General features: G+C 67.6%; 52 protein-coding genes and 1 tRNA gene (1 of these 53 cut by a window edge). 14 read left to right on the forward strand and 39 right to left on the reverse strand.

Translation table 11 applies throughout. The features are described 5' to 3' along the window. A protein-coding gene (locus DID98_RS35925; RefSeq protein ID WP_014897413.1) for a hypothetical protein crosses the window boundary here: on the forward strand, nucleotides 1-127 show its 3' portion. 44 nt of this gene lie to the left of the window's left edge; the window shows 127 of its 171 coding nt (coding positions 45-171); its start codon lies off the left edge, out of view; it ends in the stop codon at nucleotides 125-127. A gap of 208 nt (nucleotides 128-335) precedes the next feature. Here the strand turns inward: DID98_RS35925 and DID98_RS23975 are convergent, their stop codons facing one another. Continuing rightward, nucleotides 336-1,142, reverse strand: coding sequence for a GNAT family N-acetyltransferase (locus DID98_RS23975; protein WP_124571572.1), 807 nt, complete (start codon nucleotides 1,140-1,142; stop codon nucleotides 336-338). A gap of 159 nt (nucleotides 1,143-1,301) precedes the next feature. Continuing rightward, nucleotides 1,302-1,763 carry a phosphohistidine phosphatase SixA gene (gene sixA / locus DID98_RS23980; protein ID WP_044844883.1) on the reverse strand — a complete coding sequence of 154 codons (462 nt, stop codon included), beginning with the start codon at nucleotides 1,761-1,763 and terminating at the stop codon, nucleotides 1,302-1,304. A 163-nt stretch (nucleotides 1,764-1,926) separates the two neighbouring features. On the opposite strand from sixA, the gene DID98_RS23985 reads away from it, so the two are divergent. Further along, nucleotides 1,927-2,003: transfer RNA gene (locus DID98_RS23985), tRNA-Pro, on the forward strand. A 154-nt stretch (nucleotides 2,004-2,157) separates the two neighbouring features. Further along, a complete protein-coding gene (locus tag DID98_RS23990) occupies nucleotides 2,158-2,607 on the forward strand; it encodes a hypothetical protein (protein WP_124571573.1) in 450 nt (149 codons plus the stop codon). A gap of 52 nt (nucleotides 2,608-2,659) precedes the next feature. Here DID98_RS23990 and ppx read toward each other — a convergent pair whose 3' ends face one another. Further along, complete coding sequence (ppx, locus tag DID98_RS23995; RefSeq protein WP_124487590.1) at nucleotides 2,660-4,177, reverse strand: exopolyphosphatase; 1,518 nt, start codon at nucleotides 4,175-4,177, stop codon at nucleotides 2,660-2,662. A 279-nt stretch (nucleotides 4,178-4,456) separates the two neighbouring features. On the opposite strand from ppx, the gene ppk1 reads away from it, so the two are divergent. Beyond that, a complete protein-coding gene (gene ppk1, locus DID98_RS24000) occupies nucleotides 4,457-6,520 on the forward strand; it encodes a polyphosphate kinase 1 (RefSeq protein WP_124571574.1) in 2,064 nt (687 codons plus the stop codon). Nucleotides 6,521-6,635: 115 nt separating this feature from the next. On the opposite strand, the gene phoR is transcribed toward ppk1, so the two are convergent. From phoR to DID98_RS24060, 11 genes are all read right to left on the reverse strand, one after another. Next, nucleotides 6,636-7,955, reverse strand: coding sequence for a phosphate regulon sensor histidine kinase PhoR (gene phoR / locus DID98_RS24005; RefSeq protein WP_044844887.1), 1,320 nt, complete (start codon nucleotides 7,953-7,955; stop codon nucleotides 6,636-6,638). A gap of 57 nt (nucleotides 7,956-8,012) precedes the next feature. Beyond that, nucleotides 8,013-8,714 (reverse strand): phosphate regulon transcriptional regulator PhoB, encoded by a 702-nt coding sequence (gene phoB / locus DID98_RS24010; protein WP_006750313.1) that lies wholly within the window; start codon nucleotides 8,712-8,714, stop codon nucleotides 8,013-8,015. 31 nt (nucleotides 8,715-8,745) lie between these two features. Beyond that, a complete protein-coding gene (phoU, locus tag DID98_RS24015) occupies nucleotides 8,746-9,450 on the reverse strand; it encodes a phosphate signaling complex protein PhoU (RefSeq protein WP_044844888.1) in 705 nt (234 codons plus the stop codon). Nucleotides 9,451-9,468: 18 nt separating this feature from the next. Next, entirely contained in the window at nucleotides 9,469-10,317 is an 849-nt protein-coding gene (gene pstB / locus DID98_RS24020) for a phosphate ABC transporter ATP-binding protein PstB (RefSeq protein WP_124487588.1), read from the reverse strand. Between the two features lie 15 nt (nucleotides 10,318-10,332). Continuing rightward, nucleotides 10,333-11,226 carry a phosphate ABC transporter permease PstA gene (gene pstA / locus DID98_RS24025; protein ID WP_044844889.1) on the reverse strand — a complete coding sequence of 298 codons (894 nt, stop codon included), beginning with the start codon at nucleotides 11,224-11,226 and terminating at the stop codon, nucleotides 10,333-10,335. Next, nucleotides 11,223-12,206, reverse strand: coding sequence for a phosphate ABC transporter permease PstC (gene pstC, locus DID98_RS24030; protein WP_044844890.1), 984 nt, complete (start codon nucleotides 12,204-12,206; stop codon nucleotides 11,223-11,225). The genes pstA and pstC overlap by 4 nt, the downstream gene beginning before the upstream one ends. Before the next feature lie 94 nt (nucleotides 12,207-12,300). After that, entirely contained in the window at nucleotides 12,301-13,335 is a 1,035-nt protein-coding gene (pstS, locus tag DID98_RS24035; protein ID WP_124571575.1) for a phosphate ABC transporter substrate-binding protein PstS, read from the reverse strand. 454 nt (nucleotides 13,336-13,789) lie between these two features. Further along, entirely contained in the window at nucleotides 13,790-15,145 is a 1,356-nt protein-coding gene (gene glmM / locus DID98_RS24045) for a phosphoglucosamine mutase (protein ID WP_044844892.1), read from the reverse strand. A 36-nt stretch (nucleotides 15,146-15,181) separates the two neighbouring features. Continuing rightward, entirely contained in the window at nucleotides 15,182-16,123 is a 942-nt protein-coding gene (folP, locus tag DID98_RS24050) for a dihydropteroate synthase (protein WP_044844893.1), read from the reverse strand. A gap of 28 nt (nucleotides 16,124-16,151) precedes the next feature. Then, nucleotides 16,152-18,047, reverse strand: coding sequence for an ATP-dependent zinc metalloprotease FtsH (gene ftsH / locus DID98_RS24055; RefSeq protein WP_044844894.1), 1,896 nt, complete (start codon nucleotides 18,045-18,047; stop codon nucleotides 16,152-16,154). A gap of 166 nt (nucleotides 18,048-18,213) precedes the next feature. Further along, complete coding sequence (locus tag DID98_RS24060) at nucleotides 18,214-18,876, reverse strand: RlmE family RNA methyltransferase (RefSeq protein ID WP_124487584.1); 663 nt, start codon at nucleotides 18,874-18,876, stop codon at nucleotides 18,214-18,216. Nucleotides 18,877-19,069: 193 nt separating this feature from the next. Between DID98_RS24060 and DID98_RS24065 the strand changes: the two genes are divergently transcribed. Continuing rightward, nucleotides 19,070-19,597, forward strand: coding sequence for a YhbY family RNA-binding protein (locus DID98_RS24065; RefSeq protein ID WP_124487583.1), 528 nt, complete (start codon nucleotides 19,070-19,072; stop codon nucleotides 19,595-19,597). A 58-nt stretch (nucleotides 19,598-19,655) separates the two neighbouring features. Here the strand turns inward: DID98_RS24065 and DID98_RS24070 are convergent, their stop codons facing one another. The 8 genes from DID98_RS24070 to gloB all read right to left on the reverse strand — a co-directional run bounded on the left by DID98_RS24070 (nucleotide 19,656) and on the right by gloB (nucleotide 30,154). Next, nucleotides 19,656-20,114 carry a DUF4149 domain-containing protein gene (locus tag DID98_RS24070; RefSeq protein ID WP_044844897.1) on the reverse strand — a complete coding sequence of 153 codons (459 nt, stop codon included), beginning with the start codon at nucleotides 20,112-20,114 and terminating at the stop codon, nucleotides 19,656-19,658. A gap of 14 nt (nucleotides 20,115-20,128) precedes the next feature. Beyond that, nucleotides 20,129-20,605: a transcription elongation factor GreA gene (greA, locus tag DID98_RS24075; protein ID WP_021163362.1), complete on the reverse strand. Its 477-nt coding sequence runs from the start codon at nucleotides 20,603-20,605 to the stop codon at nucleotides 20,129-20,131. A 118-nt stretch (nucleotides 20,606-20,723) separates the two neighbouring features. Further along, nucleotides 20,724-23,978 carry a carbamoyl-phosphate synthase large subunit gene (gene carB / locus DID98_RS24080; RefSeq protein WP_124571576.1) on the reverse strand — a complete coding sequence of 1,085 codons (3,255 nt, stop codon included), beginning with the start codon at nucleotides 23,976-23,978 and terminating at the stop codon, nucleotides 20,724-20,726. Between the two features lie 60 nt (nucleotides 23,979-24,038). Next, complete coding sequence (gene leuE / locus DID98_RS24085; RefSeq protein WP_124487581.1) at nucleotides 24,039-24,698, reverse strand: leucine efflux protein LeuE; 660 nt, start codon at nucleotides 24,696-24,698, stop codon at nucleotides 24,039-24,041. 37 nt (nucleotides 24,699-24,735) lie between these two features. Next, nucleotides 24,736-25,881, reverse strand: coding sequence for a glutamine-hydrolyzing carbamoyl-phosphate synthase small subunit (gene carA, locus DID98_RS24090; protein ID WP_044844900.1), 1,146 nt, complete (start codon nucleotides 25,879-25,881; stop codon nucleotides 24,736-24,738). 361 nt (nucleotides 25,882-26,242) lie between these two features. Next, a complete protein-coding gene (locus DID98_RS24100) occupies nucleotides 26,243-27,475 on the reverse strand; it encodes a nitrate/nitrite transporter (protein WP_124523552.1) in 1,233 nt (410 codons plus the stop codon). A 152-nt stretch (nucleotides 27,476-27,627) separates the two neighbouring features. Then, on the reverse strand, nucleotides 27,628-29,196 hold the full coding sequence (locus DID98_RS24105) for a transglycosylase SLT domain-containing protein (RefSeq protein ID WP_124487579.1): 1,569 nt from the start codon (nucleotides 29,194-29,196) through the stop codon (nucleotides 27,628-27,630). Nucleotides 29,197-29,347: 151 nt separating this feature from the next. After that, nucleotides 29,348-30,154 (reverse strand): hydroxyacylglutathione hydrolase, encoded by an 807-nt coding sequence (gene gloB, locus DID98_RS24110; protein WP_124571577.1) that lies wholly within the window; start codon nucleotides 30,152-30,154, stop codon nucleotides 29,348-29,350. A gap of 18 nt (nucleotides 30,155-30,172) precedes the next feature. Here gloB and DID98_RS24115 point away from each other — a divergent pair, with 18 nt between their 5' ends. From DID98_RS24115 to dnaQ, 3 genes are read left to right on the forward strand one after another with little or no spacing between them, the layout of a single operon-like run. After that, nucleotides 30,173-30,985: a class I SAM-dependent methyltransferase gene (locus tag DID98_RS24115; protein WP_044844904.1), complete on the forward strand. Its 813-nt coding sequence runs from the start codon at nucleotides 30,173-30,175 to the stop codon at nucleotides 30,983-30,985. Further along, nucleotides 30,982-31,425, forward strand: a complete 444-nt coding sequence (rnhA, locus tag DID98_RS24120; protein ID WP_044844905.1) for a ribonuclease HI — start codon at nucleotides 30,982-30,984, stop codon at nucleotides 31,423-31,425. Before DID98_RS24115 ends, rnhA begins: the two co-directional genes overlap by 4 nt. 50 nt (nucleotides 31,426-31,475) lie before the next feature. Continuing rightward, nucleotides 31,476-32,210, forward strand: a complete 735-nt coding sequence (gene dnaQ / locus DID98_RS24125; protein WP_124571578.1) for a DNA polymerase III subunit epsilon — start codon at nucleotides 31,476-31,478, stop codon at nucleotides 32,208-32,210. Between the two features lie 40 nt (nucleotides 32,211-32,250). Here the strand turns inward: dnaQ and DID98_RS24130 are convergent, their stop codons facing one another. Continuing rightward, nucleotides 32,251-32,583 carry a YnfA family protein gene (locus tag DID98_RS24130; protein ID WP_044844907.1) on the reverse strand — a complete coding sequence of 111 codons (333 nt, stop codon included), beginning with the start codon at nucleotides 32,581-32,583 and terminating at the stop codon, nucleotides 32,251-32,253. Between the two features lie 540 nt (nucleotides 32,584-33,123). Between DID98_RS24130 and proP the strand changes: the two genes are divergently transcribed. After that, nucleotides 33,124-34,608, forward strand: a complete 1,485-nt coding sequence (gene proP / locus DID98_RS24140) for a glycine betaine/L-proline transporter ProP (protein WP_124523557.1) — start codon at nucleotides 33,124-33,126, stop codon at nucleotides 34,606-34,608. Nucleotides 34,609-34,725: 117 nt separating this feature from the next. On the opposite strand, the gene DID98_RS24145 is transcribed toward proP, so the two are convergent. Both DID98_RS24145 and DID98_RS24150 read right to left on the reverse strand, forming a co-directional pair. Further along, nucleotides 34,726-34,923: a hypothetical protein gene (locus DID98_RS24145; RefSeq protein ID WP_044844954.1), complete on the reverse strand. Its 198-nt coding sequence runs from the start codon at nucleotides 34,921-34,923 to the stop codon at nucleotides 34,726-34,728. Nucleotides 34,924-35,266: 343 nt separating this feature from the next. Continuing rightward, entirely contained in the window at nucleotides 35,267-35,896 is a 630-nt protein-coding gene (locus DID98_RS24150) for a glutathione S-transferase family protein (protein ID WP_044844909.1), read from the reverse strand. A gap of 182 nt (nucleotides 35,897-36,078) precedes the next feature. Here DID98_RS24150 and phaZ point away from each other — a divergent pair, with 182 nt between their 5' ends. Beyond that, entirely contained in the window at nucleotides 36,079-37,302 is a 1,224-nt protein-coding gene (gene phaZ / locus DID98_RS24155) for a polyhydroxyalkanoate depolymerase (protein ID WP_124571579.1), read from the forward strand. Here the strand turns inward: phaZ and DID98_RS24160 are convergent. The 11 genes from DID98_RS24160 to madL all read right to left on the reverse strand — a co-directional run bounded on the left by DID98_RS24160 (nucleotide 37,289) and on the right by madL (nucleotide 46,266). Next, the gene (locus tag DID98_RS24160) at nucleotides 37,289-37,957 is read right to left on the reverse strand and encodes a phosphoribosyltransferase (protein WP_124571580.1); all 669 of its coding nucleotides are present in this window, start codon (nucleotides 37,955-37,957) and stop codon (nucleotides 37,289-37,291) included. The two genes, phaZ and DID98_RS24160, sit on opposite strands and share 14 nt — an antisense overlap. 175 nt (nucleotides 37,958-38,132) lie before the next feature. Continuing rightward, on the reverse strand, nucleotides 38,133-38,654 hold the full coding sequence (locus tag DID98_RS24165; RefSeq protein ID WP_124487570.1) for a phospholipase D-like domain-containing protein: 522 nt from the start codon (nucleotides 38,652-38,654) through the stop codon (nucleotides 38,133-38,135). A gap of 161 nt (nucleotides 38,655-38,815) precedes the next feature. Next, nucleotides 38,816-39,748: a malonate decarboxylase subunit epsilon gene (mdcH, locus tag DID98_RS24170; protein WP_124571581.1), complete on the reverse strand. Its 933-nt coding sequence runs from the start codon at nucleotides 39,746-39,748 to the stop codon at nucleotides 38,816-38,818. Next, nucleotides 39,745-40,647, reverse strand: coding sequence for a triphosphoribosyl-dephospho-CoA synthase MdcB (gene mdcB, locus DID98_RS24175; protein WP_124571582.1), 903 nt, complete (start codon nucleotides 40,645-40,647; stop codon nucleotides 39,745-39,747). Before mdcB ends, mdcH begins: the two co-directional genes overlap by 4 nt. Continuing rightward, complete coding sequence (gene mdcG / locus DID98_RS24180; RefSeq protein WP_124571583.1) at nucleotides 40,644-41,312, reverse strand: malonate decarboxylase holo-[acyl-carrier-protein] synthase; 669 nt, start codon at nucleotides 41,310-41,312, stop codon at nucleotides 40,644-40,646. Before mdcG ends, mdcB begins: the two co-directional genes overlap by 4 nt. After that, the gene (mdcE, locus tag DID98_RS24185; RefSeq protein WP_044844914.1) at nucleotides 41,299-42,006 is read right to left on the reverse strand and encodes a biotin-independent malonate decarboxylase subunit gamma; all 708 of its coding nucleotides are present in this window, start codon (nucleotides 42,004-42,006) and stop codon (nucleotides 41,299-41,301) included. The genes mdcG and mdcE overlap by 14 nt, the downstream gene beginning before the upstream one ends. Then, nucleotides 41,993-42,928, reverse strand: a complete 936-nt coding sequence (locus tag DID98_RS24190) for a biotin-independent malonate decarboxylase subunit beta (protein ID WP_124571584.1) — start codon at nucleotides 42,926-42,928, stop codon at nucleotides 41,993-41,995. Before DID98_RS24190 ends, mdcE begins: the two co-directional genes overlap by 14 nt. Then, nucleotides 42,925-43,239: a malonate decarboxylase acyl carrier protein gene (gene mdcC, locus DID98_RS24195; protein WP_044844916.1), complete on the reverse strand. Its 315-nt coding sequence runs from the start codon at nucleotides 43,237-43,239 to the stop codon at nucleotides 42,925-42,927. Before mdcC ends, DID98_RS24190 begins: the two co-directional genes overlap by 4 nt. A gap of 10 nt (nucleotides 43,240-43,249) precedes the next feature. Further along, nucleotides 43,250-44,923, reverse strand: a complete 1,674-nt coding sequence (mdcA, locus tag DID98_RS24200) for a malonate decarboxylase subunit alpha (protein ID WP_124571585.1) — start codon at nucleotides 44,921-44,923, stop codon at nucleotides 43,250-43,252. A 168-nt stretch (nucleotides 44,924-45,091) separates the two neighbouring features. After that, on the reverse strand, nucleotides 45,092-45,859 hold the full coding sequence (gene madM, locus DID98_RS24205; protein ID WP_124571586.1) for a malonate transporter subunit MadM: 768 nt from the start codon (nucleotides 45,857-45,859) through the stop codon (nucleotides 45,092-45,094). 11 nt (nucleotides 45,860-45,870) lie between these two features. Next, on the reverse strand, nucleotides 45,871-46,266 hold the full coding sequence (madL, locus tag DID98_RS24210; protein WP_044844919.1) for a malonate transporter subunit MadL: 396 nt from the start codon (nucleotides 46,264-46,266) through the stop codon (nucleotides 45,871-45,873). A 333-nt stretch (nucleotides 46,267-46,599) separates the two neighbouring features. On the opposite strand from madL, the gene DID98_RS24215 reads away from it, so the two are divergent. Both DID98_RS24215 and DID98_RS24220 read left to right on the forward strand, forming a co-directional pair. Beyond that, nucleotides 46,600-47,448 carry a LysR substrate-binding domain-containing protein gene (locus DID98_RS24215; RefSeq protein WP_039322076.1) on the forward strand — a complete coding sequence of 283 codons (849 nt, stop codon included), beginning with the start codon at nucleotides 46,600-46,602 and terminating at the stop codon, nucleotides 47,446-47,448. A 171-nt stretch (nucleotides 47,449-47,619) separates the two neighbouring features. Then, nucleotides 47,620-47,901 carry a DUF4148 domain-containing protein gene (locus tag DID98_RS24220; RefSeq protein WP_124571587.1) on the forward strand — a complete coding sequence of 94 codons (282 nt, stop codon included), beginning with the start codon at nucleotides 47,620-47,622 and terminating at the stop codon, nucleotides 47,899-47,901. Nucleotides 47,902-47,939: 38 nt separating this feature from the next. On the opposite strand, the gene DID98_RS24225 is transcribed toward DID98_RS24220, so the two are convergent. Further along, nucleotides 47,940-48,857, reverse strand: a complete 918-nt coding sequence (locus tag DID98_RS24225; protein ID WP_124571588.1) for a 3-hydroxyacyl-CoA dehydrogenase NAD-binding domain-containing protein — start codon at nucleotides 48,855-48,857, stop codon at nucleotides 47,940-47,942. 245 nt (nucleotides 48,858-49,102) lie between these two features. On the opposite strand from DID98_RS24225, the gene DID98_RS24230 reads away from it, so the two are divergent. Beyond that, entirely contained in the window at nucleotides 49,103-49,543 is a 441-nt protein-coding gene (locus DID98_RS24230) for an Hsp20/alpha crystallin family protein (RefSeq protein WP_044844922.1), read from the forward strand. A gap of 16 nt (nucleotides 49,544-49,559) precedes the next feature. After that, nucleotides 49,560-49,976, forward strand: a complete 417-nt coding sequence (locus tag DID98_RS24235; RefSeq protein WP_124571589.1) for an Hsp20/alpha crystallin family protein — start codon at nucleotides 49,560-49,562, stop codon at nucleotides 49,974-49,976. Nucleotides 49,977-50,097: 121 nt separating this feature from the next. On the opposite strand, the gene DID98_RS24240 is transcribed toward DID98_RS24235, so the two are convergent. Together DID98_RS24240 and DID98_RS24245 are read right to left on the reverse strand one after the other, a co-directional pair. Further along, nucleotides 50,098-50,400: a zf-TFIIB domain-containing protein gene (locus DID98_RS24240; RefSeq protein ID WP_124571590.1), complete on the reverse strand. Its 303-nt coding sequence runs from the start codon at nucleotides 50,398-50,400 to the stop codon at nucleotides 50,098-50,100. A 61-nt stretch (nucleotides 50,401-50,461) separates the two neighbouring features. Continuing rightward, on the reverse strand, nucleotides 50,462-50,902 hold a 441-nt coding region (locus tag DID98_RS24245), incomplete at its 5' end, for a TerC family protein (RefSeq protein ID WP_148093542.1).

Consider the following 50,902-nt stretch of genomic DNA (forward strand, 5'->3'; position numbering starts at 1 on the left):
CCTGATGGTGCTCGTCGCCCTGTCCTATTTCGAGTCGCGCGAATACAAGCGCAACCATGGCGGCGAAGGGATGATCCATCACTGGATGGCCGAACACCATCTGCTCGACTGGCGGCGCAAGCATTAGGCAAGCCCGCCGTGTCGTCCGGGCCGCCGCGCGCGGGGCCCGCTCCGAACGTGCGCCCACCCGCACGGTGGTCGGCGCATATCGCTCGAATTAACAGGGTCGGATAAGACAACATCCTCGGAATGGTCGAACGCCGTCGCGCGACAACCTGCCACGCGACGGCGTTCGCTTGCGCGCGCCTGGAGCAGCGCGCCGCGATCGGGATGGCTCAGCCCAGGAAGTGCCGGGCGTAGCGGGCGTTGATGTCCGACAGCCGGAACAGCGTCAGGAAGTCCGCGCAGTTGAAATCGGGATCCCACGCCGGCGCGCCGCAAATCTTCGCGCCGAGACGCAGATAGCCCTTGATCAGCGGCGGCGGCGCGACGATGGTGCCCGTCTGCAGTTCGTCGACCGGCAGCGCCGTATGCGGGAACGCACGGTATTCCGGCGCCGTCAGCGCGTTCGCCGGCAGCGACTGATACAGGTTCGCCGCGTAATGGCCGCCGTCGGCCATCGATACGCTCGCGCAGCCGAGCATCGTCTCGTAGCCGTTTTGCATCATGTATGCGCCGAGACCGCCCCACAGCGCCATGATGACGGCGCCGCTGCGGTAGTCGCTGTGCACGCACGAGCGGCCGACCTCGACCATCTTGCCGCGCAGGTGCGTGAGGCGCGACAGGTCGAATTCGCCCTCGGCATACAGGCGGCCGACCCGAGCGGCCTCGTGCGGCGGCAGCACGCGGTACGTACCGACCACCTTCAGCGTGTCGAGATCGCGCACCAGCAGATGGTCGCAGTAGGCATCGAACGGATCGACGTCGAGACCGGACGGACCGCTGACCTGCGCGCCCATCTCTTCGGCGAACACGGTGTAGCGCAGGCGTTGGGCCTCGCGCAGTTCGTCTTCCGTGCGCGCCCAGGCGGCACGCAGACGGTACTCGGATGTGACGGTTTCAGCAGCGCGCGGCAGGTGACGCCGCGTCGTGTCGAGGGGAAGCGAGGCAAAAGGGAGCGTAGGCGTCGGCAGTTCTCGCATTAGGCTTTCCTGATCGTAAGGAATAGGACGACATGCCAGCCAATGTAGTAACCGGTCGTTACCGTTCTGTGGCACGACCGTGTCCTTTCAATGACGTGTCGCCGAATTGACTTTAGCAGAAAGCTTGCGAAACCGTATGATCAAAGCCCGCAAACCCCTTCAGGCCAGCTCCGGCGTCAGTACCGCGCGCAGTACGGCCTGATGGTTGCCGTCGCGCGTGCGGCTCGCGAGCCACACGATGCCGCCCTTCTTGATGCTCCAGCTGTCGTCGTTGCCGGCCATCAATTGCGCCGCGACGCTGCCGAGCGTCGGCTGGTGTCCGACGATCACGACCGTCGGCGCGATGCCGTCCGGCCAGCCGGCGGCGGCCAGCACGTCGTCGACGCTACCGCCCGGCGCGAGCGCATCGACGGTCCGGTACTGGTCGGTCAGCGCCTCGACCGTCTGCACGGTGCGCGCCGCCGGGCTCGCGAGGATCACGCTGTTCGACTCGAGCCGGCTGCGCAGCCATTTGGCCATGGCCTGCGCTTCCTTGCGCCCGCGGGCCGTCAACTGGCGTGCGAGGTCGTTTGCCGCATAGTCTTCGGCTTCGGCGTGGCGCCACAGGATCAGGTTCATCATGATGTCTCTCTCCATGCTTCGACGAATGGTTCGGCCGACCACCCGCGGGCCGGACGATCACACTTCGAATTGTCGCCAATCACGAGCGGTTCGTGATGATGTGCGCCGTATGCAAAACGTGATTGACCCAGCCGCCCATTAGACGATAGAATCTTTGGCTCGTCGGAGCGTAGCGCAGCCTGGTAGCGCATCTGATTTGGGATCAGAGGGTCGAAGGTTCGAATCCTTTCGCTCCGACCACGATACACGATAAGGGTTGCAAGCCATCGCGCTTGCAGCCCTTTTTCGTTTGCTCCGCCGTGCGCCTTCTCAACCGCTGCCGCCCCATGCAGAGCCCGCGCACGAATCTTGCGGGAACACGCGATAATGTCCGCGACCCAACCCGCAACCGCGCATGAAAAAAACCGTTTTCAAGACCGCCCTGCTCGGCGCGCTGCTCGCAATCGGCACGTTCAGCACCCTCGGCGCGTCCGGCGCCGCGTCGGCCAAGTCGCTCGACGACGCGCTCGACTGCCATTCGAACGGCCACAAGTTCGTCGCGCCGCTGCTCGCGGCCGGCGACATCGAGTCGGAGCCGATGCACGTCGAAGCGAATTCGGTGAACGCGTTCCGCACGAACCATCCGCTGACCGCCTACGGCTTCGGCGTCTACGTCGTGCTCGGCTACCAGGCGAACGATCCGATCTTCCAGCCGGGCGACGGCACGCCGATCGGCAAATGGGCGTACGGCGTCGTGGTACGCGGCACGAAGAGTGCGGTCGAGCAGGCCGTTCGCAATGCCGGCAGCGACGCAACCGTCAAGCAGGCGTTCCCGTTCCTGACGGCGATCGTGTGCTCCGACTGAGCACACCGCGAGGCAAGCGGCGCGAGCGCGCCGCGCCCTCGGTAGCGTCTCGTTACGCGCCCGTATAAACCACGCGATACGGAATCCCGACCTTCTCCCACTCGGCCGCTTCCTGGCTGAGGCTGTAGTCGGTCAACGGGTTCTGCTCGACCCATGCGCTCGGCAGGCGCACTTCATACCCGCCCTTCTTCATCTGCGACACGGAAATGTCCGGCAGCCCGGCATCGGTCCGGCGCCGGCACAGCAGCGCGGCGAGCCGCAGGCAAAACAGCAGCGGCCATTCGACGTCGCGCGCCTGCGACAGCTTGCCGAGCTTGCCCGCATGCCCGAGCACGAGCGCGGCGAGGCGCGCCTGGTCCGTGCGCGAGAAGCCCGGCATGTCGGCGTTGCTGGCGATATACGCGGAATGCTTGTGATACGAGCTGTGCGAGATCGACAGGCCGATCTCGTGCAGCGCGGCGGCCCAGCCGAGGAACATCCGGCCTTCCTCGCGCGCTTCTTCGTCGTCGGACGCCTCGAGCTCGTCGTAGAACCGCACCGCCAGTGCGGCGATCCGCCCGGCCTGCGCGCGATCGACGCCGTAGCGGCGCGTGAAACCCTCGACGGTCACCGCACGCATGTCCTCGTGCTGGGCCCGGCCGAGCAGGTCGTACAGCACGCCGAGACGCAGCGCGCCGTCGGTGGTGTCGACGTAGTCGACACCCAGTTCCTCGAATACCGCGAGCATGATCGCGAGGCCGCCGGCGAGCACCGGCACGCGATCGGGCTTCAGCGCGATCAGCTTCAGCCGGTTCACGTTCTCGGCCTTGATCAGCGCGCGCTTCAGGCGTTCGAGCCCGCCGCGCGAAATGCCGTGCGTGATGCCGGCGTCGTTGAAGCCGTTCGCCTCGACGAGCTCCGCGAGCGCACGCGCGGTGCCCGACGAACCGATCGCCTGGTCCCATCCGGCCTTCTTGTACTCGCTGGAAATGATCTGGATCTCGCGCTTGGCCGCGAGTTCGGCCTGCCGCATCGTGTATTCGTCGACGTTGCCGGCCGGGAAGAACGCCCGGCTATGGCTCACGCAGCCGATGTAGAGGCTCTCCATCACGAGCGGCGTGTAGTGCGAGCCGATGATGAATTCGGTCGAGCCGCCGCCGATGTCGACGACGAGCCGCTTGCCCGCGCTCGCCGGCACCGAATGCGCGGCACCCGCATAGATCAGGCGCGCCTCTTCGCGGCCCGCGATCACTTCTATCGGAAAACCGAGCGCCGCTTCGGCTTCGCCGAGGAATTCGCCCGCGTTCTTCGCGACGCGCAGCGTGTTGGTCGCCACCGCGCGCACATGATCGGGATGGAAATCGCGCAGGCGCTCGCCGAACCGCTTGAGCGCCTCCCAGCCACGTTCCTGCGACGCGCGATCGAGCATCTTGTCGCTCGACAGCCCCGCGGCCAGTCTAACCGGCTCGCGCAGCGCATCGACGGGATAGATCTGGCTGCCCGCCGGCGTTTCCTCGACGCGCCCGACGATCAGCCGGAAGCTGTTCGAGCCGAGATCCACGGCAGCCAGCAAGTGGGGGGATGTAACCATCAGAAGGGGGCTCCGTGCGCGTTCGCCCGCGGCAGCCGCTCCGGCCTCGCTGGACGATCAATCAAAGGCGATATTTTAAGCGTGGAACGCTTGCCATTGCCACGCTTCACGGGCATGTACTCGGGTAGAAAGTATATGGCCGAAACATTTATGAGACGAATCGGTTCAAGCGTAGAATTTCCCGATATAAATACATTATTGTCATCAGCACGTCATCGTACCGTGAGAGTTTCCGAGCGTCCTTTCGAATCATCGCCCGAATCACCCCCTACTCTGCCGATGTCCGTCCGCTATCCGCTTCTCAATCGTGAACTCGGCATCCTCGGCTTCAACGAGCGCGTGCTGGCCCAGGCAGCCGACCCGCACATTCCGTTGCTCGAGCGACTGCGCTTCATCTGCATCACCAGCAGCAACCTCGACGAGTTCTTCGAAGTCCGGATGGCCGGCCTCCAGGAACAGATCCGCGACAACCCGGGCGCCCTGACGCCCGACGGCATGTCGCTGCAGCACGCTTACGATCTCGTCGTCGAGCGCGCGCAGCGGCTCGTGCACCGCCAGTACACGATGCTGCACGAAACCGTGCTCCCCGCGCTCGAACAGGAAGGCATCTACTTCCACGCGAGCGACTCGTGGAACGACGAGCAGCTCGAATGGGCGCGCCGCTACTTCCTCGACGAACTGCTGCCGGTGCTGACGCCGATCGGCCTCGATCCCGCGCATCCGTTCCCGCGCGTGCTGAACAAGAGCCTGAACTTTGTCGTCGAGCTCGAAGGCCGCGACGCGTTCGGCCGCCAGGCGGTGATGGGCATCGTGCAGGCGCCGCGCGCGCTGCCGCGCGTCGTGCGCATGCCGCAGGCGCTGTCGGGCTTCGAGCACGGCTTCGTGCTGCTCAGCTCGTTCATGCAACGCTTCGTCGGCGAACTGTTCCCGCAACTGGTCGTGAAGAGCTGCAACCAGTTCCGCATCACGCGCAACAGCGAGCTGTTCGTCGACGAGGACGAAATCACCAACCTGCGCGTCGCGCTGCAGGGCGAACTGCCCGCGCGCCACCTCGGCAATGCGGTACGGCTCGAAGTGTCGGCCGATACGCCCACGCATATCGTGCGACGCCTGCTCGAGGAAAGCCTGCTCGGCGAGAAGGACTGCTACCGCGTGTCCGGCTCCGTGAACCTCGTGCGGCTGATGCAGATCCCCGATCTCGTCGATCGACCCGACCTGAAGTTCGCGCCGTTCACCGCATCGATCCCGCCCGCGATCGCGAACGCGCCGACGATGTTCGACGCGATCGACGACGGCGACATCCTGCTGCATCACCCGTACGAGAGCTTCCAGCCGGTGCTCGAACTGCTGCAGCAGGCCGCGAAGGACCCGAGCGTCGTCGCGATCAAGCAGACGATCTATCGCACCGGCACCGATTCGCCGCTGATGGACGCGCTGATGGAAGCCGCGCGCAACGGCAAGGAAGTGACCGTCGTCGTCGAGCTGCTCGCGCGCTTCGACGAGGAAACCAACATCAACTGGGCGTCGCAGCTCGAAGCCGTCGGCGCGCACGTCGTGTACGGCGTGGTCGGCCACAAGTGCCACGCGAAGATGATGCTGATCGTGCGGCGCGTCGTGCAGAACGGCAACGCGTCGCTGCGCCGCTACGTGCACCTCGGCACCGGCAACTATCATCCGCGCACCGCCCGCCTCTACACCGACTTCGGGCTGATGACGGCCGACCAGAAGATCTGCGAGGACGTCCATCACGTGTTCCAGCAGCTGACCGGGATCGGCGGCGAGCTCACGCTGCACGAGCTGTGGCAGTCGCCGTTCACGCTGCATCCGCGCATCATCGAATCGATCCGCGCGGAGATCGGCAATGCACGCGCCGGCAAGCGCGCGCGCGTGGTCGCGAAGATGAACGCGCTGCTGGAGCCGTCGGTGATCGCCGCGCTGTACGAAGCGTCGCAGGCCGGCGTGAAGGTCGACCTGATCGTGCGCGGCGTGTGCGCGCTGAAGCCGGGCGTGCCGGGGCTGTCGGACAACATCACGGTGCGCTCGATCGTCGGGCGCTTCCTCGAACACCACCGCATCTACTATTTCCACGCGGGCGGCGCCGAAGACGTGTATCTGTCGAGCGCCGACTGGATGGACCGCAACCTGTTCCGCCGCGTCGAAGTCGCGTTCCCGATCCGCGAGCGCAAGCTGAAGCGCCGCGTGATCGCCGAAGGGCTGTCGGTCTGTCTCGGCGACAACCAGTCGGCCTGGCAGATGCTCAGCGACGGCCACTACCGCCGGCGGCGCGCGGGCAAGACGATCCGCAATGCGCAACTCGGGCTGCTCGCGAAGTTCTGTTCGTAGACATACGGCGCGCGGTTTCGCGTGCCGCGTAACAAGCAAAAAAGCACAGCCCGAGGGCTGTGCTTTTTTCATTCCGCCGGGGTGCCGACGTGAGGCACCGCTTCGCGTGACGCGCTCACGCCTCGAACGCGGCCGGCCGGATCGCGATAATCCGCGAGCCCGGGAAGCGCGCGGTGAACGTGCTGCCGCGCCCTTCCTCGCTCTGCACGTACAGGTGCGAGTCGTGCCGCTGCAGCACGTGCTTGACGATCGCGAGGCCGAGCCCCGTGCCGCCCGTATCGCGCGAGCGGCTGCGGTCCACGCGGTAGAAGCGTTCGGTCAGCCGCGGCAGGTCGGCGGCCGGAATGCCGAAGCCGCTGTCGGTGACGGAGAACACGCCCTGCGCGCCCTCGCGCCGCCACGACACGAAAATCTTGCCGCCGTCCGGCGTATAGCGGATCGCGTTGGTCACGAGATTCGCGAACGCACTGAACACTTCGGTCTGCGCGCCCGTCACGCCGAGCGTCTCGTCGATCGCGAACGCGATCTCGTGATGCCCGTTCGACAGCGTCTGCGCATCTTCCTTCAGATGGTCGAACACGGCACGCATGTCGATCGCGTGATCCATCGGCGGCTTGCTTTCGCCCTCGAGCTTCGCGAGCACCAGCAGGTCGGTGACGATGTGCCGCATCCGCGACGCCTGCTGCTCCATCATCTCGAGATAGCGCGCTCGATCTTCCTCGTTCAGCGGCAGTTCGCGCATCGTCTCGAGGAAGCCCGACAGCACGGTGAGCGGCGTCTTCAGTTCGTGCGACACGTTCGCGACGAAGTCGCGCCGCATCGCGTCGGTCCGCTCGAGCTCCGTGATGTCCTGCGTGAGCAGCAGCTTGCGATTCTCGCCGTACGGGAACACCTGCACTTCCAGCACGTTCTGCCGCGAGTCGCCCATCCCGCGCATCACGAGCGTCTCGTCGTAATGCTGCGCGTTCAGGTAACGAACGAACTCCGGATGACGCACCAGGTTCGTGATGTGCTGGCGCAGGTCGCGCTTCGCATCGAGGCCGAAGTGCACCTCGGCGATCGCGTTGCACCACTCGATCTGGTCATGGTCGTCGAGCATCGCGACGCCATTCGGCGACGCCTGGATCGCCTGGATGAAGCGCGAATGCTGCTGCTCGACCTGGCGCACCTGCGCATGCCACTGCTTCGCGAGCTTGTGCAGCCGGTAGTAGATTTCGCCCCAGATGCCCGGTGCGCTCGGCACCTCGCCATAGACGGGCGCATCGAGCAGACGCCACAGGCGTTGCGTATGGAAGGTGCTGAAGAAGCCCTGCGCGACCAGCATCACGACCGCGAACCCGAGGGCCGCGGTCGGGCCGGCGAATACGCCGACCAATACGCTGATCAGCACGAGCAGCACGAGCGACACCAGAAAGCGCGCCCAGATGATGTTCATGATTCAGCGTCCGAAAGAATGAACGGCATGCCGCGGCACACGGCATGTCCGGATACGTTACGCGTGCTTGGCGAGCCGGTAGCCGCTGCCGCGCACGGTCTCGATCATCGCATCGCAGCCGGCCGGTTTCAAGGCCGCGCGCAATCGTTTGATATGGACGTCGACGGTGCGTTCCTCGACGAACACATGATCGCCCCAGACCTGGTCGAGCAGTTGCGTGCGGCTGTGCACGCGCTCCGGATGCGTCATGAAGAAATGCAGCAGGCGGAATTCGGTCGGGCCGAGATCGAGCTTGATCTCGCTGCCGTCGCCGTGCGCGGCGACCCGATGCGTGGCCGGATCGAGGCGCAGCCCGTTGATCGACACGACGTCCTCGGTCAGTTGCGGCGCGCGGCGGCGCAGCACGGCCTTGATGCGCGCCATCAGTTCCTTCGGCGAGAACGGCTTCGTCACGTAGTCGTCCGCGCCGATCTCGAGGCCGAGCACCTTGTCCTGCTCGTCGCCGCGCGCGGTCAGCATGATGATCGGGATGTGCTTGGTCCGTTCGTTGTTGCGCAGGTCGCGCGCGAACGCGATGCCGGACTTGCCCGGCAGCATCCAGTCGAGCAGCACGAGATCGGGCAGCACGTCGCTGATCAGGTTCTGCGCCTGCTCCGCGTTGTACGCGCGGATCGGGCAGTGACCGGCATGCTGGAGATTCACCGAGATCAGTTCGGAAATCGCTGGCTCATCTTCGACGACGAGAATGTTGCTGGGCATCGGCACCTCTGTTCTTCCTATACGGAGTCGATTAACTGTTGGCTTCGCGATCGAGCGTGTCGCGCGGCTGGTGCCGCACGTCGGTGCCCTTCACGATGTAGATGATGAATTCGGCGATGTTCTTCGCGTGGTCGCCGATCCGTTCGATCGCCTTCGCGATGAACAGATACTCGAGGCCGACCGAGATCGTGCGCGGATCTTCCTGCATGTACGACACGAGCTTGCGCACGAACGCGCGGAATTCGAGGTCGATTTCCTTGTCGTCCTTGACGATCTGCGCGGCCGCCACCGTATCGAGGCGCGCGAACGCGTCGAGCGCGCGGCGCAGGATCGTCACGGCCATCTCGCCCGACACCTTGATCTCGGCGATGTTCACCGCACGCGCGGCCGGTTCTTCGATCAGGCGGCGCACGCGCTTCGCGATCTTCTCGGCCTCGTCGCCGGCGCGCTCGAGGTTCGTAATCGTTTTCGAAATCGACATCAGAAGACGCAGGTCGCGCGCGGCCGGCTGCCTCCGCGCGATGATGTTGCCGCACTCCTGGTCGATGTCGACTTCCATCGCGTTCAGCGTTTCCTCGGCCGCGATCACCTTCTCGGCCGCATCGCGGTCGAATTCGTTCAGCGCATGCATCGCGCCGACGATCTGCGACTCGACGAGCCCGCCCATTTCCAGCACTTTCGACGACACGGCATTCAGGTCCGCGTCGAACTGGCTCGACAGATGTTTATCCGACATGGTTGTGGTTCTCCGTCATCAGCCGAAACGGCCGGTGATGTAGTCTTCCGTTTCCTTGCGCACCGGCTTGATGAAGATCTTTTCGGTTTCGCCGAATTCGATCAGCTCGCCCAGGTACATGTAGGCCGTGAAGTCCGAGCAGCGCGCGGCCTGCTGCATGTTGTGCGTGACGATCACGACCGTGTAGTCGCTCTTCAGCTCCGCGATCAGTTCCTCGATGCGGCCCGTCGAGATCGGGTCGAGCGCCGAGCACGGCTCGTCGAGCAGCAGCACTTCCGGACGGATCGCGATGCCGCGCGCGATGCACAGACGCTGCTGCTGGCCGCCCGACAGACCGTAGCCGCTCTGGTTCAGCTTGTCCTTCACTTCGTTCCACAGCGCGGCCTTCGTCAGCGCCCACTCGACGCGATCGTCCATCTCCGAGCGCGTGAGCTTTTCGAACATCTTCACGCCGAACGCGATGTTGTCGTAGATCGACATCGGGAACGGGGTCGGCTTCTGGAACACCATGCCGATCCGCGCACGCAGCAGCGAGATGTCGCGCTTGGTGGTCAGCAGGTTCTCGCCGTCCATCAGGATTTCGCCTTCGGCGCGCTGCTCCGGATAGAGCGCGAACATCTTGTTGAACGTGCGCAAGAGCGTCGACTTGCCGCAGCCCGACGGGCCGATGAACGCCGTCACCTTCCCTTCGGGAATGCGCAGGTTGATGTTCTTCAGCGCGTGGAACTTGTTGTAGAAGAAGTTGAGGTTGTTGACCTCGATCTTCGCGTTCAGCGGCGCCAGCGGACGGCCATGCGACGCATCGTGCGTGCCGGCGGGCGCAGCGGTGCGCTCGACGGGATTCAGGTGGCTTTCTGCCATATTCATCGGATTGCTCCGCCGTTACTTTTTCGAGAAGATCGAGCGCGCCAGGATGTTGAGTCCGAGCACCCCGAGCGTGATCAGGAACACGCCCGCCCATGCGAGCGACTGCCATTCGGCGAACGGGCTCATCGCGAACTTGTAGATCGTGACGGGCAGGTTGGCCATCGGCTGGCTCATGTCGACCGAGAAGAACTGGTTCGACAGGGCCGTGAACAGCAGCGGCGCCGTTTCGCCGGCGATCCGCGCGACCGCGAGCAGCACGCCCGTCACGATCCCGCCGACCGACGCGCGCAGCGTGATCTTCAGCACCATGCGCCACTTCGGCGTGCCGAGCGCGACGGCTGCTTCGCGCAGCGCGTTCGGCACGAGCTTCAGCATGTTCTCGGTCGTGCGGATCACGATCGGGATCTGCAGCAGCGCGAGCGCGATCACGCCGGCCCAGCCCGAGAAGCGTCCCGACTTCGCGACGACGATCGCGTACACGAACAGGCCGATCACGATCGACGGCGCCGACAGCAGGATGTCGTTGATGAAGCGGATCGTGCTCGCCAGCAGGTTCTTCTGGCCGTATTCGGCGAGATAGACGCCCGCGAGGATGCCGATCGGCGTGCCGACCAGCGTGCCGAAACCGCACAGCAGCAGGCTGCCGACGATCGCGTTCGCCAGGCCGCCGCCTTCGGTGTTCGGTGCCGGCGTCGATTCGGTGAACAGCTGCAGCGACAGGCCGCCGACACCGAGATGCACCGTCGTGTAGAGAATCCACACGAGCCACAGCAGGCCGAATGCCATCGCGGCGAGCGACGCGGTCAGCGCGATCGCGTTGGTCACCTTGCGCTTGCGCTGCAGGCGGTTGCGCATCGCGTCGAGCGCGGCGCCGTTCGGCCCCGGGAAATTCATGATGGGCTCGCTCATTTCTTGCCCTCTCCCTTCTCGAGACGAAGCAGCAGCAGTTTGGAGATGGACAGCACGATGAACGTGATCACGAACAGGATCAGGCCCAGTTCCATCAGGGCGGACGTATGCAGGCCCGGTTGCGCTTCCGCGAATTCGTTCGCGAGCGCCGACGTGATGCTGTTGCCCGGTGCGAACAGCGACACGCTGTCGAGCAGGTTCGTGTTGCCGATCACGAAGGTCACGGCCATCGTTTCGCCGAGCGCGCGGCCGAGGCCGAGCATCACGCCGCCGATCACGCCGGTCTTCGTATAGGGCAGCACGACCTTCCACATCACTTCCCAAGTCGTGCAGCCGATCCCGTACGCCGATTCCTTCAGCAGCACGGGCGTGACTTCGAACACGTCGCGCATCACCGATGCGATGTACGGGATGATCATGATCGCGAGGATCACGCCGGCCGCGAGAATGCCGATGCCGATCGGCGCGCCGGCCGTCAGCGGACCGAGCACCCACACGTCCTTGAAGAGATGGCCGATCGGTTTCTGGAAGTATTCGGCGAAGATCGGCGCGAACACGAGCAGGCCCCACATGCCGTACACGATCGACGGAATCGCGGCGAGCAGTTCGATCGCGATGCCGAGCGGGCGACGCAGCCACACGGGCGACAGTTCGGTGAGGAACAGCGCGATGCCGAAGCTGACCGGCACCGCGATGACGAGTGCAATCAACGACGTCACGATCGTGCCGTAGATCGGCACGACTGCGCCGTAGACATCCGAGTTCGGATCCCACTCGGATTGCCACAGGAAGCCGAGGCCGAACTTCTGGATGGTCGGCAGCGACGCAATGATGAGGGAAACGATGATCCCGCCCAGCAGCAGCAGGGTCACGATCGCGGCGAGCCGTGCGAGGCCGCCGAACAGAACGTCTCCGAGACGGCTCGGCGCGCGTTGCTGCGCGGCATCGGACCGGGAGGACGTGTACGAAATATCAGACATGGGCGCCTGTTCTGGATCGCCGGGCGCCGTAACGCCCGGCCTTACCGCACACACTGCCCGGCCGGCACGACCGGGCAGCGAACCGCTGGATGGCTTACTCTGCGGCGACCGGCTTGCCCGATGCGTCCGTCACCTTCGTCTTCCACTGCTTGCGGATTTCCGTCTCGACCGATGCCGGCAGCGAGATGTAGTCGAGGCTGTCGGCAGCCTTCTCGCCGTTCTTGAACGCCCAGTTGAAGAACTTCAGCGTTTCGGCGCCCTGCTCCGGCTTGTCCTGCTTCGCGTGCAGCAGCACGAACGTCGCGCCGACGACCGGCCATGCTTCCTTGCCCGGCTGGTTCGTCAGGATCTGGTAGAACGACTTCGACCAGTTCGCGCCTGCAGCAGCGGCCTTGAACGTTTCGGTCTTCGGCTCGACCACCGTGCCCGTCGAGTTCTTCAGGGCCGTGTAGATCATGTTGTTCTTCTTCGCGTACGCCCACTCGACGTAGCCGATCGCGCCCGGCAGGCGCTGCACGAACGCCGCGACGCCGTCGTTGCCCTTGCCGCCCGTACCCGTCGGCCAGTTGACCGTCGTGCCTTCGCCGATCTTCGACTTCCATTCGTCGTTGACCTTCGACAGGTAGTTCGTCCAGATGAAGCTCGTGCCCGAGCCGTCAGCGCGGCGAACGACCGCGATGTCCGTATCCGGCAGCTTGACCTTCGGGTTCAGCGCGGCGATCGCCGGGTCGTTCCACTTCTTGATCTTGCCGAGATAGATGTCGCCGAGCACCGGGCCCGACAGCGTCAGTTCGCCGGCCTTCACGCCCGGCACGTTGATCACCGGCACCACGCCGCCGACCACCGTCGGGAACTGGAACAGGCCTTCCTTCGCGAGCTCGTCATCCTTCAGCGGCGCGTCCGAACCGGCAAAATCGACCGTCTTCGCGACGATCTGCTTCAGGCCGCCCGACGAGCCGATACCCTGGTAGTTCACCTTCGCGCCGCCGGACTGCTGGTAGTCCGCAGCCCATTTCGTATAGATCGGCATCGCGAACGTGCTGCCTGCGCCCGTGATGTCGGCAGCTTGCGCGGCGACTGCGAAAAGCGCGCCAGCCAGGCCGGCAATCGCGGTTTGCATCAATTTCATGAGACCTCCAGTGTGTGAGCGGATGACTACGGCACCGCGAAGGTTAGGGGCTCCTCATGACGATAATGTGACAATCGATGAAACTGGCGTGACAGTAACATGACTGGTTGAAAGGGTGTAGCGGGCCCGGTTCGGGCAGCAGCACAAGCGCGGCGTGGCGGGGTTGGCGGCAAGAATTGCCGGTCGGGAAGAGGCAGATCCGCGCCCGCCGATGCGGGTTGCGAGCGGATCGTATCGCAGCGCGCGCGGGCCGGAAAGCCCCTTGCCGCGGCTGTCACGATTCAGGGACGGAGGATTTCTTTGATCAGACGAAATCCGCGTCGAAAGCGCCTTCTGTTTAATAGCGCAAACCTTTGCGTCTGACGAATTGCGGCGCCCGCAGGCGCCGCATGTCGAATCACCGGGGCGGCGGCGCGCACACGGCCGGACCGTCGCGCGCCGTCGCCGAGCCGGTTCAGGCCGTCGCCGCGCGCACCGCGTCGGCGATCGCTTCCGCGTGACGCGTCGCGTCGGCCGCATGCCGGGCCTCGACCATCACGCGCAGCACGGGCTCGGTGCCCGACGCGCGGATCAGCACGCGGCCGTGACCGGCCAGCGCGCCTTCGGCCGCGTCGATCGCCGCGCGAATCGATGCGTTGCCCTTCCAGTCGGCACCCGGTTTCATCCGCACGTTGATCAGCTTCTGCGGGAACAGCGTGACGCCGTCGAGCATCTGCGCAAGCGTGCGGCCGCTGCGCTTGAGCGCGGCCAGCACGAGCAGCGCCGACACGATGCCGTCGCCGGTCGAGTGGCGGTCGAGCGACAGGATGTGGCCCGAGCCTTCCGCGCCGAGCTGCCAGCCGCGCTCGCGCAACTGTTCGAGCACGTAGCGGTCGCCGACCGCCGCGCGCACGAACTCGACGCCCTCACGCTGCAGCGCAACTTCGACCGCGAGGTTCGTCATCAGTGTGCCGACCGCGCCGTCGACCTTGCCGACGGTCGCGATGCGGTCCTTCACGAGCACGTAGAGCAGCTCGTCGCCGTTGTACAGCCGGCCGGTCGAATCGACGACCTGCAGGCGGTCCGCATCGCCGTCGAGCGCGATGCCGAGGTCCGCATGGTTCGCCCGCACCGCGCGCATCAGCGCGTCGGGCGCCGTCGCGCCGACCCCGTCGTTGATGTTGAAGCCGTTCGGCGCGACGCCGACCGGGATCACGTCCGCGCCGAGCTCGTGGAACACGTGCGGCGCGATCTGGTACGCGGCGCCGTGCGCGCAATCGATCACGAGCTTCAGCCCGCGCAGATCGTAGGCGGCCGGGAACGTGCTCTTGCAGAACTCGATGTAGCGGCCGGCCGCATCGTCGAGGCGGCGCGCCTTGCCGAGCCGGTCCGACGATGCGCATTCGAGCGGCTTGTCGAGCCATGCCTCGATTTCGGCTTCCGTTTCGTCGGGCAGCTTGTTGCCGTCGGCGGAGAAGAACTTGATCCCGTTGTCCTGGTACGGGTTGTGCGATGCGCTGATCACGACGCCGGCCGACAGGCGCAGCGCGCGCGTGAGATACGCGACGCCCGGCGTCGGCATCGGGCCGGCCAGCATCACGTCGACGCCGGCCGCCGAGAAGCCGGCCTCGAGCGCGGCCTCGAGCATGTAGCCCGACACGCGCGTGTCCTTGCCGATCAGTACCGTCGGCCGTGCACCGGCCGCGACGTCGGCCGCACCGGCCAGTACCTTGCCGGCTGCATAGCCGAGACGCAACACGAAATCAGGCGTGATGGGCGCCTCGCCCACCGTGCCGCGAATGCCGTCCGTGCCGAAATATCGACGTCCCATGGCGAACCTTCCTCCTTCGTCTTTCTGATTTCTGACTTATCGTTGCCGCGCGGCTTCGCGCACGGCGTTCCAGACCTTCAACGCATCGACCGTCGCCGCGACGTCGTGCACGCGCACGATCGCAGCTCCACGCTCGAGCGCGCACAACGCGGCCGCCACGCTCGCCGCGACGCGTTCCATCGGCGGCTTGCCGCCGATCACCGCGCCGAGCATCGACTTGCGCGACATGCCCGCGAGAATCGGATACGCGCGCCCGTCGGGCCGCGCCGGCGCCGTGTCCGGCAACGCGGCCAGCAGCGCGTAGTTGTCGTCGACCACCGCCTTGCCGAACCCGAAGCCCGGATCGACGCAGATCCGTTCCGGCGCGACGCCCGCGTCGCGCAGCGCCTGCGCGCGCGCGGCGAGAAAATCGCGCACGTCGCTTACGACGTCGCCGTAATCGGGCTCGCCGACCTGCATCGTCTGCGGCTCGCCGAGCATGTGCATCGCGCACAGCCCGCTGTTACCCTCGCGCACCGCATCGATCGCGCCCGGCTGACGGAAACCCCAGATGTCGTTGATCAGGTCCGCGCCGGCAGCGAGCGCCGCGCGCATCACGGCCGGCTTGTAGGTGTCGATCGACAGCGGCACGTTCAGCGGCCGCAACGCTTCGACCAGCGGGATCACGCGCGCGAGTTCCTCGTCGAGCGGCACGGGCGGGGCGCCGGGACGCGTCGACTCGCCACCGATGTCGATCAGGTCGACGCCTTCGGCGATCATCCGCTCGGCCTGGCGCAGCGCATCGTCGCGCGCGAGGAAGCGGCCGCCGTCGGAGAACGAATCGGGGGTGGCGTTCAGAATGCCCATCACGAGCGGGCGCTCGAACGTCAGGGAGAAACGGCCGCACTGCAGCGGCGCGGGAATGGATGCTGAAACAGCGGAATCGGGCACGGGCGGGAGGCGTTGATGAATGCAAAACGGGCCGGTGTGAAGCCACACCAGCCCGTGAACGGTGCTACGGCGAAGGTCAGGCCGGCGAAGCAGGCGCCGGCGCGTTGCCGGGCTTCACTTCGGCGGTGGTGCCGCCGCCCGACGAATCGCCGCCGACAGCCGGCGAACTCTTCGGCGAGCGCGGCGGACGCCCTTCCATGATGTCGTTGATCTGATCGGCGTCGATCGTTTCCCACTCCATCAGCGCGGCCGTCATTGCCTCCACCTTGTCGCGGTTCTCTTCGAGCAGGCGGCGTGCAAGGCCGTACTGTTCGTCGAGCACGCGGCGGATTTCGCCGTCGACCTTCTGCTGCGTCGCTTCCGAGATCGTGCGCGTGAAGCCTCGGCCGAACGGGCCGTTGTCGCTCTCGTCGTCGACGTAGACCATCGGCCCGAGCGCGTCGGTCATGCCGAAACGGGCCACCATCGCGCGTGCCGTCTGCGTCGCCTTGTTGAAGTCGTCCGACGCGCCGGTGCTGATCAGGTTCAGGAACAGCTCCTCGGCCACGCGGCCGCCGAACAGGATCGCCAGGCGGTCGAGCAGGTAATCCTTCGAATACGTCTCGTTGTCGTGCTCCGGCAGCTGCCACGTGACGCCCAGCGCGCGACCGCGCGGGATGATCGTGACCTTGTGTACCGGATCGGCCTTCGGCAGCAGCTTCGCGATCACCGCGTGGCCCGACTCGTGGTAAGCCGTGGCGCGCTTCGCTTCCTCGCGAATCACCGCCGACTTGCGCTCCGGACCCATGAAGATCTTGTCCTTCGCGTCCTCGAAATCCTGCATCTCGACGATGCGCTTGCCGCGGCGGGCGGCGAACAGCGCCGCTTCGTTCACGAGGTTCGCGAGATCGGCGCCCGAGAAGCCCGGCGTGCCGCGCGCGATGACCGCTGCGTCGACGTCGTTCGCGATCGGCACCTTGCGCAGGTGCACGCGCATGATCTGCTCGCGGCCGCGGATGTCCGGCAGGCCGACATAGACCTGGCGGTCGAAACGACCCGGACGCAGCAGCGCCTTGTCGAGCACGTCGGAACGGTTGGTCGCGGCGATCACGATCACGCCCGAGTTCGCTTCGAAGCCGTCCATCTCGACCAGCATCTGGTTCAGCGTCTGCTCGCGCTCGTCGTTGCCGCCGCCCATGCCGGCGCCGCGATGACGGCCGACCGCGTCGATTTCGTCGATGAACACGATGCACGGCGCGTGCTTCTTCGCCTGCTCGAACATGTCGCGCACACGGGCCGCGCCGACGCCGACGAACATTTCGACGAAGTCGGAACCCGAGATGCTGAAGAACGGCACCTTCGCTTCACCGGCGATCGCGCGGGCGAGCAGCGTCTTGCCGGTACCCGGAGGGCCGACGAGCAGCACGCCGCGCGGAATGCGACCGCCCAGCTTCTGGAATTTCTGCGGGTCGCGCAGGAAGTCGACGAGCTCGGACACTTCCTCCTTCGCTTCGTCGCAGCCCGCGACGTCGGAGAAGTTCACCGCGTTGTTGTTCTCGTCGATCAGCCGCGCGCGCGATTTCCCGAACGAGAATGCGCCGCCTTTGCCGCCTCCCTGCATCTGCCTCATCATGTAGAACCAGAACACGATGATCAGGATCGTCGGCCCGAGGTAGTACAGCGCGGACATCAGCGCGTTCGGCTCGTCGTCGGCCTTGCCGCTGACCTGCACGCCGTACTTCATCAGATCGCCGACCATCCAGATGTCGCCGGGCGACACGATCTGGTATTTCTGGCCATCAGCCGGAGTGACGGTGAGGTTGCGCCCCTGAACGATGACGTTCTTGACCTTGCCGTTCTTGGCGTCGTCCATGAACTGCGAATAGGACACACCTTCCTGGACGCGGGGCTTGTCGAACTGCTTGAACACCGTAAACAGCACCAGTGCGATCACCAGCCACACTGCTGCCTTCGAAAACATATTGTTGTTCAAAGCACCACTCCTTCACTCGTAGACGAGCGCCTACATTTTCCTTGCGGCGCTCCTCGGTCATTCTAATCCAGTCCGACCACCCCTGCCATAAGGATTGACAACCGCCGCGATAGCGCTTCGCTTGTCTGGCAAGGGCCGGAGCCCGTTTGCGGCACGCCGCTGCGCGTCAGCGCGGATGCTTCAGATGCCGACCCAAAATGAACGTTTCGGACGATTTGTCGCGGGACGCCTTCGGCTTGCGCGGCGCGACAGTCTTAAACTGCTGTTTGAACTTTTCGACGATCTGGCTGTAGCCGCTGCCGTGAAAGCACTTCACGAGCAGCGCACCGTCCGGCTTCAGATGATTCTGCGCGAATTCGAGCGCCAGATCGCACAGATGCTCGATGCGCGCCGCGTCCGCCGAGGCCACGCCGGAGAGGTTGGGGGCCATGTCGGAAATAACAAGGTCCACCGCGCGACCTTCGAGCACTTCTTCGAGCCGGTGGAGGACGTCGTCCTCGCGGAAATCGCCCTGCAGGAAGTGGACGTCGGCGATCGGCTCCATCGGCAGGATGTCGAGCGCCACGATCGTGCCGTCGATGCCGCCTTCGCGCTCCGCGTCGCGCTTCTTGCCCTGCGCGAGCTTGTTGCGGGCATACTGGCTCCAGCTGCCCGGCGTCGCGCCGAGGTCGACGATCACCTGGCCCGGACGGATCAGCTTGTCCTGCTCGTCGATTTCCTTCAGCTTGTACGCGGCGCGCGCGCGATAGCCCTCCCGCTGCGCCATTTTGACGTACGGGTCGTTGATGTGGTCGTGCAGCCAGTGCTGGTTAAAGCGGTTTTTTGCCATTCGAGAGAGAGATTGCTGCTATTTGCTTCGTGAAGCCGTGCTTTTGGCGGATAATACGCGTCTTCTTCGCGCGGCTGCGGCCCCTTCCGGGCCCAAGCCGCGATTTTACGTGGTTTCGGCGCGCGGCTGATGCGGTAACTTCCCGCGATTCGCTTCTGACGCAGCGCGCCCCTATTTAGATTTCGACATTTCCATGCCCGCCCTTTCGCTTTCCCCCGCCGAGCGCTCCGCGCTGCGCTCCCAGGCCCATGCGCTCAAGCCCGTCGTGCTGATCGGCGCCGAAGGGCTCACCGACGCCGTGCTGAAGGAAATCAAGGTGCACCTCGCTGCGCACCAGTTGATCAAGATCCGTGTGTTCGGTGACGAGCGCGACGAGCGCGTCGCCATTTACGACGAGATCTGCGACCGCCTGAACGCGGCGCCGATCCAGCACATCGGCAAGCTGCTGGTGATCTGGAAGCCCGAGGCTGCCGTGACGGCCCCGGCCCGCGGCCGTCGTGCCGGCGCGCTGCCGAGCGCGGCCGAAGCCGTCGACGACAAGAAAGGCCGTGCACCGCGCACCGTCAAGGTCGTCAAGGTGTCGCCGAACGCGAGCCCGGTGCGCCGTCCGCGGCCGGTGAAGGTCACGGTGCGCGGCAACGAGCGCGTGACGGCAGGCGGCACGGTGAAGCGCGCGAAAAAGCGTCAGGCCAGCACGAAGCGGCCGCACCAGGGCAAGTAATCCCGCCGCGCGGCACGGGGCACCCCGTGCCGCGTTGCCCGCGCGGCGCTCAGGCCATTCAGGCGTCTTGCGCCGGCAGACGCCAGATCAGCATCAGCCCCAGCACGCTCTCGACGAGATAGAACAGGCTCGAGACGCCGTGCAGCATCCCGAAGCGGCTCGCATACGGCGAGTTCGCGATATCGGTGCCCGCCTCCATCGCGGCCACCCGCAGCGCGTTCATGAACGGCTGCAACGCAAAATACCCGACCAGCACGCACGCGACCATCGCCGCGACGATCCAGCGCACGCGACGATAATCGCCGCTGCCGCGCCGCACCTGCTGGTTCGACAGCGCGAGCAGCAGCACGCCGCATACCACACCGAGGATCGCCTCGATGCGGAACAGCTGGGCGGCGACCGAGCCGGCCGTCATCCGCTCCAGCGTCCGGAACAGCACGGGCGCGACCGCATACCCGATCGTCAGCAGGCTGCCGACCCACACGGCCGACAGCAGACGGAACACGCGATGCGGCATCACGTCGCCCCGCTTCAGATATAGCTGACCGAGATGATTTCGTACTCGCGCACGCCGCTCGGCGCCTGCACGGCCGCGACGTCGCCTTCGGACTTGCCGATCAGCGCGCGCGCGATCGGCGAGCTGACCGAGATCAGGCCGTGATCGATATCGGCTTCGTCGTCGCCGACGATCTGGTACTTGACGGTGTCGCCGGACTCGAGATCCTCGAGTTCGACCGTCGATGCGAAGACCACGCGGCCTTCGGCGTCGAGCACGGTGGGATCGATGACCTGCGCGGCCGACAGCTTCGATTCGATTTCCGCGATGCGACCCTCGATGAAGCCCTGTTTTTCTTTCGCAGCGTCGTATTCGGCGTTTTCGGACAGATCGCCCTGTGCGCGAGCCTCCGCGATCGCGTTGATCACGGCCGGCCGCTCGACGGACTTGAGGCGCTGCAATTCATCGCGCAGTTGCTCTGCGCCACGCTTTGTCAACGGAATGGTGCTCATAAACGGCTCAATCGCTAAAAACGGCTATAAAAAAAATCACCGCGATTAAACGTATTTCCGGTGAACCGGAAACACCGCTTAATCGCGGCACGTGTTGCTTCGACAGGTAACTGACTGCTTAGTTTAGGCGAGCGTGAAGACCTTGTAAATCATAGACTTCCAGATCCTTCAGGTAGCGCAGGCCTTCGACGGCCGCGCGCGCGCCGGACATCGTCGTGTAGTACGTGACCTTGTGCGCCTGCGCGCTCATGCGGATCGAACGCGAATCGGCGATCGCCTGGCGCGTCTCGTCGACCGTCGTGAACACGAGTGCGATCTCGCCGTTCTTGATCATGTCGACGATGTGCGGACGGCCGTCCTTCACCTTGTTCACGACCTTCACCGGCACGCCGGCCGCTTCGATCGCGGCAGCCGTGCCCTTGGTCGCGACGATCGGGTAGCCGAGGTCGTGCAGCATGCGCGCGACTTCGACCGCCTTCGGCTTGTCGGCGTCCATCACGGTGAGCAGCACCGTGCCCGACTCCGGCAGGCGCGAACCGGCCGCGAGCTGCGACTTGAACAGCGCTTCGCCGAAGGTCTGGCCGACGCCCATCACTTCGCCGGTCGAACGCATTTCAGGCCCGAGGACCGGATCGACGGTCGGGAACTTGACGAACGGGAACACCGCTTCCTTCACGCTGAAGTACGGCGGCTCGACTTCCTTCGTCACGCCCTGCTGCGCGAGCTTCTGGCCGACCATCGCGCGCGCCGCGATCTTCGCGAGCGGCAGGCTGGTCGCCTTCGACACGTACGGCACCGTGCGCGACGCGCGCGGGTTCACTTCGAGCACGTAGATGATGTCCTGCTTCGAACCGTCCGCCTGCGGCACCTGCTGGATCGCGAACTGCACGTTCATCAGGCCGACCACGTTCAGCGCCTTCGCCATCGCGCCCGTCTGGCGCTTCAGCTCGGCCACGGTTTCCTTCGACAGCGAGTACGGCGGCAGCGAGCATGCCGAGTCGCCCGAGTGGACGCCCGCCTGCTCGATGTGCTCCATCACGCCGCCGATGAACACCGACTCGCCGTCGCAGATGCAGTCGACGTCGCATTCGATCGCGTCGTTCAGGAAGCGGTCGAGCAGCACCGGCGAATCGTTCGACACCTTCACGGCCTCGCGCATGTAGCGCTCGAGGTCGCGCGGCTCGTGGACGATTTCCATCGCACGGCCGCCCAGCACGTACGACGGACGCACGACGAGCGGGTAGCCGATTTCGGCCGCCAGCGCGAGCGCTTCGTCTTCGGCGCGCGCGGTGCGGTTCGGCGGCTGGCGCAGGCCGAGGTCCTGCAGCAGCTTCTGGAAGCGTTCGCGGTCTTCGGCCGCGTCGATCATGTCCGGCGACGTGCCGACGATCGGCACGCCGTGCGCCTCGAGGTCGAGCGCGAGCTTCAGCGGCGTCTGGCCGCCGTACTGGACGATCACGCCGACCGGCTTTTCCTTGTCGACGATCTCGAGCACGTCTTCCAGCGTCAGCGGCTCGAAGTACAGGCGGTCGGACGTGTCGTAGTCGGTCGACACCGTTTCCGGATTGCAGTTGACCATGATCGTTTCGTAGCCGTCCTCGCGCATCGCGAGGGCCGCGTGCACGCAGCAGTAGTCGAACTCGATGCCCTGGCCGATCCGGTTCGGGCCGCCGCCCAGCACCATGATCTTCTTGTTGGTGGTCGGCTGCGCCTCGCACTCTTCCTCGTAGGTCGAGTACATGTAGGCCGTCTTGGTCGCGAACTCGGCCGCGCAGGTGTCGACGCGCTTGTAGACCGGGCGCACGTTCAGTTCGATGCGGCGGCGACGGACGTCTTCCGGCGTCGTGCCGAGCAGCTTCGCGAGGCGGCGGTCGGAGAAGCCGCTCTGCTTCAGGAAGCGCAACTCGTCGAACGTCAGCGACGCGAGCGTGCGGCCCGCGAGCGCCTTTTCCTTCAGGATGATCTGCTCGATCTGCTCGAGGAACCACGGGTCGATCGCGGTTTCCGCGAAGATTTCCTCGGCCGTCATGCCGATGCGGAACGCATCGCCGACGTACCAGATGCGGTCCGGGCCCGGCTCGTGGATCTCGATCGCGATCTCGTCGCGGTCGGTCGACTTCTCGTCGAGACCGTCGACGCCGACTTCGAGGCCGCGCAGCGCCTTCTGGAACGATTCCTGGAACGTGCGGCCGATCGCCATCACTTCACCGACCGACTTCATCTGCGTGGTCAGGCGCGAATCGGCTTCGCGGAACTTCTCGAACGCGAAACGCGGGATCTTCGTGACGACGTAGTCGATCGTCGGCTCGAACGACGCCGGCGTCTGGCCGCCGGTGATTTCGTTCTTCAGCTCGTCGAGCGTGTAGCCGACCGCCAGCTTCGCCGCGACCTTCGCGATCGGGAAGCCGGTCGCCTTCGACGCGAGCGCCGACGAACGCGACACGCGCGGGTTCATCTCGATGACGACCATGCGGCCGTCCTTCGGGTTGATCGAGAACTGCACGTTCGAGCCGCCCGTGTCGACGCCGATCTCGCGCAGCACCGCGAGCGATGCGTTACGCAGGATCTGGTATTCCTTGTCGGTGAGCGTCTGCGCCGGCGCGACCGTGATCGAGTCGCCGGTGTGCACGCCCATCGGGTCGAGGTTCTCGATCGAGCACACGATGATGCAGTTGTCGGCGCGGTCGCGCACGACTTCCATCTCGTATTCCTTCCAGCCGAGCAGCGATTCCTCGATCAGCAGTTCGCGCGTCGGCGACAGGTCGAGGCCGCGCTTGCAGATCTCTTCGAATTCTTCGCGGTTGTATGCGATGCCGCCGCCCGAGCCGCCGAGCGTGAACGACGGACGGATCACGACCGGGTAACCGCTGCCGCCGGTGCCGGCCATGATCTCGGCGTGCACCTGGGTCGCTTCTTCCATCGAGTGCGCGATGCCCGACTTCGCGGAACCGAGACCGATCTTGGTCATCGCTTCCTTGAATTTCTGGCGGTCTTCCGCCTTGTCGATCGCTTCCGGCGACGCGCCGATCAGCTCGACGCCGAACTTCTCGAGCACGCCGTGGTGGTGCAGGTCGAGCGCGCAGTTCAGCGCGGTCTGGCCGCCCATCGTCGGCAGGATCGCGTCCGGGCGCTCCTTCTCGATGATGCGTGCGACCACTTCCCACGTGATCGGCTCGATGTACGTAACGTCGGCCGTGTTCGGGTCGGTCATGATCGTCGCCGGGTTGCTGTTCACGAGGACGACCTTGTAGCCCTCTTCACGCAGCGCCTTGCAAGCCTGCGCGCCCGAATAGTCGAACTCGCAAGCCTGGCCGATGATGATCGGGCCGGCGCCGATGATGAGGATGCTTTTGATGTCTGTGCGTTTTGGCATGGCTTGTGAATTCAGTAAGTAATCTTTGTCGTGGCGTTGTCGTCGGTCGGCAGGCCGCGCTCAGCTCATGGTGGCGAGCGCGAGCTTCACCGAGAAACCGATGAACAGGCCGCCCACGCTGCTCGCCGCGCCCGCCGCGAGCCTGCGGCGGCGGCGGAAATGCTCGGCGAGCCGTGCGCCCGCGAAGATCAGCGTGCTCAGGTACAGGAAGCTCGCGCATTGCGCGATCGCCCCGAGCACGACGAACGACAGCGCGGGATGCGGGAATGCCGGGTCGACGAACTGGATGAAGAACGAGATGAAGAACAGGATCGCCTTCGGATTCAGGAGGCTCACGATCAGCGCCTTGCGGAACGGCCGCTCGCCGTCGACCGCCTGCGGCGCGTCAGCCGGGGCATCGCTGCGCGCGCGCAGCTTCTGCCACGCGCTGCGCAGCATGCCGGAGCCGATGTAGAGCAGATACGCGGCGCCGCCGTACTTGACGACGGAGAACAGCAGCGGGTTCGCCTTCAGGAGCGACGCGACGCCCGCGGCGGACAGCACCATCAGCACCGTATCGCCGACGAACACGCCGCAGGCCGCGCGATAGCCGGCCTTCACGCCGCGCTGCGCCGCGAGCGACAGCACGTACATCGAGTTCGGCCCCGGCAGCAGGATGATGAAGATCACGCCGAACACGTAGGTCCAGATATCCGTGATGCCGAGTGCGTGGCCGAACATGATGCGAATCTCCCGTTCTTCGGTTGCTTCAGTTGCGTCAGGCGTTGCGCTGCTTCGCCGCGTCCATCAGTGCGGTGAAACGGTCGAACAGATAGCCGATGTCGTGCGGGCCGGGCGACGCTTCCGGGTGGCCCTGGAAGCAGAATGCCGGCTTGTCGGTCAGCTCGAAGCCCTGCAGCGTGCCGTCGAACAGCGACACGTGCGTCACGCGCGCGTTGGCCGGCAGCGAATCCGCGTCGACCGCGAAGCCGTGGTTCTGCGACGTGATCACCACGCGACCGTCGCCGAGATCCTTCACCGGGTGGTTCGCGCCGTGGTGGCCCGTCTTCATCTTGAGCGTCTTCGCGCCGACCGCGAGGCCCATGATCTGGTGGCCGAGGCAGATGCCGAAGGTCGGCACGCCACGCTCGATGAACTGCTTCGTGGCCGCGATCGCGTAGTCGCACGGTTCCGGATCGCCGGGGCCGTTCGACAGGAAGATGCCGTCCGGATTCAGCGCGAGCGCATCTTCCGCGCTCGCTTGTGCCGGCAGCACCGTCACGTGGCAACCGCGCTCCGCGAGCATGCGCAGGATGTTGTACTTGACGCCGAAGTCATACGCGACGACGCGGTACTTCGGCGCTTCCTGCATGCCGTAGCCGCTGCCGAGGCGCCATTCGGTCTGCTTCCACTCGAACGGCTTGGTGGTCGATACGACCTTCGCGAGATCCATGCCCGCGAGGCCCGCGAACGAGCGCGCGAGCTCGATCGCCTTCGCCTCGTCGTCCGAGCCGGCCAGGATGCAGCCGCTCTGCGCGCCCTTGTCGCGCAGGATCCGGGTCAGCTTGCGGGTATCGATGCCGGCGATCGCGACGACGCCTTCGTCGCGCAGGTAATCGCCGAGCGTGCGGTCCATGCGGAAGTTCGATGCGAGCGTCGGCAGATCACGGATGATCAGGCCGGCGGCATGGACTTTCGTGGCTTCGACGTCTTCGGCGTTGACGCCGACGTTGCCGATATGCGGGTAGGTGAGCGTGACGATCTGACGCGCGTAGCTCGGATCGGTCAGGATTTCCTGATAGCCGGTAATCGCGGTGTTGAACACGACTTCACCGATCGTGTGGCCTTCGGCCCCGATCGAATAACCACGAAAGACCGTGCCGTCGGCGAGTGCAAGCAAGGCGGGAGAAAAAGACGGCAACACGGGAGGCTCCTTGGGGAACACCCTGCTGCCGACCTGTTTACCCTGCCGCGCGAGCGCCGCGCTGCGTAGGCGCGCGGAATCGCTAGCTGGACGCGACCTGCGTTGTCGAGACGCGAACCCGGCGCGTGGCGCACGAGGCTTCGCGGCATCGCCCGACAGGCGGCGTGCGGCGGATGAACGGGATGAGTGAGGTAGGCGCTAGGGTGCGAGGTTGATCAGCACAAACTTTCAAATTATAGCCCGAAAATGGCCTTATCTTCAATCGATATGGCCGTCCGATCGTGCATGCGGCGCGCGTGACGGCGCGCGGTCGCGCACGACACTCGTTGCTGCGGCCCCGTTTCCGCAGCCGCCCTACCCGTCAGCGTACCGCCGGATCAACGTGCTTGCCAGCGCTGCGCGCGGGCCACACGCACCAGACCGCGCTCGCGAGCTGCAGCGCGAGCAGCACGCTCCATGCGGTAACGTGCGCGGCGGCCGGGTAATGGCCGTCGACGGCCGGCCAGTGCGACAGCACCGCGCCGATGCCGATCTGGAACGCAAAGATCAGCACGAAGATCACGAGCGTCAGCGTCGTATTCGCGCGGCCGATCAGATGCGCCGGAAAGTGACCGGCCAGCACCGCGTAGGTCAGGATCCCGACGCCGCCGAACATCCCGTAGGCCGCCCACAGCACGGCCGGCGGCAGCGGCACGCGCGCGACGATCGCGCCCTGCGTGGCGACGAACAGCGCCATGCCGATGCCGCAAAATGCCTGGACGGACACCCCGCGGCGCTCGAGCACGCGCGCCGCCGCGCCGAAGCCGACGCAGCCCGCCATCATCGCGAAGCCGAGCACCGACACGAGCCGCGCGGCGTGCTGCGCATCGAACCCCGCGACGTCGCGCAGGTACGGGCCGACCCACAGCGACTGCATCGCATAGAACACGCCCTGCGTGACGATCGAGAACGACGAAATCTTCCAGAACGCACGGCTGCCCAGGATGTGCCACGTGCCCTTGAACTGGCTGACGATCCCGCCCTGCTGACGCGGCCGCTCGGCTTCCGGCGCACCGAGGCCGATCGCGGCCGCGACGACGATCGTCAGCACCGCGAGGCCGCCGCAGATCACGCGCCAGCTCGTCACGCCGAGCAGCCAGGTCAGCGGCGAGCCGACCGCGACACCACCCAGGCCGCCGACCGCCATCACGAGACCGTTGACGAGCGGAAGCCGGCCGACCGGAAAATGCTGCGCGAGCGCCTTGAACGCCGCGCCGAGACACACCGATACGCCGACGCCGATCAGGAGCCGGCCGACCATCATCGTGCCGAGATCGTGCGCGATACCGAACACGGCGGCGCCGGCGGCCGCGAACAGCAGCATCCCGGCCGCCACGCGGCGCGGGCCGAAATGGTCGAGCAGCACGCCGGCCGGAATCTGCGCGCCGGCGAAGCCGAGGAAATAGAGACTGGTGAGCAGCCCGAGATCGGCGGCCGACAGCCCGAGCTCGTGCGTGACGAACGGCGCGAAGCCGAGATTGACGCCGCGGAACACGTACGACACGAAATATCCGATCGCAAACAGCGCGAGCACCCTCACCTGCACCGACGACATTGCTTCTCCTTGTGACTGCGCGCAGCGGCGGCCGCGCTGCCGCGCACAAACGAAAACGCCGTCACCTCGGTGACGGCGTTGCTACGCGTTTCGTCGGATGATAACGCAATCGCGCGGCCCGGTCGGGCCGCCGCGCCGCGATCGCGGCCGCGTTACTTCTTGCCCTTGTGCGCAGCGGCCTTCGGTGCAGCCTTCGCGGGCGCGGCCTTGGCCGCACGGGCCGCCGGCTTCGCGGCACCGTGCTTCGCGCCGCGCGACTTGCCGCCGACGGACAGGCTCGCGCGCTCGATATGCGCGCCGGCGGTCGACGTCGCGATCCGCTCCGGCCCCGGCTCGGCCGGCACCGCGCGGCCGACCGGCACGTGCAGCACGAGCGCCTGGCCCGGCATCGCGAGATCGCGATGCGTGCGGTTCCATGCCTTCAGCTGCGCGACCGACACGCCGTAGCGGCCGGCGATCGCCGCCATCGACTGCTTGCGGCGCACGCGGATCAGCATCTTGCGCGTGTCGGGCACGTCGGGCTCCATCGCGAGCACGCCGTTTTCCGCGACGTCCGCGCTGATGTCCTCGTCGTCGTCATCGCCGCGCGGCACGACGATCGTCGAGCCCGGCTTCAGGCGCATGCCGGCCGGAATCTTGTTGACCGACATCAGCGTGTCGGCGTCCACGCCGATCTTCTCGGCGATCGCGGCAGGGCGCGCGCGCTCGCTCACCGTATAGGTGGTCCACGTCGACAACTGGCCGTTGTAGGCCTTCAGGTTCTTCTCGAACGCCGCCGCGTTGTCGAACGGCAGCAGGATCTGCGGCTCGGTCGCGCCGAGGATCACCGGCTTCGCGAACGACGGGTTCAGCGAGCGGAACTCGTCGAGCGACAGATTCGCGAGCTTCGCGGCCACCGCCACGTCGATGTCGCGCGCCGTCGTGACCGTCACGAAATACGGGTGGTTGGGGATCTCCGGCAGCGTCAGGCCGAACTGCTGCGGATTCGCGATGATGTTCTTCACCGCCTGCAGCTTCGGCACGTAGTTGCGCGTCTCGTTCGGCATCCGCAGGCTCTGGTAGTCGGTCGGCAGGCCGGCCGCCTGGTTGCGCGCGATCGCGCGCTGCACGTTGCCTTCGCCCCAGTTGTACGCGGCCAGTGCGAGATACCAGTCGCCGAACATGTCATGCAGGCGCGATAGGTAGTCGAGCGCGGCGCTCGTCGACGCGAGCACGTCGCGACGCTCGTCCTGCCACATGTTGCGCTTCAGGTTGTACGTGCGGCCCGTGCCCGGCATGAACTGCCACATGCCGGCCGCCTTCGCGACCGACAGCGCCTGCGGGTTGAACGCGGATTCGATGAACGGCAGCAGCGCGAGCTCGGTCGGCATGTGGCGCGCCTCGAGCTCCTCGACGATGTGATAGAGGTACTTCTGCGAGCGCTCGGTCATGCGCTGCACGTAATCGGGACGTTGCGTGTACCAGGTCGTCTGCATGTCGACGAGGTCGCTCTGCAGGTCGGGCATCTGGAAGCCGCGGCGAATACGGCCCCAGAGATCGGAGTCCGCACTGGTCAGGTCGCCGACGGATTGCTTGTCGACGTCGACAGTTTCTTTGGCGGTGGCTGATTTACGGAGGTAGTTGGACGTCGCCTGCGAATCGGCGGCGTTGTTGGCGACAGGGGCCTGGCTCGCGCAAGCGGCGAGCAGCAGGACCACCATCGCACTCAATATAAGTCGCATGAAAATCTCGGCTTCCGACGGCTGGAAATTGCTGGCGATACTACGGAAGTGCGTGCTTCACGTCAATAAAAACACCGAAAACTCAGCGAAATCCTACATTTGCAGCAATTTTTACAGACGCCACCTGAGGTTTGGAGTCCTCCCGAAATCGTCATCGGAACCGGTTTTTCCACTCGCGCATCAGCGTGAATGCCGCCAGTCGATCCAGCACCGTTTCGTGCAGCTCGGCCTCGAGCGTCGCATGGATGGCCGCGCTGTCCGACCGCATGAACGGGTTGACGGCACGTTCGTGCGCGATCGTCGTGGGCAGCGTCGGCACGCCGCGCGCGCGCAGCGCCTGCGCATCGTCGCGCCAGGCGGCGAGCGCCGCATTGCCCGGTTCGCACGCGAGCGCGAAGCGGATGTTCGACAGCGTGTATTCGTGTGCGCAATGCACGCGCGTGTCGCCGGGCAGCGCCGCGAGCGCGTCGAGCGACGCGAGCATCTGCGCGGGCGTGCCTTCGAACAGCCGGCCGCAACCGCATGAGAACAGTGTATCTCCGCAGAACACGTGAGGCGTGGCCGCGCCCTGCCCGGCCGCCTGGAAATAGGCGATGTGGCCGCGCGTATGACCCGGCACGTCGAGCACGTCGAACGCAAGCGCCGGTGCGCCGAGCGTCACGCGATCGCCGCCCGCGAGCGGGCGCGTGACCACGTCGATCGATTCTTCCGCCGGGCCATAAACGACCAGCGGCACATCGTCCGGTTGGCCATCGCGCAGCGCCGCGACACCGCCGACGTGGTCGGCGTGATGGTGCGTGAGTAAAATAGCGGTCAAGCGCCAGCCGCGTTCGGCAAGAACACGGCGTACCGGCGCGGCTTCACCCGGATCGACGGCGATCGCATCGCGGCCGTCCGAGACGAGCCAGATATAGTTGTCTTCGAATGCCGGCACCGGCACATATTCCAGCTCGTTCATGGGCACGCAATCATCGTTATGTCCGATCGTCAAATTATAGACTGGCCCGCCTGGACCGACTCGCCACCCGGCCGCTACGTGCTGGACTGGGAGCAGGCGCAGCTCGACCGGATCGTGTCCGACGTCTTCGGGTTTCACGCGCTGCAGCTCGGCCTGCCGCAGCTCGACGCGCTGCGCGAGAACCGCATGCCGTATCGCGGCCTCGTGCTCGACCCGGCGAGCGGCGCGAGCGCGCCCTACCAGTATCCGTGGGCGCGCGAGGCGCATGCGCCCGAGCATGCGCCGGCCGATCGCAGCACGACCTGGTGCGACCTGCTCGACCTGCCGTTCGAGTCGCAGAGCGTCGACCTGATCGTGATGCCGCATACGCTCGAATTCACGTCCGACCCGCACCGCCTGCTGCGCGAGGCCGAACGCGTGCTGATGCCGGAAGGCCAGCTCGTAATCACCGGCTTCAATTCGCTGAGCCTGTGGGGCATGCGGCAGTCGTTCGGGCGCATGGCCAACCGCCCGTTCGTGCCGGCCGCACGCGACCAGATCGCGTTCATCCGGCTCAAGGACTGGATCAAGCTGCTCGGCTTCGATCTCGAGCGCGGCCGCTTCGGCTGCTACCGACCGCCGCTCGTCACCGACAAATGGCTTGCCCGCTACGGCTTCATGGAAGCCGCCGGCGACCGCTGGTGGCCGATCTTCGGCGCCGTCTACATGGTCACCGCCGTCAAGCGCGTGCGCGGCATGCGTCTCGTCGGCCCGATCAAGATGAAGAAGCCCGTGCTCGCGCCGGGCCTGACGCCGGCGGCCACTCCGACCACCCATCAAGAACACTCATGACCACCGACACCATCGACATCTATACCGACGGCGCCTGCAAAGGCAACCCCGGCCCCGGCGGCTGGGGCGCACTGCTGCGCTACGGCGACCGCGAAAAGGAGCTGTTCGGCGGCGAGCCGAACACGACCAACAACCGCATGGAGCTGATGGGCGTGATCGCCGCGCTCGAGGCGCTGAAGCGGCCGTGCCGCGTGATCGTCCATACCGACTCGCAGTACGTGCAGAAAGGCATCAGCGAGTGGATCCACGGCTGGAAGAAGAAGGGCTGGGTCACCGCGGCGAAAACCCCGGTGAAGAACGCCGACCTGTGGAAGCGGCTCGACGCGCTCGTCGCACAGCACGAGGTCGAGTGGCGCTGGGTGAAGGGCCATGCGGGCCATCCCGAAAACGAACGCGCGGACGCGCTCGCGAACCGCGGCGTCGCATCGCTCGCGGCCTGAATCGCAGCCTGAACGCAGGCCGCCCTACCGTCTTTCCCGATTTATCCGACATGCGCCAGATCATTCTCGATACCGAAACCACCGGCCTGAACCCCCGCACGGGCGACCGCCTGATCGAAATCGGCTGCGTCGAGCTGCTGAACCGGCGGCTCACCGGCAACAACCTGCACATCTACGTGAACCCCGAGCGCGACAGCGATCCGGGCGCGCTGGCCGTGCACGGCCTCACGACCGAATTCCTGAGCGACAAGCCGAAGTTCGCGGAAGTCGTCGACCAGATCCGCGACTTCGTGAAGGACGCCGAGCTGATCATCCATAACGCGCCGTTCGACCTCGGGTTCCTCGACGCAGAATTCGCGCGGCTCGACCTGCCGCCGTTCACCGAGCATTGCGGCGGCGTGATCGACACGCTCGTGCAGGCCAAGCAGATGTTCCCGGGCAAGCGCAATTCGCTCGACGCGCTGTGCGACCGGTTCGGCATCAGCAACGCGCACCGCACGCTGCACGGCGCACTGCTCGACTCAGAGCTGCTCGCCGAAGTCTATCTCGCGATGACGCGCGGCCAGGACAGCCTCGTGATCGACATGCTCGACGACACAGGCGCCGACGGCGGCGCGGCGAACGGCCAGCGCGTGGCGCTCGCGTCGCTCGAGCTGCCGGTGCTCGCGGCGAGCGACGACGAACTGGCCGCTCACCAGGCCCAGCTCGACGAACTCGACAAGTCGGTCAAGGGCGCCTGCGTATGGCGCAAGTCCGCCGACGCGGACGCCGCCGAAGCCGCCTGACGCGGCGCCTCACGCGCCGAAGCCGTGCCTGCAGCCGCGCTCAAGCGCGCGGCTGCAGTGCGATGACGGCCATCCCGCCGAGCGCGAGCATCGCGCCCGCCACATCCCAGCGGGTCAGCGCGATGCCGTCGACCGCCCGCAGCCAGATCAGCGCCACCGCGATATACACGCCGCCGTACGCCGCATACGTGCGCCCCGCCGCGCTCGGGTGGAGCGTCAGCAGCCACGCGAACAACGCGAGCGACAGCGCGGCCGGCACCAGCAGCCAGACAGGCCTTCCCCCTTTCAGCACGAGCCACGGCAGGTAGCAGCCGACGATCTCGGCCAGTGCAGTGACGGCGAACAACGCCGCAATCCTGATCAGTTCGGTCATCCGGTTCCTCGCAAATTCGGCCCCCATCCGGCGGGCCGCGCGACCCCGCCGCGCGCCGCCGATCATACCGGAGCCGGCCCCGCCGAAACCGCCGCCAGACGGGGGATTCCGGGCAATTTGCACGATCGTCTGTCATCGTGCTATCATGTCGCCTGTTTCAACATTCAATCTCTGTCTATTCGATTTCGCAAGAAGTCCGTCCGCGCATTGCGGGCCGGTGCTTCGACCGAAATTGCATCCACAGGAAAGCCCGCCCGACAGGCCCGCTTTTCTCGTTTCGTTGCCCCTCCGGGGCGCTTGCCGGAACGCCGGACTCCGTCCGCGCCGGCATCTGCCGCTCGCATCACGCGGCCCATTCTTCATGAGCGCACCGTCGCGACGGCCCATCGGGCCCGCGTCGAAGCAGTCCCTTACGGCCCTTTACCGCCTCATGTGCAGTAAGCGCTTAAATGGCCTGCCCCGACGCGCAGCACACGACATCGCGCTCGCCGGCAAACCGTGTCGGACGGCCCGCCCGTTCCGGCGCAGTCAAAGGAGTGCATGACCTTGACCGCAACACACGTCAGCCCGACCGCTGCTTCTTCCTCCACGTCGTCCGGCGAGGCTCCGCTCGCCGCGGACGACATTACCGTCGTCGACCAGAGCCTGCTCAAGCGCGCCGTCAGCGCGATGGCCATCGGCAATGCGATGGAATGGTTCGACTTCGGCGTCTACAGCTATATCGCCGTCACGCTCGGTAAAGTGTTTTTCCCGTCCAGCAGCCCGTCCGCGCAGCTGCTCGCGACCTTCGGCACGTTCGCGGCCGCGTTCCTCGTGCGCCCGCTCGGCGGCATGGTGTTCGGCCCGCTTGGCGACCGCATCGGCCGCCAGCGCGTACTCGCCGCCACCATGATCATGATGGCCGTCGGCACCTTCGCGATCGGCCTGATCCCCAGCTACGCGTCGATCGGCATCATGGCGCCCGTGCTGCTGCTCGTCGCCCGCCTCGTGCAGGGCTTCTCGACCGGCGGCGAATATGGCGGCGCCGCCACCTTCATCGCCGAGTTCTCGACCGACAAGCGCCGCGGCTTCATGGGCAGCTTCCTCGAGTTCGGCACGCTGATCGGCTATGTGATGGGCGCCGGCGTCGTCGCGCTGCTCACCGCGTCGCTGTCGCAGGAAGCGCTGCTGTCGTGGGGCTGGCGCGTGCCGTTCCTGATCGCGGGCCCGCTCGGCCTGATCGGCCTGTACATCCGGATGAAGCTCGAGGAAACGCCGGCGTTCAAGCGCCAGGCCGAGGAGCGCGAAGCGCAGGACAAGGCCGTGCCGAAAGCGCGCTTCCGCGAGACGCTGATGCGCAACTGGCGCGCGCTGCTGCTCTGCGTCGGCCTCGTGCTGATCTTCAACGTGACCGACTACATGGTGCTGTCGTACCTGCCGAGCTTCATGTCGTCGACGCTGCACTTCGACGAGTCGCACAGCCTCGTGCTGGTGCTGATCGTGATGGTGCTGATGATGCCGCTGACGCTCGCCGCCGGCCGCCTGTCGGACAAGGTCGGCCGCAAGCCCGTGATGCTGGCCGGCTGCGTCGGCCTGCTCGCGCTGTCGATTCCGTCGATGATGCTGATTCATGCGGGCACCACCGCGTCGGTGTTCGGCGGCCTGCTGATCCTCGGCGTGCTGCTGTCGTGCTTCACCGGCGTGATGCCGTCGGCGCTGCCGGCGCTGTTCCCGACCGAGATCCGCTACGGCGCGCTCGCGATCGGCTTCAACGTGTCGGTGTCGCTGTTCGGCGGCACGACGCCGCTCGTCACCGCGTGGCTCGTCGACGTGACCCACAACCTGATGATGCCCGCGTACTACATGATGGGCGCGGCCGTGATCGGCATCGTGTCGGTCGTCGCACTCGCCGAAACCGCACGCCAGCCGCTCAAGGGCTCGCCGCCGGCCGTCGCGTCGCGCCGCGAGGCACACCAGCTGGCGCGCCAGCTGCGCGAGGAAGACGACGCGGAAATCTACGGCGTCGTGTCGCCGGCGCGCGCCTGAGCGTCGCCCGCTCGCCCATGAAAAAGCCCCGGCCGAAGCCGGGGCCCGATCGAACCCGATCCGCCCGACCGGCTTGCGCCGGCCGGGCGTTTTTTTATCCGTAGACGTGACGCGGGTTCATGCGTGCGCTTCGCAGTGGCGGCAGAAGATCAGCGCACGCGAACGCGACACGGCTGCCTGCGCGCCCCGCGCGGCGACGATCAGGCCGACCTGGCCGAGATTGAAGTCGCGCTCGACCATCAGCTGCGTCAGCGCGGCAAGCGGCAACACGACGGACGGGTGGTACAGACTCGATTCGATCAGCGCTCTCATCATCGGCTCCATCAGGCAATGCATATTCGATGGAGTGGATTCTAGGGACGGCCCGCATCCGGATAAACAGCGCGATTGCGAAGTCACTTGTCAGCGGCGGAGAACAATCGGCACGTCCTTGCCGGACGGGGCCGGGCGGGCAGCGCACGAGCGCGCGGGCGCATAAGACGCAGCGGCGCGACGTGGTTTTCAGCACGTCGCGCCGAACAATAACGCGCGGTCGGACGCGCCGCGGACTGCGGTTGGGTCGATACGCGCCGAATGCCGGCCCGGTTCCGACGCGGCGGGGCCGGACGCGCCGCCGTCGCCCGCCGTCGTTCCGGTGCCGCCGCGATCGACGCCGGATTCAGGCGAGCGGCGTCTCGACAAACGCCGGCAGCGCTTCCGCACGCGCCGAATGCGCGGCCAGCGCCGGATACCGGGCCGGATCGATCCGCGCGAGCGCCGGATAATCGGCCGCCATGAATTGCGTGAAGCGCCAGGCGACGGCGACGGTCACGTCGGACTGCAGCAGCCGCGCGCCGCCGAACCAGCCGTTCGCGGCCGCGACGAGCGGCTCGAGTTCGCCGTACGCGGCCTCGAGCTGGCTCAGCACGCGCTCGAGCCAGGGCGCGTGCTGCTTGTCGGTCGGCCGCAACGCGTGCTCGTACACCACCTGCACCGTCTTTTCGGCCGCCGCCAGCGCGAGGCCGACCGGCACCAGCGTGCGCAGCCGCGCGTCGGCGGCGTCGGGCAACAGGCGCCGCTCCGGCGCGACGCGATGGTCGAGGTAGTCGACGATCAGCGACGAATCGAGCAGCGTCGCACCGTCGTCGGTCACGAGCGTCGGCGCCTTCACGACCGGGCTGAACGACCGGAACCGGTCGAACTGACGAAACACCGAGACCGACTCGTGTTCGAACGGCAGGTCGAGCAGCTTCGCCGATATGGCGACACGGCGCACGAACGGGGAATCCAGCATGCCGATCAGCTTCATCGCAAACGCTCCGCTTGAGGGAATGGGACCGACGACTGTAGCAGCGCCGTGCGCCGGTGCCTAGCGCGATGCCGCCGAAACGCGCGGCGAAATCCGCGTCGTCCGGTCACGTTTCCGACACCCGCTGCGCGCCCGGAGTGACCATAATGCAGATTCACCCCCCTTCCGCCTCGAGGTTCGCCATGTGGTACGACGTCGTCGAGCAGCAGCGGGAATGGATGCGCGCCTGGCGCGACGCGACGCGCCACGCGTTCGACGTATGGCCCGCCGCGACGCTGCCGCACGCCGTGTCGTCGTGCTACGACGACCTGTTCGAACCGCTCCTCGGGCCGGCCGCCGGGCCGCCGCGCTTCGAGATCCGGCGGCCGGCCGTCGACGAGCGGATCGTCGCGCGCACGCCGTTCTGCCAGTTGCGGCGCTTCGCACGCGACGATGCGCGGCGCGCGGTGCTGCTGTGTGCGCCGCTCGCGGGGCACGCGGCCGTGATGATGCGGGAGACCGTCGAGGCGCTGCTCGCGGACGGCGACGTCTGCGTGACCGACTGGGTCAATGCGCGCGACGTCCCGCTCGCGGCGGGCCGCTTCGGGCTCGACGAGTACGTGGCGACGCTCGACGGCTTCGTCGACGCGCTCGCCCGCGACGACCGGCCGCTGCATGTCGTCGCCGTATGCCAGGCCACCGTTCCCGCGCTCGGCGCACTCGCGCTGCGCGCCGCGCGCGGCCACGCACCGCCCGCGAGCGTCACGCTGATCGGCGGGCCGCTCGACGCACGCATCAACCCGACCACGCTCGGCACCACGGCCGCGTCCCGTTCGCTCACGTGGTGCCGCCGCCACCTGATCGACATCGTGCCGCCCCGCTTCCCCGGCCGTGGCCGGCACGTGTTCCCGACCTATCTTCAGCAGGGCGAGATCGCGCTGCTGTATCCGCAACGCTTCCTGACGCTGATCGAGGACTACGCGCGCGCCGCGTCGCACTTCGACCTGACGGCGCTGGCGGACGCGCGGCGCGCGCTGCGCGAATACACGGCGCTGCTCGACATGCCGGCCGAATACTTCCTGGACACCGTCGATATCGTGTTCCAGCGGATGTGCCTCGCGAACGGCACGTGGCAAGTCGGCGGCCAGCGCGTGGAGCCGGCCGCGCTGCGCGGCGTCGCGCTGCTGACGGTCGAAGGCGGTTGCGACGCCGTCACCGGCGCCGGCCAGACGCATGCGGCACTCGACATGTGCCGCGGCCTCAAGGCCGGCGAGCGCCAGCGTCTCGATATCGACGACTGCGATCACTACGGGCTGTTCACGGGCGCGCGCTGGCACGGCAACGTCCATCCGGCGCTGCAGCGCGTGTTCGCGCAGGCCGAAGCCGTTCGCCCGATATCGCGCCGGCGCCGGGTCAGGCGGACGTGAGGTCGTCGTCCGGCCCGTGGGCAGCATCGAGGAGCGCGCGCACCTCGTCGTCGCCGGTCTGGTCGAAACGCGCGTAGAACTGGCTGATCCCGAAGAAGCGCAGCGGCTGCGACACCGTCACGAACGCATCGGCCAGATCGTCGAACGCATGCTGGGCGCCGGCCGGCGCGACGGGTGCGGCGGCCACGATGCGCGCGGGATGGCGCTTGCGCAGCGCCTGCAGTGCGACGCGCATCGACGCGCCGGTCGCGATTCCGTCGTCGACGACGATCGCGATGCGCCCGTCGACCGGCAGCGGCGGCCGCGCGCCGCGATACAGCGTGTCGCGGCGCTGCAGTTCGGCGGTCTCGCGCACGATCACGTCGGCCAGCTGGGAATCGGACACGCCCATCGCGCGGATCGCCGCGTGCTGCAGGTGGATCGCCCCGCCGGTCGCTATCGCGCCGATCGCGAATTCGGGATCGGAGGGCATGCCGAGCTTGCGCACGACCAGCACGTCGAGCGGCGCGCGCAGCGCCTGCGCGATCGGGAATGCAACCGGTACGCCGCCGCGCGGCAGCGCGAGCACGACGACGTCGCGACGCCCCGCATAGTCGTGCAGCGCGAGCGCAAGCTGACGACCCGCGTCGGCGCGATCGGCAAAACACTCGGTCAAGATCGGCTCCCTGCCGTTGGGCCGGATGCGCGACCTGCGCGCCGGCACCTGTTCAACGAGCATGGTTCATCGGACACGCCGATGCAAGCGGGGTCATACCGGCGTCCGCGGCAGGCCGATCGCGGCAAGGAATAGGATGGGTGGCGTTCGCCCGGGGCGGGCCGCCGTCAAGCGCTTAGAGCCCGCCGGCCTGCCGATACAACCGCCAGAACGACTGCGCGTACGACTGCGCGAGTTCCGGCGCACGCTGGAACACGTTGACCGTTTCCGCGTGCGCGGCCGCGTCGTCGGACAGCGTCGTCAGCGCGACGCTGTCGTCGACGATCACGAAGCGCGGTGCGGGGTCGCCGTGCCGCGAATCGATCGCCACGTCGATGCCGGCCGATTTCAGATAGCCCGCGCCGCTGTACTTGCCCGCACGCGGCGAGCGAACCAGCACGACCCGTACGTCGATCCCGCGCGAACGCGCCGCGCGCAGCGCCGCCGCGACCGCGGGCGGCACGTACGCGTAGCCGGCCAGCAGCACGCGGCGCTGTGCCTGACCGATCAGGTCGACGGTCGCGTCGGCCGCCGCATTGTCATACGAAAAGTACCTGCCGACCGCGGCGGCGTCGGACGGGATCGGGCTGGCGTGGGCGGTCGCCGCACAGCAAAGCGCGGCGACGAGGAAGGCGGCTGGTCTCATGGCGGGCGCCATTGTAGCGACGCCAATTCGCATGACAAGCGCCTGCTGCAGCGCTGCTGCGCCGGCGCAACACCCGGCGCGGAACGACCGGTCGGCAGGCGGATTTCGAAGCGGAATTCGAAGCGGACTTGAAGCGGTTCCGGCGCGTGATCCGGCCGCTTGCACGCCGCCGGTCAGCCGGCCGCGACGCGCGCGAGCCAGCTCGCGATACCGTCGACGGAACGGAAATCCGCGACGCTGCGGGCCGGCAGCGCCGGATACGCGCCGCCCGCCATCTCGGCCAGTGCGCGGCCCGGGCCGAGTTCGAGAAACGCGGTCGCGCCGGCCTCGACGCACGCGGCCAGGCAGGCCGCCCACTCGACCGGCTCCGCGATCTGGCGCGCAAGCTTGTCGAGCCCGGCGTCGACATCGAGCACCGACGCGCCGTCGATCCCCGAAAACAGTCGCGTGCCGGGCAGCGGCCGGCGCACGTTCACGGCGGCCAGCGATGCGCGAAACGCGGGCACCGCCGCCGCGAGCCGGTGCGTGTGCGACGCGATCCGCACGCACACGGGCGCGACACGCAGCGCACCGTCGCGTGCGGCGGCGTCGGCCACCGCGGCGACGTCGGCCTGCCGCCCGGCCAGCACGTAAGCATCGCCCGGATTGGCGATCGCGATCGCCGCATCGCGGCCGTCGCAGAGTTGCGCGAGCCGCGCACGCGTGAGCCCGCGCACGAATGCCATCCGTTCATCGCCGCCGCTCGCGGCATCCATGGCGCGCGCGCGCGCCTCGGCCAGCGCCAGCGCGTCGTGCGGATCGATCATCCCCGCGACGCTCCACGATGCGACTTCGCCGACGCTGTACCCCGCGACGCAACGACGCCGCGGCCACATCGCCTCGAGCAACATCGTCGCCGCAAGCGCCTGCACCGTGCAGAGGATCTGCGCAGCGCGGTTCTCGCGCAGCGCATCCGGTTCGGCGTGCCGCACCCAGTCGCGCGGATCGTCGCCGAGGAGCCGGCCGGCGTGCGCGAACAGCGCATCGGCTTGCGGCACCGCGCCGGTCAGCTCGAACATGTCCGCACGCTGCGCACCTTGTCCCGAACAGAGGATCGCCAGCGTCATCGTCCCGCCTCGTTCGTCTCGCCCGTCTCGCCCGTTTCGCCCGTTTCATCCGTTTCGAGCGCATCGACGAACACGCTCATCGCCAGCAGGTCGGCCGCGCCGCCCGGGCTCAGCCGGCGCGCGACGAACGCGCGGTGCGCGGCGGCCGCTCGCAGTCGCCAGTCGCGGGCGCGGATGCCGCCGCGGGCAACGAATGCGCGTGCCGTGGCGCGCGCGAAATCGAGGCCGGCCTGCCCGCCGCGGTGCAGCAGGTTCGTATCGTCGAGCGCGGCGATCAGCGCGAAGCAGGCGTCGACGCGCGCGGCCTCCGGATCGTCCGGCATGCGGCACCGCGCGCGGCGCAGGGCCGGCAGCCCGACGTCGTACACGGTCGTGAACCCGTCGGCCGCCTCGCGACGCGCGCCGCCGACGCCGTAGCGGCGGCTCGCGCGCTCGCCGTGACTGTCGGGCAGCCGCGGGCCGCCGAGGATCTCGGTGCCCCAGCGCCGCGCGACGAACGCGCCGAGCGTCAGCGTGCGTGCCGCGGTGCCCGGCACCGTGCGGCGGCCGGCGGCCGCGCACAGCAGCCCGAGCCCGAAGATCGCGCCGCGATGCGTGTTGACGCCGCCGGTCGCGGCAAGCATCGCGTGTTCCGCGCGCAGCCCGATCTTGCGCAGCACGGCCATGTCGGCGTCACGCGCACCGGCTTCGGCGAGCTCCGCGAAGTACGGCCGCAGCACGGCCGCGCTGCGCACGAACATCGTGGCATCCATGTCCGCGTGACTGCCGCTGTCGACGTGACTGACGAGGCCCGGCTTCGGATAGGTGTCGATTTCCAGCACGAGGCTGTGCTCGGCGAGTTCGGCGATGCGCTCGGCATCGGACGGCGCCGGTGCACGGCAGGCGGCCCAAGCACTCATCGCGTGCCTCCGGTGAATGCGTCGGCAGGCATCAATTCGACGGCCATCGCCGTCTTGACCGCGACTTCAGGCAGCCGCGCATGCAGCTCGCGCCAGTTCACGCCGGCGCCGTCGTCGCGCAGCAGTTCGCCGTCGATGCGCATCGGCGCGTGTTCATCGAGTGTCGCCAGGCCGTCGAGCAGAGCGGCGAGCGATGCGGCGTCAGGCAGCGGAAACACGATGTCGAGATCGGACGACGCGCTCAGGTAGCGCTCGCCCGTCAGCGCCTGCCATGCGAGGCTGCCGAATACGCGGCCCTGCACGCCGCAGCGGGCGCCGAGCGCAGCCAGGTCGCGCAGCGTCGCGTGCCATGCGTCGGGTGCGACAGCGAGCACATCGGCGAGCGTGGGCAGCGGACCGACCGACGCGAGCGCGTCGGCGGCGACGTTCATTGCAATGCGCCGCTTGCCCGCCGAAGGCGGCAGCGGCAAGCCGAGCGGGATGCGCCCCGCATCGGCCTCGTCGGGCGACGCGCGGCGCACGATCAGCGGCCAGCCGTGCGCGGCCCACGCCTGCACGAGCGGATCGGCCGCCAGCGCGGGATCGCGCGCGCAGGCCGCGCCCCACCCGGCCGCCGTCAGCGTGACGAGCGTGTGGCGGCGCAGCGGCGTGTCAGCGTGCGGCACGCGCGAGTGCCTCGACACGCCGCGCGACGTCGGCCGCGACCGGCCGGCCGCGCGCCGCACGCACGTCGTTGCGATCGGCCGGCTTGCCGAGCCATTCGGCGACCTGCGCGTCGAGCGCGCGTGCCGGGTCGAGCACGGCGTCGACGGCGCCCATCTTCACGAGATTGTCGAGCCCCGGCGCGAACACCGGCGTCGAGCGCGCCATCTCCTTCAGCACGTCGATCGGCAGCTTCGTCACGCGCGACATCGACGGCAGGTCCATCACTTCCGGCTCCGCGCCCGGCAACGCGAGCAGCGTGCGCGTCGCGAGCGCGGTCGCGATGAACGCGCCCGCGGCCGTATGGCCGTACAGCAGGCCGATCGTCCGGTGCCCGGCGAGCTCCGCGTGCATCAGGCATTTCGCGAGATGCGACAAGCCTTCGTTCAGGCCGAGCAGTTCGTCGCGCTTGCTCATCCGCTGGCTGTCGCTGTCGACGAGCACGAGAATCGGCGTGTCGCCGCCGCGCCCGATCGTGTCGAGCACGTGCGACGCGAGCGTCACGGCTTCGTCGATGCCGAACGGCAGCCGGTCGGCGACGCCGATCACGTCGACGCGCGTGCCGGTCAGATCAGCGTGGCCCGCCAGCAAGCCGCCGGTCCGCGTGATCGCGTGGCCGTTCGGGAACAGCGAGGTCAGTACTTCATCGAGCGTCATGCTGCGGCTCCTGCAGTTGATCGGCGAGCTTCGCGAATTCACCGTCGGGCATGCCGGGAATCGCTTCCGGCTCGCTCGCGCCGAGCGCACGCCACACGTCGAGCGCGTCCTTGCATGCGCCGAACCGTTCGACGCGCGCTTCGAGACGCGCCTGCTCCGCGCGCAGCATCGCCGCGTCGAATTTCGGCGCACGGCCGATCAGGTCGAGCGCGGCCGCGCGAAACGCGTCGGGCGTATCGGCCACGTAGCGGTCCGCGCCGCCGATCAGCCGGCGGTGCTTGCCGCCCATCGTGCGCCAGATCAGCGCGCGATCCTTCGCGTCGAATTCCTCGACGCCGCGATTGGTCTCGATCACCTCGGGCCCCGACACGCTGATGCGCCCCTGCTCGGACACCGCGAGCGCCGAACAGCACGCGGCAAGCAGCCCGCCGCCGCCGTAGCAGCCCGCACGCCCGCCGATCAGCCCAATCACCGGCACGCCGGCCGCGCGTGCCTCGACGAGCGCACGCATGATCTCGGCGATCGCCAGTTCGCCCGCATTCGCTTCCTGCAGCCGCACGCCACCCGTATCGAACAGGATCAGCACCGGCGTGCCGAGGTCGCGCGCCGCACGCAGCAGCCCCGTGAGCTTCGCGCCGTGTACCTCGCCGAACGCGCCGCCCATGAAGCGGCCCTCCTGCGCGGCGACCAACACCGGCGTGCCGTCGAGCCGGCCGCGGCCGACCACCATCCCGTCGTCGAACTGCTGCGGCAGGTCGAACAGCGGCAGGTGCGGGCTCGTCACACGATCGCCCGGCCCGAGAAATTCGGTGAAGCTGCCCGCGTCGAGCAGCCCGTCGACGCGCTGGCGCGCCGACGCTTCGTACCAGCTCGCGCGGTTCGCGACGAATGCGGGTGCGTCGTGGATCGCGTCGGTCATCATGCGCCTCCCTCGATCGCTCGCACGGCTTGCGCGAGCCGCAGCGACACCATGTCGGGCCGCGCGCCGCCGTCGTTGATCGACAGCTTCAGGCCGCCCGGCGCGCGCCGTTCGACGAAGTCCGACACGACGGCCTGCCACACCGCGCCGAAACCGACCGCCGCGGTGCGGATGTCGATCTCGCATTCGTTGCCCGGCAGCACGCGCTCGACGAGCACCTCGAGATTGCCGGACGCGACCACGCCGACGAGCGCCGTGGCCAGTTCGCCCTGCGCGCGTTCGCGCGCGGTGAAGCGATAGTTCAACTGTTCCATGCCCTTGTCCTCACCAGTTGCGGAACCGGGCCGGCGGCGCATACAGGCCGCCCGACCAGTGCACGAGATCCTTGATCGAGCGCGCGGCAAGCCAGCGGCGGTCGGCGTCGAGCGGATCGATACCGAGATCCTCCGGGCGGCGGATCACGCCGCGCTCGCGCAGCCGCTCGACCAGCCTGCGATCGCGGCCGCGGCCGACTTCCGTATAGCCGGCCACGCCGCGGATCGCGTGCTCGCGTTCGTCCTTGTCGCGGCACATCAGCAGGTTCGCGATCCCTTCCTCGGTGACGATGTGCGTGACGTCGTCGCCGTAGACCATGATCGGCGCGAGGTCGAGCTGCAGCTTGTCGGCGAGCTTCAGCGCGTCGAGCTTCTCGACGAACATCGGCACGTTCTTGTCGCCGAACGTCTCGCCGATCTGCACGACCAGCTTGCGGCCGCGCCTGAGCGCCGCCGGCGTGTCGGGGTCGGCTTCCGCGCCGGCCTTCAGCCACGGCTCGCTCGGATGGCGCCGGCCGCGCGCGTCGCTGCCCATGTTCGGCGCGCCGCCGAACCCGGCGATCCGCTCGGCCGTGACCGTCGACGAATGGCCGGACAGGTCGATCTGCAGCGTCGAGCCGATGAACATGTCGCATGCGTAGAGGCCGGCGGTCTGGCAGAACGCGCGGTTCGAGCGCAGCGACCCGTCGGGGCCCGTGAACCATACGTCGGAGCGCGCGCGGATGTAGTCGTCCATCCCGACTTCGGAGCCGAAGCAGTGAACCTGCTCGACCCAGCCCGATTCGATCGCGGGAATCAGCGTCGGGTGCGGATTGAGCGCCCAGTGCGTGCAGACCTTGCCCTTCAGCCCGAGCTTCGCGCCGTAGGTCGGCAGCAGCAGCTCGATCGCGGCCGTGTTGAAGCCGATCCCGTGGTTCAGGCGCTTGATCCCGTACGGTTCGTAGATGCCCTTGATCGCGAGCATCGCGGTCAGGATCTGGGTCTCGGTGATCGCGGCCGGGTCGCGCGTGAACAGCGGCTCGACGTAGAACGGCCGGCCGGCCTCGACGACGAAATGCACGCGGTCGCCCGGAATGTCGACGCGCGGCACCTTGTCGACGATGCGGTCGACCTGCGCGATCACGATGCCGTCCTTGAACGCGGTGGCTTCGACGACGGTCGGCGTGTCTTCCGTGTTCGGGCCGGTGTACAGGTTGCCGTCGGCATCGGCGCTGACCGCCGCGATCAGCGCGACCTGCGGCGTGAGATCGATGAAGTAGCGGGCGAACAGTTCAAGATAGGTGTGCACCGCGCCGAGCGCGATCTTGCCGCCGAACAGCAGCTTCGCGATGCGCTGCGACTGCGGGCCCGAATACGCGAAGTCGAGACGCTTCGCGATGCCGCGCTCGAACACGTCGAGATGCTCGGGCAGCACGACGCCCGACTGCACCATGTGCAGGTCGTGGATCTTCGCGCTGTCGACATCGGCGAGCGCGATGGCGAGCAGGTCGGCCTGCTTCTGGTTGTCGCCTTCGAGGCAAACGCGGTCGCCGGGCCGCAGCACCGCTTCGAGCAACGCGACGGTGTCGCGCGCATCGACCCGCTTGCCGCGCGCCCCGGAGGAAGTGGCCTTGGGCCACGCGAAAGCCGCGCCGGCCGCGAGGCGTCCATCGCGCGCCTGCCGCGCGTGATTCCATCCCGTCATGAACAGTTCTCCCGCTTCGATGGTTCAGCGGCATTCTAAGCCTGGCGCCGCCGCCGATTGATGATGTTGACGAATGCGACTCAGAGGACGCCGCGATGGATGCGGCCCCGCCGCGGCCCGCGCGCGCCGGTGCTTGCGCACGGGTCGCCCGGATCGCACGCGTGGCGGTTATGCGCCGACCAGCGCGCGTGTCGTGAAGAACAGCACCGACGGCCCGAGCAGGCAGCCGACGCCGGTATGGAACGTCGCGACCAGCGCGCCGTACGGCACGAGCCGGCGATCCGTCGCCGCGAGGCCCGCGCTCACGCCGCTCACGGTGCCGGCGAGGCCGCCGAAGATCATCGCGGAGCGTGGCGTCTTCAGGCCCATGAAGTTGGCCGCGACCGGCGTGCCGACCATCACGATGATCGCCTTCACGAGGCCCGTCGCGATGCTGAGCGCGATCACGTCGGAGCTCGCGCCGATCGCCGCGCCCGTGACGGGCCCGACGATGTAGGTGACCGCGCCCGCGCCGATGGTCGTCATGCTGACCGCATCGGTATAGCCGAACGCGCGCGCGATGCACGCGCCGACGATGAACGGCAGCACGGTGCCGAGCAGCAGCGACACGACGCCGACGAGGCCGGCCTTGCGCGCCTCGGTCGGCTGCACTTCGAACGCGGTCGCGACGATCGCGAAATCGCGCAGCATCGCGCCGCCCATCAGGCCGATGCCGGCGAACAGCTTGACGTCGGCCAGCCCCTTCTCGCCGCCGGTGAACGCGCCGCCGACGTACGCAAGCACGAGGCCGATCACGATCGCGATCGCCGAGCCGTGCACGCGGCCGAAAGTGAGCTTGCGCGACGCGAGCGACGACAGCCACATGATCAGGCCGACCAGCGCGAACGACGCGACGAGCCCGTTGTGGGCGACGGTTTTTTCGAGCATCTGCAGCATCGCGGCCTCCGTTACTGTTCTTCGAATTGCGGCACGCCCGCGAAGGCCGTGTCGTCGCGCCCGGTGCGCACGAGTACCGCGATGCAGCATGCGCAGATCGCGACCGCGCCGATGGCGGCGAGCAGCGCGACCGGCCCGCCCTTCAGCGCGGCGACGACGTTCTGGTTCGCGGCCATCGCGACGACGACCGGGATGTACATCGCGCCCCAGAAACCGACGCCGGCCTCGGTCTCCTTCGGCAGCCAGCCGCGCCGGTGCAGCCACAGGCGCAGGCAGATCAGCAGCAGCATCGCGATGCCGACGCCGCCGACGTTGGTCTTCACGCCGATCGCTGCGCCCAGCAGGTCGCCGAGGAACAGTCCGGCCAGATGGCAGAACGCCAGCAGCGCGGTTCCGTAGATGATCATGAGTCGTCTCCAGTCTCTTCGTGACGGGTGCCTGACGCGTGCGGGAGTCGGGCCCGCATGCCGGTTCCGGGCGCGGACTGGGTGTCTCCTGCGGCGGGGCGCCGCGGCCCGGCGGCTCGTCGTGCGAGCGCGTTCTCAGGCGGTCGATGGGATGATGCGGTTTCGGGCCGGACGCCGGATGGCTTAGACTGACCGATGGAGCCGGCGGCGCGACACGGGCTACGCGTCCGGTGCGCCCCGTTTGCATGGGCCGCACCAGCGCGTGATCCGATACTAGCGCCGCACCATCCGGCCATTTATGAAGTTGTCGAAACCGATTCAGTGGATTTAGCAATGCGTCCATTACCGCCCGAGCTGCTGCGCAGCTTCGTCGCCGTCGCCCAGTCCGGCAGTTTCACCGCCGCGTCCGAACGCGTGAGCCTGTCGCAGTCGACCGTCAGCCAGCACATTCGCCGCCTCGAGGAGCTGCTCGACCGGCCGCTGTTCGAGCGCGACACGCGCAACGTGCACCTGTCGCAGCACGGCGATGCACTGTTCCGCTACGCGGTGCGCATCCTCGAGCTGATGGACGAGGCCGTCACGTCGGTGTGCGGCCCGCCGCTGTCGGGCAAGGTGCGGCTCGCGATGTCGGAGGATTTCGCGTCCGCGCACCTGACGGCCGCGCTCGCGAGCTTCGTGCAGCGCAATCCGGAAGTCGAGCTGGCGATCTCGACCGGGCTGTCGGGCGACCTGTTCGATGCGCTCGACGAAGGCCGTCACGACCTCGTGTTCGCGAAACGCGTCGCGGGCAGCCGGCGCGGCCGCGTGATCCGCAGCGAACCGCTGTACTGGTGCACCGGCCCCGATTCGCGGATCACCGGCCACGAGGCCGTGCTGCCGCTCGCGATGCATCCGGAGCCGAGCGTATCGCGCCGCCGCGTGCTCGAGTCGCTCGAGGCGGTCGGCCGCCCTTACCGGATCGCCGTCGTGAGCAGCAGCATCGCGGTGCTGCGCGCGGCCGCGAGCGCGGGGCTCGGCGTCAGCGCGTTCGCCGGCTACGTGATTCCGGCCGGGCTCGCGCGGCTCGACGCGGGGCTCCCCGAACTCGGCGAACTCGAATACGTGATCGACCGGCCGGCGGCCGCGTCGCGCTCGACGCTCGCGCTCGAAGCGACGCTGATCGCGGCGGCGGCCGAGCTGTAAGGCTGGCTGCCGCCTTCACGCCAACGCCGCCGCGGTGTTCGCGCGCAACTGACCATCTTGCCCGGAACGCGTCAGCGTCCGCGCAGTCCCCGCTCGCGACAATGGGCCGCATCGGAACGCACGGCAGTGTGCCGCGCGTCCGCTGTCCCGTCCCCTTGATCGGAGCACACCATGAACGTCGTGCGAATCGCCGTCGCGGCCGCCGCAGCCGCGCTGCTGTCCCCCGCCTTTGCGCAAACCGATGCCGCCGCCCCCGCGCAGGGCCTCACGCGCGCGGAAGTCGTCGCCCAGCTGAAGCAGGCCTACCTCGACGGCGAATTGCCGACCAACGACGGCAACTATCCGCCGGATGCCGCGACGCGCGCGCGCAATCGCGAACTGGTGCAGGCCGCGCTGCCCGCGTGGCTCGCGCAGACGCCGCAGCCGGCACCGCAAGCGGCCGTGCAGCAATAGCCTTCCCGGCGCGACCGGCACGCCGCGCGGCGACGCGCTCAGGGCAGGAAGCTGCGGCGCCGCGCGTCGACCAGCTCGACGAGCAGCCGGTCGCGCTCGGCCGCCAGTTCCTGCATCGAACGCTCGCCCTGGATCGCGCGCAGTTCGTCGTTCAGCTTGCGATCGACGGCCGGATCGAACGACGGCGTGCCGAGGTCGTCCCACCACGTCGTGATCGGCCCCGACAGGTGTTCGAGGAAGTGTGCGATCCCGCCCGCGCCACCGCCGAGGTGATAGGTCAGGCACTGCCCCATCAAGCCCCAGCGCAGGCCCGGCCCCCACGCGACCGCCTTGTCCGCATCGGCGACGCTCACCACGCCTTCGCCGACGAGGTGATACACCTCGCGAAACAGCGCGGCCGCGAGCCGGTTCGCGACGTGGCCGGTCATCTCCTTGTTGAGCACGATCGTCTGCTTGCCGAGTGCGTCGTAGAACGCCTTCACGCGCGCGATCACGCTCGGGTCGGTCGCGCTGCCGCCGACCAGTTCGACGAGCGGAATCAGGTGCGGCGGGTTGAACGGATGCGCGATCAGGCAGCGTTCCGGATGCCTGTCGCACGCGGTCTGGATCTCGGACATCTTCAGGCCCGACGAGCTCGACGCGATCGGCACGCGCGCGGGCAGCACGTCGTCCATCTGCCGGTACAGCGCGCGCTTCAGGTCGAGCCGCTCGGGGCCGTTTTCCTGCACGAAATCGACGCCGTCGAGCGCGCGCACGAGATCGGCATCGAACGACAGCCGCGCGGAAAGTTCGGCGGCCCGCTCGCCGAGGAAGGCCGCGAGCGCGTCGCGCAGCCGCGCGTCGGCCTGCGGTGCGGGATCGGTCGCGACGACGTCGAAGCCCTTCGACAGATAGAAAGCCGCCCAGCTCGCGCCGATCACGCCGGCCCCGACGATCGCGATGCGTTGAATCTCCATGTCCGTTCCGTCTCCGTGGTCTGTGGATAGCGCGACGATTGTCGCATCGATCCCCGTCACGACGCGTTGATGCCGATTGCACTTTCCCTCTTGAAAACCACCGCGGCGGCCTCTAATTACCCGTTGCCAGGCAGTGCCCGTCACGCGCACTGCCCCCGTTTCGACTCAGCGGAAAACCGTGCGTCGCACTCGCCATCGGCGTCGCGCCATCGTGTCTTTCGCGTCTCATGTTCCGGAGGATCCTCATGAGCGGTATTCATTTCGGTCACGACCTGTTCGACGAATTCGCCCGGGTGCAGCGGCAGATGGCGAGCCTGTTCGGCGAGCCCCCGACCGGCATCCGCGCGGTGCGGCCGAGCGCGTTCCCCGCGCTGAACGTCGGCGCGACCGACGACGCGATCGAGATCGTCGCGTTCGCTCCCGGCATGGCCGCGGCCGACTTCGACGTCTCGATCGACAAGGACCTGCTGACGATCAGCGGTGAGCGCAAACCCGCACCGCACGACGCCGGCGACGACGTACGCACCTACGCGCAGGAGCGCTTTCACGGCGCGTTCCGCCGCGTGGTCGAGCTGCCGCAGAACGCGGACGCCGACAACGTCAGCGCCCGCTATGAGAACGGCTGCCTGCTGATTCGCGTCGGCCGGCGCGAGGCCTCGAAGCCGCGCGCGATCACCGTTCAGTAACCTTCAGGAGAACGATATGAATACGAGCCAGAGCCAGACCCTGACCGAACGCCAGACCGGTGCCACGCAGGCAGCCGCCGCCGAAGCCGCGCGCCGGCCCGCGATCACGCCGGCCGTCGATATCGTCGAAGACAGGCAGCGCGTCACGCTGCGTGCCGACCTGCCCGGCGTGCCGCGCGAAAACCTCGACGTGAAGGTGCACGACAACACGCTGACGATCGAAGCCGACACACGCATCGACACGTCGGCCGACCTGCGCGTGCGTCACGCCGAAGTCCGCGCGCCGCGCTACGTGCGCACGTTCGTGCTGAGCCCCGACCTCGACACGTCGCGGATCGATGCGAGCCTGCGCGACGGCGTGCTCACGCTGACGATTCCGCGCCGCGAGGAAACGCGCCCGCGCCGCATCGACGTGACGGCCGGCAACGCGTAACGTCGGCGCGTGTTCGTCACGCGACGCGCATGACGAATGACGAATGACGAAGCCCCGCCGGGCATGACGCGCGGCGGGGCTTTTTTTCGATGTGCCGAGCAGGACACGCTCGCCGTCGCGTTCAATCGAAATCGAACAGGTCGAACACCGACTTCTTGCGACGCCGGCCGTCGTGCCGGTAACGGTCGTCGGGCACGCGGCCGTCGCGCCCCCAGCCGTCGTCACGCCCGCGCGGCGCCTGCGCATCGTGCCGCACCGGCACCTCGTCGCGGCGCGCCGGCCCGTCGCCGGTTTCGCGCGCGATCAGCTTGTCGAGTTCGCCGCGATCGAGCCACACGCCGCGGCACGTCGGACAGTAGTCGATCTCGATCGATTGCCGCTCGGCCATCAGCAGGTCGGGCGTCTTGCAGACCGGACATTTCATCGCGTTTCTCCTTTCGTCGGACATTCCGAATCGAGGGCTGGCCACGGCCCGCCCGCCTGGCTCAGCGACCTTCGCCGCGCGCCACGCGCTTCGCCTTCGCGCGCCGCGCCAGCATGTTCATGCCCTCGACGAACGCCGAGAACGCCATGGCCGCGTAGATATAGCCCTTCGGCACGTGCGACCCGAAGCCTTCCGCGATCAGCGTCATGCCGATCACGACGAGGAACGACAGCGCGAGCATCACGATCGTCGGGTTGCGGTCGATGAAACGTGCGAGCGGCTGGGCGGCGAACAGCATCACGGACACCGCGACGATCACCGCGACGAACATGATCGGGACGTGCTCGGTCATGCCGATCGCGGTCACGATGCTGTCGATCGAGAACACGATGTCGAGCATCACGATCTGGCCGATCGCGGCCCACATCGTCAGGCCGGCCGCGCCGCCGGACGCGCCCGCGCCGTCGCCGTCATGCGACACGTGGTGATGGATCTCGGTGGT

It is taken from the genome of Burkholderia sp. Bp8984 (assembly GCF_003853755.1).
Lineage (GTDB): Bacteria > Pseudomonadota > Gammaproteobacteria > Burkholderiales > Burkholderiaceae > Burkholderia.

Coding starts and splice junctions, on each gene's coding strand:
- DID98_RS23975 (WP_124571572.1), bottom strand. CDS start 1,142: ATGCGAGAACTGCCGACGCCTACGCTCCCTTTTGCCTCGCTTCCCCTC.
- sixA (WP_044844883.1), bottom strand. CDS start 1,763: ATGATGAACCTGATCCTGTGGCGCCACGCCGAAGCCGAAGACTATGCG.
- DID98_RS23990 (WP_124571573.1), top strand. CDS start 2,158: ATGAAAAAAACCGTTTTCAAGACCGCCCTGCTCGGCGCGCTGCTCGCA.
- ppx (WP_124487590.1), bottom strand. CDS start 4,177: ATGGTTACATCCCCCCACTTGCTGGCTGCCGTGGATCTCGGCTCGAAC.
- ppk1 (WP_124571574.1), top strand. CDS start 4,457: ATGTCCGTCCGCTATCCGCTTCTCAATCGTGAACTCGGCATCCTCGGC.
- phoR (WP_044844887.1), bottom strand. CDS start 7,955: ATGAACATCATCTGGGCGCGCTTTCTGGTGTCGCTCGTGCTGCTCGTG.
- phoB (WP_006750313.1), bottom strand. CDS start 8,714: ATGCCCAGCAACATTCTCGTCGTCGAAGATGAGCCAGCGATTTCCGAA.
- phoU (WP_044844888.1), bottom strand. CDS start 9,450: ATGTCGGATAAACATCTGTCGAGCCAGTTCGACGCGGACCTGAATGCC.
- pstB (WP_124487588.1), bottom strand. CDS start 10,317: ATGAATATGGCAGAAAGCCACCTGAATCCCGTCGAGCGCACCGCTGCG.
- pstA (WP_044844889.1), bottom strand. CDS start 11,226: ATGAGCGAGCCCATCATGAATTTCCCGGGGCCGAACGGCGCCGCGCTC.
- pstC (WP_044844890.1), bottom strand. CDS start 12,206: ATGTCTGATATTTCGTACACGTCCTCCCGGTCCGATGCCGCGCAGCAA.
- pstS (WP_124571575.1), bottom strand. CDS start 13,335: ATGAAATTGATGCAAACCGCGATTGCCGGCCTGGCTGGCGCGCTTTTC.
- glmM (WP_044844892.1), bottom strand. CDS start 15,145: ATGGGACGTCGATATTTCGGCACGGACGGCATTCGCGGCACGGTGGGC.
- DID98_RS24060 (WP_124487584.1), bottom strand. CDS start 18,876: ATGGCAAAAAACCGCTTTAACCAGCACTGGCTGCACGACCACATCAAC.
- DID98_RS24065 (WP_124487583.1), top strand. CDS start 19,070: ATGCCCGCCCTTTCGCTTTCCCCCGCCGAGCGCTCCGCGCTGCGCTCC.
- DID98_RS24070 (WP_044844897.1), bottom strand. CDS start 20,114: ATGCCGCATCGCGTGTTCCGTCTGCTGTCGGCCGTGTGGGTCGGCAGC.
- greA (WP_021163362.1), bottom strand. CDS start 20,605: ATGAGCACCATTCCGTTGACAAAGCGTGGCGCAGAGCAACTGCGCGAT.
- carB (WP_124571576.1), bottom strand. CDS start 23,978: ATGCCAAAACGCACAGACATCAAAAGCATCCTCATCATCGGCGCCGGC.
- leuE (WP_124487581.1), bottom strand. CDS start 24,698: ATGTTCGGCCACGCACTCGGCATCACGGATATCTGGACCTACGTGTTC.
- DID98_RS24100 (WP_124523552.1), bottom strand. CDS start 27,475: ATGTCGTCGGTGCAGGTGAGGGTGCTCGCGCTGTTTGCGATCGGATAT.
- DID98_RS24105 (WP_124487579.1), bottom strand. CDS start 29,196: ATGCGACTTATATTGAGTGCGATGGTGGTCCTGCTGCTCGCCGCTTGC.
- gloB (WP_124571577.1), bottom strand. CDS start 30,154: ATGAACGAGCTGGAATATGTGCCGGTGCCGGCATTCGAAGACAACTAT.
- DID98_RS24115 (WP_044844904.1), top strand. CDS start 30,173: ATGTCCGATCGTCAAATTATAGACTGGCCCGCCTGGACCGACTCGCCA.
- rnhA (WP_044844905.1), top strand. CDS start 30,982: ATGACCACCGACACCATCGACATCTATACCGACGGCGCCTGCAAAGGC.
- dnaQ (WP_124571578.1), top strand. CDS start 31,476: ATGCGCCAGATCATTCTCGATACCGAAACCACCGGCCTGAACCCCCGC.
- DID98_RS24130 (WP_044844907.1), bottom strand. CDS start 32,583: ATGACCGAACTGATCAGGATTGCGGCGTTGTTCGCCGTCACTGCACTG.
- proP (WP_124523557.1), top strand. CDS start 33,124: ATGACCTTGACCGCAACACACGTCAGCCCGACCGCTGCTTCTTCCTCC.
- DID98_RS24145 (WP_044844954.1), bottom strand. CDS start 34,923: ATGATGAGAGCGCTGATCGAATCGAGTCTGTACCACCCGTCCGTCGTG.
- DID98_RS24150 (WP_044844909.1), bottom strand. CDS start 35,896: ATGAAGCTGATCGGCATGCTGGATTCCCCGTTCGTGCGCCGTGTCGCC.
- phaZ (WP_124571579.1), top strand. CDS start 36,079: ATGTGGTACGACGTCGTCGAGCAGCAGCGGGAATGGATGCGCGCCTGG.
- DID98_RS24165 (WP_124487570.1), bottom strand. CDS start 38,654: ATGGCGCCCGCCATGAGACCAGCCGCCTTCCTCGTCGCCGCGCTTTGC.
- mdcH (WP_124571581.1), bottom strand. CDS start 39,748: ATGACGCTGGCGATCCTCTGTTCGGGACAAGGTGCGCAGCGTGCGGAC.
- mdcB (WP_124571582.1), bottom strand. CDS start 40,647: ATGAGTGCTTGGGCCGCCTGCCGTGCACCGGCGCCGTCCGATGCCGAG.
- mdcE (WP_044844914.1), bottom strand. CDS start 42,006: ATGACGCTCGATGAAGTACTGACCTCGCTGTTCCCGAACGGCCACGCG.
- DID98_RS24190 (WP_124571584.1), bottom strand. CDS start 42,928: ATGATGACCGACGCGATCCACGACGCACCCGCATTCGTCGCGAACCGC.
- mdcC (WP_044844916.1), bottom strand. CDS start 43,239: ATGGAACAGTTGAACTATCGCTTCACCGCGCGCGAACGCGCGCAGGGC.
- mdcA (WP_124571585.1), bottom strand. CDS start 44,923: ATGACGGGATGGAATCACGCGCGGCAGGCGCGCGATGGACGCCTCGCG.
- madM (WP_124571586.1), bottom strand. CDS start 45,859: ATGCTGCAGATGCTCGAAAAAACCGTCGCCCACAACGGGCTCGTCGCG.
- madL (WP_044844919.1), bottom strand. CDS start 46,266: ATGATCATCTACGGAACCGCGCTGCTGGCGTTCTGCCATCTGGCCGGA.
- DID98_RS24215 (WP_039322076.1), top strand. CDS start 46,600: ATGCGTCCATTACCGCCCGAGCTGCTGCGCAGCTTCGTCGCCGTCGCC.
- DID98_RS24220 (WP_124571587.1), top strand. CDS start 47,620: ATGAACGTCGTGCGAATCGCCGTCGCGGCCGCCGCAGCCGCGCTGCTG.
- DID98_RS24225 (WP_124571588.1), bottom strand. CDS start 48,857: ATGGAGATTCAACGCATCGCGATCGTCGGGGCCGGCGTGATCGGCGCG.
- DID98_RS24230 (WP_044844922.1), top strand. CDS start 49,103: ATGAGCGGTATTCATTTCGGTCACGACCTGTTCGACGAATTCGCCCGG.
- DID98_RS24235 (WP_124571589.1), top strand. CDS start 49,560: ATGAATACGAGCCAGAGCCAGACCCTGACCGAACGCCAGACCGGTGCC.
- DID98_RS24240 (WP_124571590.1), bottom strand. CDS start 50,400: ATGAAATGTCCGGTCTGCAAGACGCCCGACCTGCTGATGGCCGAGCGG.